Origin of the sequence: Mycolicibacterium brisbanense, assembly GCF_001570425.1 — a bacterium.
Lineage (GTDB): Bacteria > Actinomycetota > Actinomycetes > Mycobacteriales > Mycobacteriaceae > Mycobacterium > Mycobacterium brisbanense.
Map to the genome: position 1 here is coordinate 1 of NZ_BCSX01000031.1, position 45,182 is coordinate 45,182.

The window sequence follows — 45,182 nt, forward strand, 5'->3', positions numbered from 1 at the left end:
CCAGCCAATACCGTCGGCATCAACCTACCCAAACCCGAAAACCGACTCCAAGCAGCTTGACAACGGCCGGTTCAGGAGGCTCGAGCAACGTTTTCGTCGAACTCGGAGAGCGCGGCTGAGCTCAGACTGAGGCGTGGTCACTGAACTGCGCGCTGAGCTCCTTGGCGACTCGAACGAGAAGCGGGACAATGTGATCCGCGGAGTCGATGGTGACGCGGGCGGCGGGCCCCGACACCGAGATCGCCGTCGGTATCGGCGCATCCGGGACCGGAACGGCGAAGCAGCGCACGCCGATCTCCTGTTCACCCTCGTCGAGCGCGTAGCCACGATGGCGGCTGAGTTCGAGATCGGCGATGAGGGCGTCGGGATCGGTCAGGGTGAACGCCGTCTGAGCGGTCATCCCGGCGCGGGCGACGATCTGTCGGACGGCCTCGTCGGGCAACTGCATCAGGAGCGCCTTGCCGACGCCGGTGCAGTGGGTGTAGACGCGTCGACCCACCTCGGTGAACATTCGCATGGAGTGCTCGGAGGGCACCTGGTAGACGTACACCGCCATGGTGTCATCGAGCAGCGCCATGTTGGCCGTCTCCCCGGTGGTCTTGACGACCTCTGCCAGAAGTGGCCGAGACCACGCCCCGAGCATCCGGGTGGCGCTCTCGCCCAGCCGAATCATCCTGGGCCCCAACGAGTATTGCCGCGACGGAAGTTGACGCACGTATCCGCGGTTGACGAGCGTACGCACCAGGCGGTGAATGGTCGGCACCGGTAGGCCGGAGGCTTCCGAGAGCTGGCTGAGTCCGATGGGCCCGCCGGCGGCGGCCATGACCTCCAGCAGATCGAACGCGCGCTCGACCGACTGCACGCCGCCGGATGTCGCCTCTGTGCGTGCCATGGATGCCAACCCCTTCGATTCGGTCTCGCCCGATGCCGTCATAGTAATCCACAAAGCGGAATCAACTATTCGTATACCGAAGTACGTCTGACGGTCGAACGACGTCGAACGGCTCAGCGCGGAGGCCAGTTCTTGAACGACTTCGGTCGTGGCGGCGCGTAGGTACGCACCTTGGAGGTGCTCAGACCCAGCCGAACCAGCGACTCCGCGATGGTGACCGCAGCCGCGACACCGTCGACCACAGGGACGCCCGTCCGCTTGCGGATATCGGCGTCGAGGCCGGCCATGCCGCCGCAACCGAGCACGATGACCTCAGCCCGGTCCCCGGTGACAGCGCAGTGCGCCTGTTCGACGATGGCTGCCACGGCGCGGTCCGGGTCCTCCTCAAGTTCCAGGACCCCCAGCCCGCTGGCGCGCACCGATGCACACCGGGCGTCGAGTCCGGCCAGCTTGAGCCGGTCTTCGATCATCGGCACCGCGCGGTCCAAGGTGGTGACCACGGAGTACTTGTGGCCGAGGAACATCGCGGTGCTGGCGCCGGCCTCGGTGATGTCGACCACCGGCACGTCCAGCAGTTCTTGCAGCCCTTCGCGACCGTGCTCGCCGTAGCCTGCCTGGATGACTGCGTCGAACGGCTCGGTGTATGCCCGCACGGTTTCCATGACGGCGATCGCGGCGAGATAGCTCTCGTAATTGCCCTCCACCGAGTCGGCGCCGAAAAGCGGTGTCAACGCGACGATCTCGGTACCGGGGGAGGCCGCGGCGGCGGCCTGGCGCCCGATGGAGTCCGTCATCGACTCGGTGGTGTTGACGTTCACGACAAGGATGCGCATGTGCTGGGCCCTTCGGAAGTGAGGTGTCGGCCGGATGTGTTCAGTGCACGCTGGGGACGGCGATCGGCTCGCCGGAGACATCCTCGAACGTTTGGCTACGGTCGGCGATCACGAGGTAGATGATCGCACCGAGGCCGGCACCGAAGAACCATGAGAACGGCGCGACCGCATGCAACGCGGGAATGAACGCGATCAGCAGGGAGAGCACCGCGGCGGGGATGAACCCGGCGATGGCCCGCGGGTTGAATCCGTTGCGGTAGAAGTAAACTCCATCAGGATCCTCGGTGTAGAGGGCCGGAACGTTGATCTTGGTGCGGCGCAACAGCCAGTAGTCGGAGATGATGACGCCGAACAGCGGTCCGAGTAGCGCACCGAGGCCACCGAGGAAGTACACGATCACCGCCGGGCTGTTGTAGAGGTTCCACGGCAGGATGACCAGACCGATGACGGCGCTGACCACACCGGCGCGGGCGAAGTTGAGCTTGCGCGGGAACAGGTTGGTCAGCGCGTAGATCGGCGCGACGAAGTTGGCCATCAGGTTGACCGCGATGGTGAGCACCAGCAGAGCCAGGGATGCCGCCACCAACAGGAAGGTGTTGGGGATCGCATGCACGATGTCCGCGGGGCTCTCGATGACGACGCCATTGATTTTGAACTGGGCGCCGGCCATCACGATGACGATCACGCCGAAGAACAGCATGTTGATGGGAATGCCCCAGAAATTGCCCTTCACGATGGATCGCCGCGTCTTCGAGGCGCGGGTGAAGTCGCAGAAGTTCAGCACGAACGTGGCATAGATCGACACCCACAGGGCGCCACCGGCGAAGATCTCGCGCCACATCGCGCCACCGGTCAAGGGCTTGCCGTTCGACCAGGCGATTCCGCCGCCGGCCTTGACGAAGATCCATATCGCGAGCGCAGCCATGGTGGCCAGGATGATCGGGCCGGCGACAGCCTCGTACTTGCGGATCATGTCGAGACCGTGCTGGACGATGTAGGTCTGCACGAGCCACAGGACGCCGAAGGTCAACCAACCGAGTGTGGACAAACCCAGGATCGAATTGTGGTCCCAGCTCTGCAGCCCCGGGATCAGCGCGATCAGCAGCACGCGCAGGACCAATGAGGCCAGGTAGGTCTGGATGCCGAACCAGACGATGGCGACGCCGCCGCGGATTGCGCCGGGGATCTGGGCGCCGCGGACACCGAACGAGATGCGGCACATGACCGGGAAGGGAACGCCCGTCTTGTAGCCCATGAAACCGGAGAAGGTGAGCAACCCGAAGAGCAGGGCCGCGCCGATACCCAGCGCGAGCAGGATCTGCCAGCCGCCCAATCCGAGAGCGAACAAGCCCAGGGCAAACCCGTAGTTGCCCAGGCTGTGTACGTCGTTGGCCCACAGCGTGAAGATGTTGTAGCCGCTCCAACGCCGGCCGTCGGCCTTGGTTGGGGCGAGGTCCTGGTTGTACAGCCGTTCACTGACGTCGGGCAGACCGGGTGTATCGGTCGGCGGGTGATGCAGGATCGGGTCGTGGTGGCCGGAGGACTGCGGCCGCGCCGGCGTCGCCTCGCCGCGCCGCCACCGACTGCTCACGCTCGGTTGAGTGTGTGGCTGGTCTGATATCGCCATCAGGCGCTCCTCGTTGCAGGGGGATATCGGATCTGGCGTCAGCGGCGAGATGCCTCGCGCTGGCATCAAATTTCGTATTGTGAAATTTGCCTCTCGATATACGAAAGTCTGCCGTGTGGTGGGCATCACGTCAAGCCCTGCGCGGAATCAGCCACGCGGGACGGCCCGACATCCCGCTGCGAGGGATCCGGCATTGACATTTCCGACAGGGCTGTGACCAGCACTGATACCCGCGCATCCGCGCGGCAGGATTCACAACTGGCCCAATCCGACGGTGCACGGACCCTTGACAGCTGGCGCGTCAGCACGGTTCACTGTGTTCACAAAACGAAATTCATATTCCACAATACGAAAAACATGCGGACGTCACACTGCCGAATCGACAACAAGGAGCGACACATGGCCGAGCTGTTCTGCAACGGGGGAGCGATGCGAGGCGGCAACCTCCACCACAACGTGTCCGAGCACCGATTTCTGGGGGCCGTGCGCACCGCGCCGATCTACCGTTTCTTCTCGGTACGCGACGAGTTCCCGGCACTGCTGCTGACGGCAACCGGGGGCGCGTCGATCGAGGGTGAGCTCTACGACGTGCCGCTGGACAACATCCGCACCGACTTCCTGCCCGACGAGCCCGAGGAGCTGGAGCTCACCGTGATCCAACTCGACGACGGCCGTTCGGTTCTCGCGGTCGGCCTACGCCCGGGATTGGTCGACGCGAAGTCCGACGAACTCATCGAGATCACCGACCTCGGCGGATGGCGGCGCTACCGCGGACTCCCGGACCCCGACGCCGCCCCGGCCTCCTGACCTCATTCGAACCGAGACGCGAAAGAACAACCGATGACTACTCCTGCCTACACCGTCAACTGCTCGATCCTGCTGACCGATGTGCCACTGCTGCAGCGGCCGCAGGCGGCCCGCGACGCGGGGTTCGACGCCGTCGAATTCTGGTGGCCGTTCGAGACTTCCGCACCGCGCGACAGTGACGTCGACGCATTCGTCGCGGCGATCGAGAACGCCGGCGTACAGCTCACCGGCCTCAATTTCGCGGCGGGCGACATGCCCGCAGGCGATCGCGGACTGTTGTCCGACCCCACCCAGGTCGCCGCGTTCCGGGACAGCGTCGAGGTCGCGGTCAGCATCGCAGAACGACTGGGCACCAAGGCTTTCAATGCTCTGTACGGCAACCGTATCGACGGTGTCGACCCGAAACAGCAGGACGAGGTCGCCACAGAAAACCTCGCGCATGCGGCCAAGGCCGCCGACCAGATCGGCGCGGTGGTGCTCATCGAGCCGGTCAGCGGGGCGCCGTTGTATCCGTTGACGCGCGCGGCCGACGCGATCGCTGTAATCGACCGGGTCAAGGCCCAGCACGGCGTCGAATCCCTGCGTCTGCTGGCCGACCTGTATCACCTGGCGGTCAATGGTGACGACGTCGGTGCAGCCATCGACGCCTACGCACCTCGCATCGGACACGTGCAGATCGCGGATGCGCCCGGACGCGGCGAACCCGGAACGGGGAGCCTCGACATCGACGGATATCTGCGCCAACTCGCGGGACACGGCTACCGCGGCTATGTCGGGCTGGAGTACAAGTCCACCCGCCCGGACACCTTCGACTGGCTACCCCGCGAACAGCGCGCATCACGCGCCGCCAACTGACAACCATCCCTCTGACGGAATCGAGCACACTCGTGAGCACCATCGCATTCATCGGACTCGGAATCATGGGCAGCCCCATGGCTGTTCATCTCGCCAAGGCAGGCCACCAGGTCATCGGTTACAACCGTTCGCCGGAACGCACCGCGGCACTGGTCCAGGCCGGCGGAACCGCCGCGGAATCCATCGCCCAAGCTGTCGCGGATGCGGACGTCATCGCCGTGATGGTCCCCGATTCGCCCGATGTACAGGCCGTGCTCACCGGTGAGCACGGCGTGTTCGATCACGCCAAGCCCGGCGCTCTCATCATCGACTTCTCCAGCATCCGGCCCGACGTCACCACCGAACTCGCCGCGCAGGCCGCCGAGCGGGGATTCCGCCTGCTCGACGCGCCGGTCTCCGGTGGCGAGGCCGGCGCCATCAACGCCGCGCTGTCGATCATGGTCGGCGGGTCGGCCGAGGACTTCGCAGCGGCCAAACCGATCCTCGACGTCGTCGGTAAGACGATCGTGCATGTCGGCCCGAGCGGCTCAGGACAGACGGTCAAAGCCGCCAATCAGCTGATCGTCGCAGGCAATATCGAACTGTTGGCCGAGGCAATCGTCTTCCTCGAGGCCTACGGCGTCGACACCACCGCCGCGGTCGAGGTTCTCGGAGGCGGGCTGGCCGGGTCTGCCGTGCTCAACCAAAAGGCGCAGAAGATGCTGGACCGGTCCTTCGATCCCGGCTTCCGGATCGAACTGCACCACAAGGATCTCGGCATCGTGACCGCCGCGGCCCGGGAGGCCGGGGTGGTGACCCCGCTCGGCGCCGTCGTCGCTCAACTGATGGCCTCGGCGCGGGCGAACGGTGATGGCGGTCTTGATCATTCAGCCCTGTTCCGCGGAGTCGAGCGGCTGTCGGGCCGCAAGCCCGAGTGAGCTCATCCCAACTACCTTTTCGACGGAGAACCGATATGCCTCGTATGCGCGCCGTGGATGCGGCAGTCAAAATTCTGGAGCTCGAAGGTGCCACCCAGGCCTTCGGCCTCCCCGGAGCGGCGATCAACCCGTTCTATTCCGCGATGCGCGCCCACGGCGGCATCCGGCACGTCCTCGCCCGCCACGTCGAGGGCGCGTCCCACATGGCCGAGGGATACACCCGCGCCAAGGCCGGCAACATCGGCGTGTGCATCGGCACCTCGGGGCCTGCGGGCACCGACATGATCACCGGCCTGTATTCGGCCATGGCCGACTCGATTCCGATTCTGGCGATCACCGGCCAGGCGCCCGTCGCGCGCCTGCACAAGGAGGACTTTCAGGCCGTCGACATCGCGGCCATCGCCGGACCCGTGACCAAGATGGCGATGACGGTGCTCGAACCGGCCCAGGTGCCCGGTGCGTTCGCCAAGGCATTCCATCTCATGCGGTCGGGCCGTCCGGGTCCGGTGCTGCTGGACCTGCCCATCGACGTGCAGCTGGCGGAGATCGATTTCGATCCGGACACCTACGCACCGCTGCCCGTCCACAAACCGGCCGCGACGCGGGCGCAGGCCGAGAAGGCGCTGGACATGCTCGCCGCGGCAGAGCGGCCGTTGATCGTGGCCGGTGGCGGCATCATCAATGCCGACGCCGCGGATCTGCTCGTCGAGCTGGCCGAGTTGCTGAACGTGCCGGTGGTGCCGACCCTGATGGGCTGGGGCGTGATTCCCGACGATCACCCGCTCACCGCGGGCATGGTGGGGCTGCAGACCGCGCATCGCTACGGCAACGCGACGATGCTTGCCTCCGACTTCGTCCTCGGTATCGGAAACCGGTGGGCCAACCGGCACACCGGCGGGCTCGACACCTACCGCAAGGGCCGCAAATTCGTGCACGTCGACATCGAGCCGACTCAGATCGGCCGAGTCTTCGCCCCCGACTACGGCATCGTCTCGGATGCCAAGGCTGTCCTCGAGCAGTTCGTCGCCGTGGCGCGGGAGCGTAAGGACAACGGCACGGTGCCGGACCGGTCGGCATGGGTGGCGGACTGCCAGGACCGCAAGCGCACCATGCAACGCAAGACCCACTTCGACGAGATCCCGGTCAAGCCGCAGCGGGTGTACGAGGAGATGAACCGCGTCTTCGACCGGGATACCCGCTACGTCAGCACAATTGGGCTCTCACAGATCGCGGGCGGCCAGTTCCTGCACGTGTACAAACCACGCAACTGGATCAACTGCGGCCAGGCCGGGCCGTTGGGCTGGACCATCCCCGCCACGCTCGGGGTGGTCACCGCTGACCCGGATGCGACCGTGGTGGCGCTGTCTGGTGACTACGACTTCCAGTTCATGATCGAAGAACTCGCCGTCGGCGCCCAGTTCAACCTGCCCTACATCCACGTCGTGGTGAACAACTCGTACCTCGGCCTGATCCGCCAGGCGCAGCGGGCATTCGACATGGACTACTGCGTTCAGCTCGGTTTCGACAACATCAACTCCGAGGAGACCACCCAGCACGACACCCTGCCCGCCATGCCCAAGGGCTATGGCGTCGACCATGTCAAGGTCGCGGAAGGGCTGGGCTGCAAGGCAATCCGGGTGACCGACCCCGGCGAGATCGCCGGTGCGCTGCAGCGGGCCCAGGTCCTGGCCGGCGAACACAAGGTTCCTGTGGTCGTCGAGGTCTTCCTGGAACGCGTCACCAACATCGCGATGGGCACCGAGATCGACAACGTCGCCGAATTCGAGGAACTCGCCACGAGTCCCGAGCACGCCCCCACGGCCCTGCTGCTGCTGGATTAGGGCATCGTGACACGTGTACTCGTCGCGCCCGACAAGTTCAAGGGCTCACTGACCGCGGCGGAGGTGGCCGCCGCACTCGCCGACGGGATCACCGCGGGGGACCCGTCCTGGTCGGTCACCACGGCCCCGGTCGCCGACGGAGGCGACGGCACCGTCGCCGCCGCCGTCGCCGCCGGGTGGACGCCGGTCCCGGTGGCCACCACCGGGCCGACAGGTCGTCCGGTCACCGCTCTCTACGCTCGCCGCGGGCCTACCGCCGTGGTCGAACTGGCCTCGGCGGTGGGCCTTGTTTCCCTGGCCGCGGGTGAGTTGGACCCCTTGGGGGCCAGCACATTCGGACTAGGCACCGTGATCGGGCACGCACTCGACGAGGGTGCGCGCGAGATCATCGTCGGTGTCGGTGGCAGTGCGTCGACCGACGGGGGTGCCGGGATGCTGCAAGCCCTCGGGGTTCGGATCATCGACGCCGCGGGCAATGAGGTCGGCCTCGGCGGTGCGGCCCTGCGGCAGGCCGTGCGCATCGACCTCGGCGGCCTGCATCCAGCAGCCCGCACGGCGAGTTTCCAGCTCGCGTGCGATGTCGACAATCCGCTGCTCGGCCCGCGCGGCGCGACGGCGGTGTACGCACCGCAGAAGGGCGCGACAGCAGTGCATCTGGTGATCTTGGAAGAGGCGATGACCCGGTGGGCTCAGCTGCTGCACGTCGCGACCGGCCGGGACGACAGCCAGGTGCCCGGGGCAGGAGCAGCAGGTGGAACCGCATTCGCAGCGATGTCGGTCCTGGGCGCCACCACCCGGCCCGGAATCGAAACCGTGCTCAACCTCATCGACTTCCGGCGCAAGCTCGCCGAGACGGATATCGTCATCACGGGTGAGGGATCACTGGACGCACAGAGCCTGCACGGCAAGGCTCCTGTTGGAGTGGCCGCCGCGGCCCGCGAGGTCGGCGTGCCCGTCATCGCGGTCGCCGGGCGTAGCTCACTGCGCGATGTTCAGTTGCGCGACGCCGGAATTGTCCGGGCATACACGCTCGCCGAGCTCGAGCCCGACACCCAGACGTCCATGGTGAATGCGGCAGACCTGCTGCGCCGGATCGGGCGCACCATCGCGGAATCCGCCGACCTCGCCACCACCAGCCGATAAGGAGAATCATGAGCACCGATTTCACTGCGTTACCCGATCTTGCGTCGCGTGCCCTCGGGGGCAGCGTGTCAGCGGCCAACGATGAACTGTTCGCGCAGCGCGAGAATCTGATCAAGCCGGGCGCGCCGTTCTTCGACCCGCACGAGTTCGGGCACAAGGGCAAGGTCTATGACGGGTGGGAAACCCGGCGCCGCCGCGACGATGGTCACGACTACGCGATCGTTCGGCTCGGTGCCGCCGGCATCATCCACGGAATCATCGTCGACACAGCGTATTTCAAGGGCAACTATCCGCCGTTCATCTCGGTCGAAGCCGCCTCCATCGAGGGTTACCCCTCCATCGAGGAAGTCATGAAGGCGGACTGGCAGACGATTGTCGCGAAATCCCCGGCACAGGGCGATACGCCCAACGCCTACGAGGTGACCGACCGCCACCGCTGGACCCATGTACGGTTGTCGATCTATCCGGACGGTGGCGTGGCGCGGCTGCGCGTGCACGGCGAGGTGGTGCCGGATCCTCGTTTCCTCGGCGGGACCGTCGACCTGCTCGCCGCGGAAAACGGTGGGCGGCTGGTGGATTGCTCCGACGCGTTCTATGCCTCGCCGGCAAACATCATCCTGCCCGGCCGCGCCCGCAACATGGGCGAGGGCTGGGAGAACTCGCGCCGGCGTGGCGGTGGCAACGATTACGCGGTGTTCGTCCTGGCCGCGGCCGGACGGCCCCACCACGTCGAGATCGACACCAGCTACTACGTCGGCAACGCCCCCGGCTGGGTGCGGCTGAGCGGGATCGACGCCCGGTCGGCCGATATCGGTGCCGCCGACGCGTGGACCGAGCTGCTCGCGCGCACCGCCGTGCAACCGGACACGCGGCACCGTTTCCTGCTCGACGGCGCCGCCCCGGTGACCCATCTGCGTCTCGACGTCTACCCCGACGGTGGGCTGTCCCGGCTGCGGCTGTTCGGCGAACTCGACGAGCAGGCCAGCTCTGACGCTCGCCGCACATGGTGGGACGCCCTGCCGGCCAGCCACCAAGCTCTGATCGCCGATCAGGCTCCGACCGCTCAGGGAAGGTGAGTGCGATGTCCGACAATCTGGACCTGGTTTTCCGGGCGCCGCGCGTCATCACAGCCGCCGGCGAGGTGGCGCGGTGCGTCGGCGTGCGCGACGGTCGCATCGTCACCATCGAGCCCATCGATGCCGAATTGGACGCCGACCAAATCGTCGATCTCGGGCACGACGAGGTGCTCATCCCCGGTCTGGTCGACACGCACGTGCACGTCAACGAACCAGGGCGCACGGAGTGGGAGGGCTTCGCCAGCGCGACCCGCGCGGCCGCGGCGGGCGGCATCACCACGATCGTGGACATGCCGCTCAACAGCATCCCGCCGACGGTGAATGTCGAAGCGCTACAAGTGAAGCGACGCGTTGCCGCGGACCAGGCGTACGTCGACGTTGGGTTCTGGGGTGGGGCCGTCCCCGGCAACGTCCCGGACCTGCGGGCGCTACACGACGCGGGGGTGTTCGGCTTCAAGTGTTTTCTGCTGCACTCGGGGGTAGACGAGTTCCCGCCGTTGGACCCCGATGGACTTGAGTTGGCGCTCAAGGAAATCGCCTCGTTCGGAGCCTTGATGATCGTGCACGCCGAAGACGCGCACGCCATCGACCGCGCCGCCTCGCCCGGGGGCGACAACTACGCCGATTTCTTGTCGTCCCGACCGCGCGGTGCCGAGAACCTGGCGATCGCCGAGGTCATCGAGCTGTCGCGGTGGACCGGCTGTCGGGTCCACATCCTGCACCTGTCCAGTTCCGATGCGCTGCCGATGATCGCTTCGGCTCGCCGCGACGGCGTCAAGCTCACCGCGGAGACCTGCCCGCACTACCTGTCGTTCGTGTCCGAGGAGATTCCCGCGGGCGCAACGCAGTTCAAGTGCTGCCCACCGATTCGGGAGGCGGCTAACCGGGAACTGTTGTGGCAGGGGCTCGTCGACGGCGTCATCGATTGCATCGTGACCGATCATTCCCCGTGCACCGCGGATCTCAAGCGGTTCGACATCGGCGATTTCGGGGTCGCCTGGGGCGGTATCGCCTCGTTGCAGGTATCGCTGTCGGCGGTATGGTCGGAGGCCAAACGGCGCGGCTACAGCCTGAACGACGTGGTCCGGTGGATGGCCGAGAATCCCGCCCGGCAGGTCGGGCTGAACACCAAGGGGCACATCGCCCTTGGTTACGCCGCCGACTTCGCCGTCTTCGCGCCGGACGACGCCTTCGTCGTCGACGCGAAGACGCTCCAGCACAAGAACCCCGTCTCCGCCTACGATCAGCGAGCGCTCGCCGGCGTGGTGCGCAGCACCTGGCTGGCCGGAAAGCGGATCGACCTCGACGAGGAGCCGCGCGGCCGGCTGCTCAGCCGGGGGATGGCGTAGCCCACGATGACGATGTCACTGACCGATTTCAACGACGCGGGCCCAGCGGACGCCGCCGCTGCCGTGCGGCCCTGCCTTGACGTGGACCGCTGGGTGGACGCCATCGTCGACGGACGGCCGTACCCGGACGTCGATGCGGTGGTGGCCGTCGCCCGATCGGCCGCGGACCCGTTCACCGACGACGAGTTGACGACCGCGCTGAGCCATCATCCGCGGATCGGCGAGCGCGCATCAGGCGCCACGGCCGAGGCCGGGTTTTCGCGTGCCGAACAGTCCGGCGTCTCCTTGGACGCCGACATACAGCGCCGTCTGCTGGAGGGGAATCGCGCCTACGAGAAGCGGTTCGGCCACGTGTTCTTGATCCGCGCGGCCGGCCGCAGCACCGAGGAGATCCTCGCCGCGCTGGAAGAACGCCTCACCAACGACGCCGCCACGGAGAGGTCGATCATGGCCGATCAGCTGCGGCAGATCGCGGTCCTTCGCCTGCAAGGAGTGTTGGCATGAGCTACATCACCACCCACGTGCTCGACGCCACCGCGGGGCGCCCTGCCGCCGGCGTCGCCGTCACGCTGCGTGCGGTGTCGACCGACGAGCAGATCGCCTCCGGGGTGACCGATGCCGACGGCCGGATCGCCGACCTGGGGCCCGACCGCCTCGAGCCCGGCCCCTACCGGATCGACTTCGGCACCGGCGACTACTTTGCCGGCCGCGGCCAGGACACGTTCTATCCGCAGGTGTCGATCACGTTCAGCGTCAGCGCCGATCAGGCGCACTACCACGTGCCGCTGCTGCTCAGCCCCTTTGCGTACTCCACGTATCGAGGCAGCTGACCGACCCCCAAGCCGCTCACCACAACCCAAGCCACCCACAACCTTTAGGAGCGATCGACATGAGCGATGTTGTGCTCACCGCCAACCAGTACGGCAAAGCCGAGAACCGGGTCGTGCGCATCACGCGTGACACCACGCGGCACGAGATCGAGGACCTCAACGTGACTTCCCAGTTGCGTGGCGATTTCGAAGCGGCGCACACCGAGGGTGACAACTCCCACGTGGTGCCCACCGATACCCAGAAGAACACGATCTTCGCGTTCGCCAAGGACGGCATCGGTTCGCCCGAGGCCTTGCTGCTGCGGCTGGCGGATCATTTCACCGGCGAATTCGACTGGGTCACCGGCGGGCGCTGGGCGGCCGAACAGTACCGGTGGAGCCGGATCAACGACCACGACCACTCGTTCTACCGCAGTGGACCCGAGACCCGTACCGCGGTGCTGGTCCGCGACGGCGACTCCGACACCATGATCACCGGCTTCTACGGCCTGACGGTGCTGAAATCCACGGAATCCGGCTTCGTCGGATATCCCAAAGACAAGTACACGACGCTGGCCGAGACCACCGATCGCATCCTCGCCACCGACATCGCCACCCGCTGGCGCTACAACACCACCGCCATCGACTTCAACGCGGTCTACGAGGACGTCCGCTCGATCATGCTGGACACGTTCACGCAGGGCTACTCAAAAGCACTGCAGCACACGCTGTATCAGATGGGGGAGGCAGTGATCGGAGCGCATCCCGAGATCGACGAGATCAAGTTCTCGTGCCCCAATAAACACCACTTCGTCGTCGACCTGTCCTTCTGCGGTCTGGACAACCCGAACGAGGTGTTCTTCGCCGCTGACCGTCCCTACGGCCTCATCGAGGCCACCGTCGCCCGCGCCGGAGCTCCTTCCGCCGACGCCGCCTGGGTGGGGATCGCCGGGTTCTGCTGAGGAATACGACCATGAAACTGCACCGCAATCGGACGGTCGACGACGGAGCCGAGGAAGTCCAGCGTCCCGAGGACGAGCGCCTCGGGATCGGGCGATCATTCGCCTACGGCGCCCAACACGTGCTCACGATGTACGGCGGCATCATCGCACCGCCGCTGATCGTCGGCGGCGCGGCGGGAGTGCCGCCCGCGCAGCTCGGGGTACTGGTGGCCAGCTGCCTGTTCATCGGCGGGTTGGCGACCATCCTGCAGTCGGTCGGCATTCCATGGTTCGGATCCCAGCTTCCACTCGTGCAGGGCACGTCGTTCGCCAGCGTCGCGACCTTGGTGGCCATCGTGACGCAGGGCGGTGGGCTGCCCGCGGCCTTCGGTTCGGTGATGGCTTCGGCCGCAATCGGTTTGGCGATCACGCCGTTCTTCGCCCGGATCATCCGATTCTTCCCTCCGGTCGTGACGGGCACGGTCATCACCACCATCGGGCTGAGCCTGATGCCCGTGGCGGCCAACTGGGCGATGGGCAACAACGCCAAGCTGCCGACCTTCGGCTCGATCGAGAACATCATGCTCGCGGGCTTCACCCTGCTGGTGGTGATCATCCTCAGTCGGTCGAATGTACCTGCGATTTCCCGACTTTCGATTCTGTTCGCGATCATCGTCGGCACCGCCGTGGCGACCGTCCTCGGCAAGGCCGACTTCTCCAAGGTGGCCGACGGGCCCATCGTCGCGTTCCCCGAACCGTTCTTCTTCGGCGCACCCGTGTTCACCCTCGCCGGCGTTCTGTCGATGACCATCGTGGTGCTCGTCATCCTCACCGAGACCACCGCCGACATCCTCGCGGTCGGGGAGATCGTCAAGACCCGCGTCGACCGCCGCCGGATCGGCAACGGACTGCGGGCAGACATGGGCGCCTCGATGGTATCGCCGATCTTCAACGGATTCGTCCAGAGCGCGTTCGCCCAGAACGTCGGCCTGGTAGCCATCACCGGGGTCAAGAGCCGCTTCGTGGTGACCGCGGGCGGGGCGATCCTGGTCATCCTCGGTCTGCTGCCGGTACTCGGTCGCGGCGTGGCAGCCGTGCCGTACCCGGTGCTCGGCGGTGCCGGTCTCGTCTTGTTCGGCACCGTGGCCGCATCCGGTATCCGGACGTTGGCCCGGGTGAACTACCAGGGCAACATGAATCTGGTCATCGTCGCCACCTCGGTGGGCATGGGCATGATTCCCATTGCCGCGCCGAACTTCTGGGAACACTTCCCGGCCTGGTTCCAGACGATCTTCCACTCCGGAATCAGCTCGGCGGCCATCGCAGCGGTGCTGCTCAACCTGTTCTTCAACCACATCCGGTTCGCCCGCCAGAAGCCGGGGTCATCGGTCTTCGCCGCGGCAGATCGCTTCATCGCCTTCGACGAGGTCGCGGCCTACAGCAAGCTGCGTGAAGGCGACCACATCGAAGGCGGCCGAATCGTCGACGCGGACGGTAAACCGCTGCGGGTCAAGCAGAGCGACGGACAACTGGTCGATGTCCCGATCTGCTCGGGCTCGGGCGATCACTGAGCACCGTGCAAGTCGAGTAGCGCACTACTCATCCACTTCGTCGCTGCGACAGCAAGAATCGGTTCGCAGTGGGGCGGAGGAGGGTGTCATGGCGTTGCCGGCATACGGGGTTCTCATCGGCACCCTCGACCATTTCACCCGCGAGGACCCCAATCATTTCGGATCCTGGTATCACGGCAAGATCTGGGTGAATGCGCACCTCGGGCTGTACGAATGCGCCGTGGACGTGTCGACGCCAAATGGGGTGCCGGTCCAATACCGGGAGGTCCGCAACCTCGACAAGCGGTTGTTCGCCTTCGGTTCCGATGCCGACGACTGGTATCCGCTGGCCCGTTCAGAGCAGTCGGGCGCCCTCGACTATCTGCGCTCACCACTGCTGCGAGGACGAGCGGGATGCGTCGGGTTCGTCGCGAGTCCGCTCATCGATCTGGCCAATGCCATCCTGCGGTCGCCGCGCTTCGGATGGGTTGAGAGCACTGCCGATAACGCGCTGAATCTGTTGGAGGAGCGGCTGTCTCACTCCAGAAGGCTGTACGTCTTCGGCCGCCCATACACGAACGGTCTGGGCGTCCACGACATCCACATGAACCAGGGTGACCCGCCGGGTCAGTTTCAGGGCCAAGACGGCATCTGGCAGGACGGCGGAACGATCATCGAGTCGAAAGACGGGACGCTCAACGCCTTCCTGACGAAGTTCAAAACCCAGTCGTTGCAGACCGACGACAACGGTCTGCCGGTGTGAACACACTCCGGATGGCCCGGCGGCGGATCGTTACAGTGTCCTCATGACGCTGCACGCCGACGCCTCCCACCCGGATCTGATCACCGTCGGAGTGCCGACGCACTGGTACAACCTGGCCGCGGAACTCGATCGGCCCATCCCGCCGCACCTGCACCCGGCGACCAAGGAACCGGTCGGCCCGGACGATCTCGCAGCGCTTTTCCCGAGCGGTTTGATCGCCCAGGAGGTGTCGACCGAGGCGTACATCGCAATCCCGGAGGTGGTGCGCGAGATCTACTCGATGTGGCGTCCGTCTCCGTTGATCCGGGCCAGGCGGTTCGAAGAAGCGCTCAACACCGGCGCCCACATCTACGTCAAGTACGAGGGCGTCAGCCCCGTCGGTAGCCACAAAACCAATTCGGCCGTGGCGCAGGCTTATTACAACAGCATCGACGGGGTCCGGAAGCTGACCACCGAGACCGGCGCAGGGCAGTGGGGCAGCGCTCTCGCGTTCGCGGGGGCGCAGTTCGGCCTCGAGATCGAGGTGTGGCAGGTCCGGGCGTCCTACGATTCGAAGCCGTACCGCGGCCACCTGATCCGGACGTACGGAGGCACGGTCCACCCGAGTCCGTCAGAGCTCACCGAGTCGGGGCGCGCGATCCTGGCCCAGAACCCGAACACCACGGGCAGCCTCGGCATGGCCGTGAGCGAGGCCGTCGAGGTCGCGGCCGGTGACCCCGACACCCGGTACGCGCTCGGCAGCGTGTTGAACCACGTCGTGCTCCATCAGAGCGTCATCGGCCAGGAGGCCGTCGCCCAGCTCGCGGCGGTGGAGCCGAACGGCGCGGATGTGGTGTTCGGCTGCGCCGGCGGCGGTTCCAACCTCGCCGGGCTCGCGTTCCCGTTCCTGCGCGAGAAGATCCATGGGCGGTCGAACCCGCGGGTGGTGGCCGCCGAACCCGTCGCGTGCCCGTCGATCACGCAGGGGGAGTACCGCTACGACCATGGCGACGTGGCCGGTCTGACGCCTCTGCTGAAGATGCACACGCTCGGCATGGACTTCGTGCCCGACCCCATCCACGCGGGTGGGCTGCGCTACCACGGGATGGCGCCTGCGCTCAGCCACACCGTCGAACTCGGGCTGGTCGAGGGCATCGCGGTCGCGCAGCGTGACGCGTTCTCCGCGGGTGTCCAGTTCGCGCGGTCCCAGGGCATCGTGCCCGCGCCCGAGTCCACTCATGCGATCGCCGCCGCGGCGGCGCACGTGGCCGACGACCCGACCGAGCAGGTGGTGGTGATCGGGCTGTCGGGCCACGGTCAACTTGACCTGCCTGCCTACGCGGAGTTCCTGGACAACAAGTTCTGAGCCGACACCGTCCGCTCGATGTCGGTCAGCCGGCGGCTCTCAAGGTGATGTCGGAGATGGCGGTGCGGCTCTGGCCACCTACCGTGCCCAGCTTCGAAATCCACACCAGCACATTGGACGTCTTCGTCTTGTTGTCGATCGGGATGGTGTTCTGACCGGGCCGCAACGCCACGTTCGAGGTCAGCTCGGTCGTGTCGGAGAGGCTGCTCGGCGCGTCGCTGTCGGACGCGCGGATCTGCACCTCGGTTCCGGTGCTGGGCACGTCGAGCGTCACTTCACTCAGGGCCGTCGGCGCGGCCAGTTGCAGCATCAGGCCGACACCTTGCTTGAAGGTGGGGAACGGCGTGGCGTCTTGGTAGATGTCGGTGGGCCACGCCGTGTCGGGGTTGCCGTCGATCGCCTTTCCGGCGTCGTTCGGGTGGTCGGGTGAGCCGCCGGGGGAGAACACGGTCGCACGCTGCGGCGTGACGAGTGGCCCGGGGCCGGTGGGCGACGGTGCTCCGAAGCCTCCGGTGACGAAGTAGACAGTCGTGGCCACGACCACTGCGATCACCGCGAGCATCCCGGCGATGCGCGCCGGGCGGGACTTCCACCCGGACTTCTTGGCCGGCGTCACCTCGAATGCGTCGCGCCGGCGGCGGCCGCGCGTGCCGGCCGAATGGTTGACCACCGCATCGGCGAAGAGGGTCCGGTCATCCCAGAAGCCGCTCACCTCCACCACGTCCCCGTCGGAGAGTTCGCCAGTGATGGAGTTGCCGCGCAGTTCGACCGGTACCACGGTGTGGGCGTGTCCCGTCGAGTCGTACCGTTCCACGCGGAAAGTCCAGACCTCCTCGTCCGCGTCGGGTCCGGACGGGCGTTTCTGCACTCCGCGGGCCGTACCGAGCACGGTGAGAACGCCCAGCGGCCGGGTCTGCGGAGAACTCCGGGCCGGGGCGCCGGGATTTTCCAGACCGGCGGTGAACACACCGGAATCGGCCGGAACCCGCTCCAGAGCCGGTTCGGGCGCGGTTGCTTCGTTCAGACGCCCGTCGAGGGCCCGGGCGAAGTCGATACACCGCGCGTAGCGCTGATCGGGGTTCTTGGCCAGCGCCTTGGCCATGGCGGCATCGAGGTGGGCAAGATCCGGGCGGCGTTCCGACAGCCGAGGTGGCGGGGTGTTGAGGTGTTTTCCGGCCACGACGATGCGATTGGCGTCGTCGAAGAGGGGCGCGCCGGTCAGCAGGTGGAACGCTGTGGCGGCGAGTGCGTATTGATCCGCCCGGCCGTCGAGCGCCTTGCTGCTGAGCTGTTCGGGAGCGACGTACGCGACGGTCCCGATGGCCATGTTGGTCTCCGTGAGACCACTGACGTCGTCGGCCTCGCGGGCGATGCCGAAATCAGTGAGCAGGACGCGACGGCGCGCACTCGCCGTCGGCGTGGTGACCAGGATGTTCGCCGGTTTGACGTCACGGTGCAGCAGACGCCGCTCATGTGCGAAATCGAGGGCTTCGGCGACCGCGGTCACGATCTCCACGACATCCTCATACGGCATGCCCGCCGGATACTGCTTCTCCACCATGTGCCGGGCGTCGGTGCCCTCGACGTAGTCCATGGAGATCCACAGGTGGCCTTCGAACTCGCCGCGGTCGTGCACACCGACGATGTGCGGGTGCCACAACGTCGCGGCCAGCTCGGCCTCTCTGGTGAATCGCGCGCGGAACTCATCGTCGCGGGTGGTGTCCGTCGACAGGATCTTGAGCGCGTCCAGCCGGGGCAACCGCGGATGCTGAGCGAGGTACACCTCGCCCATGCCACCGGCACCGAGCAGCCGCTGGATGGAGTAACCGGCGAAGACGTCACCGGAGTTGAACGGCATACGTTGGAGCCTACAAACGAGGGCCCGCCGAACACGAAAATGCCAGCGTTTTCGCTGGCCACGCCGCCAAAGCTTGCGTGGCTGTAGCAGACTGCTACGCTCGTAGCACAGTGCTACACGGGAGGCCGCCATGACTGACACCGCAGACCGGGTGACACGTTTCGCCGCTGATCTGATGGACAGCGCCGCCGCCGAGGGTGCCCGTCAGAGCCGGTCGGCCAAACAGCAGCTCGATCACTGGGCACGCGTCGGGCGGGCCGTGTCCAGCCAGCAGAGCGCGGCACGCCGCAAAGTGGAGGCAGCTCTCGCCGGCGACACGCCTTTGCGGGACCTGACGGCCGAGGAGGGCGTTGTGTTCAACGCCGAGATCTCGGCGGCCATCGAGGAGAGCCTGGCACGCGCAAACTACGGCGCGGCGCTGGCCGCCCGCGGGGTCACCACCGTCGCGCTCGACGACAACGGCGACATCGTGCAGTACCACCCTGACGGCACCAGCTCTGTGTTGGTTCCGCAGCAGTGATCGCTGACGAACTCCCCGCCGACGCGCGGTGAGGCGCCTCGACCTCGTCGTCGGCTCCAACGGCGCGGGGAAGTCGACCTTCATCGAGCTAACCCTGGCGCCGCTGCTGCCGAGCAGTTCCTTCGTCAATGCCGATGAGATTGCCAAGCGGCGCTGGCCTGAGGAGCCGGCCGAACATTCCTACGAAGCCGCGCGCGTCGCCGCGCGAACCAGGGCCGCACTCATCGAGCGGGGCGAATCCTTCATCGCCGAGACGGTCTTCTCGCATCCGTCGAAACTCGAACTCATCGACCACGCGCACAACGCCGGATACAGCGTTGTGTTACACGCTGTCATGATCCCCGAGGACCTTGCCGTACTGCGGGTGCAGCACCGCGTCCGGGCCGGCGGCCACGACGTGCCGGAAGCCAAGATTCGCGAGCGCTACCAACGCCTTTGGCCTCTGGTCGCGACCGCTGCGGCACGCTCGGAATCCGCGACGTTCTATGACAACAGCACCGTCAAAGGCCCGCGCATCGTGGCTCAGGTCTCCGGCGGCTTCGCCGTCGGCGCGCCGATATGGCCGAAATGGACACCCGCCGCGCTGGTTTCAGCGTGGCCGGGATAGATCATCGCCGACGGAACATTCGTTCGGTGCCGAGACGCGGCATAGTAGGCGACCGCGGTCACGACGAGTCCGACGATCCACGAAATATCGGCTCCGCCCAGCAGTGTGGTGAGGGGGCCGGTATACAACTTCTGCGCCAGGAATGGAATCTGCGCAACGATGCCAAGGACGTAGCAGGCGAGTGCGGGCACGTTCCATTTGCCGTACCGGCCGGCGGGGTCGTACAGGGCCGGAATGTCGACGTTCTCTTTGGAGATCAAGTAGAAGTCGGTGAGGTTGATGGCACTCCAGGGGGTGAAGACCATCAGCAGCACGAGGACGAAGTTCTTGAAGTTGTCGAGGAAGTCGGCGCTGGCCGCCACGGCGATCAACACAGACACCGTCGTGAATCCGACGATGTAGGCGGCGCGAGCGGCCGGCGCAATGCGGGTCTGCCCGTTGAAGGCAGTGATGGTGGTCAGGATGGCCATGAACCCGCCATAAGCGTTGAGACAGTTGACCGTAAGCTTGCCGACCACGATCACCAGGTAGATCAGCAGCGACAGCGCCACAGGCCCGGCGAGGTGGCCGATGAAGCCGACCTGGTCGCTCAGGAACGCGTCGCCGGCGACCGCTGCGACCAGCGCGCCGAATGTCATCGACCATTGCGAACCGATCACCGAGCCCGCGAAGGTGGACCAGAAGGTGGCGCGGCCACTGGTGCTGCGCGGCAGGTAGCGGGAGTAGTCCGCGACATAGGGGCCGAAGGTGAGCTGCCAGCCCGCGCCCAAGGCGATCGCGAGGAGGAACGTGACCGGGCTGAACGGTTTGATCCCGACGACGGCGCCGACGTCGTACTGGGTGAACAGCCTGACGGCCAGGTAGCTGAACCCGAGGATACCGACGACGGTCGCCACCCGGCCGATGACGTGGATCAGCCGGTATCCGGTGACCGCCACCACGACGGTCAGTGCGCCGAAGATGACGATGCCCAGCGACGAACGATTCAGGTGCAGCATGGCGTTCACGGCCTGCCCGGCCAGCACACTGCCGGTGGCGGCGAAGCCCAGGTACATCAGCACCACCATGATCAGTGGAACGACCGCACCGTAGACGCCGAATTGGGCTCGGCTGGAGATCATTTGGGGGAGTCCCAGCCGGGGACCCTGCGCCGAGTGCAACGCCATGACGATCCCGCCGAAAATGTTGCCGATCAGCAGGCCGATGATCGCCCACAACGCATCCGCGCCGAACACCACCGCGAGGGCGCCGTCGACGATAGCCGTGATCTGCATGTTGGCGCCGAACCACAGAGTGAACTGACTGCGGGAGTTGCCGTGGCGTTCGTCGTCGGGGATGACGTCGATCGTGCGGCGTTCGATGGTCCCGCCCGCCGCGGATGCGCGTTCGTCTGCCATGGAGGACCTCCGTCTGACCCGATGGTCGCTGAGACGCCCGTCACAGCATAGTGGCCATCGGTATGCCACGGCCCTCAGTGCCGTTTTGTATACGTTTCGCGAGTTTCGAGTGCCATTTCGGTAGCTGTGCGGGCCAGATGCGGCTGCGACGATCTGGGTGCAGGCAGCTTCGACACCGCATAGGAGAACCCGTCTATGACCGAGCCTCGCCCCACCGCTACGCCGCGCAAGCGGGCCGCGAAGACCACTGCAGCCAAGACCAAGGCAGCCAAAGCCCCGGCCGCTGTCGAGGACGCGGCCGCGGAGACGGTGACGGCGAAGCCCAAACTCAGCGACGATATGCGTGAAGTCAGCGTCGGTACCGATGCGGCCTTCGCGTCGTCTCCGTCGGGCGCGTCGAAACGTAGTCCGCTGCGCAATATTTCGGAGGTACGTCACTTCTTCCGCACCAACGACGTCCCGGCGTACTTCATCGGTGCGACACCCTTCAACCTGCTCGGCCTTGACCGGTGGGTACGCAGGTTCTCCTACATCACCTATTACGACGCGTGGGATGGCGCGCATCCCCGGGTGTTCACCCCGATTCACAAGCCCTACCAGGAGTTCGCCAGCGGCGAGGAGATCAACAACTGGCTGTTGCGAAACGCCGAGGTGCGCGCCCACATGAGCCGCGGTGTGCAGCCGGGAGTGCGACCCAAGGTGGCGATGGTGTTCTTCGACGCGGAGACCGAAGCCATCTGCGCCGAGTTGGGCTACGACCTGATCCTGCCGCCTGCTGCGCTGCGCGAGCACCTGGACTCCAAGATCGTGACCACCAAGCTCGGCAATGAGGCAGGCGCGCCGAGCGTGCCCAACGTTCTGACCAAGGTCGACAGCTACGAAGCCCTCACCGCCGCAGCCGAAAAGGCCGGTCTCGGTGACGAACTCGTCGTGCAGACGCCTTACGGCGACTCCGGCAAGACCACCTTCTTCATTTCGTCGGAGGCCGATTGGCGTAAGCACAGCGCACACATCGTCGGCGAGGACATCAAGGTCATGCGCCGGATCAACAACCGGCCTGTCGCGGTCGAGGCGGTCCTGACCCGGTGCGGCACCGTCGTCGGTCCGTTCATGACCGAGCTGACCGGCTACGAGGAACTGACGCCGTACCGCGGCGGCTGGTGCGGTAACGAGATGTATCCGGATGTGCTCTCACCGGAGCGGCGTGCCAAGGCAACCGAACTCGTCCGGCGCTTGGGGGATCGGCTGAGTCAGGAAGGCTACCGCGGCTTCTTCGAGGTCGACGTGCTCGTGGACGTCGACACCGACGAGGTCTATCTCGGCGAACTCAACCCGCGGATCAGCGGCGCGTCGGCGATCACCAACGTCACCGCGGGCGCCTACGCCGATGTGCCCCTGTTCCTGTTCCATCTCCTGGAGTACATGGGCGTGGAGTTCGACATCGATGTCGACGAGATCAACGAACGCTGGGAGGAACTGGCTTCCGCCGATGTGTGGAGCCAGATGATCATCAAAGAGACGGCCGACATCGTCGAGCTGCTCGAAGCGACTCCACCGACCGGCCAGTACTACCTCGACTCCACCGGAGCCCTGGTGTTCCGCCGTGCGGCCCTGGACTGGCATCAGCTACAGGACGAGTCGGAGTCGTTCTTCCTGCGCATCTACGGCCCTGGCGACTACCGCTGGAAGGGTGCAGATCTCGGCGTGCTCGTGACGAAGGGTCGCCTGCAGCGGGAGTTGGCCCAGGGCGGTTCCGCACTCACCATTCGCGGTGTGCACCTTATCGATTCGTTGCGAGCCCTGTACCGCGGCACACCGCTCGCCGAGCCCGCGACGATCGAGCCTGCCGCGGGCCTCAAGCCACTCTGACCGATTTCCTGTGCGACGCTCGACTCCCGGACTCGGCATGTCGCCGTAGACGTTTCGTCGAAATCATCGGTACAGCTTCGACGATCTGTACACTGCTGCGATGGGCGTTCCGGTGTCCTGGGTGCTCGCGCAGTCCGATCTATCGCTGCGGCTCCTCGGTGGCAGCGCCGGAGTGTTGCGCGAGGTCACCCTGGCACTGACCACCGAGCTGTCCGAACCGTTCCGCTGGCTCTCCGGGGGCGAACTGGTCCTCACCACCGGACTCGGATTGCCGACGACCCGCGCGAAGCGGGCGGCTTATCTGCGCGGACTCAACGAATGTGGGGTTGCTGCAGTCGGTTTCGCCATCGGGCTCAGTCACGAGAGGGTGCCGCCGGATCTCGTCGCCGCTGCGGACGAAATAGGTATTCCGCTGCTGGAAGTTCCGCTGGAGACACCGTTCGCGGCTGTGGTCAAGCGCATGAGCGAACGGCTTGCCGATCAGCACTACGAAGCGGTACTGCGCGCGTCGCGCGCTCAGCCGCGAATCACCCGCGCCGCGGTCAGTGGTGGCGCGTCCGCTGTGGTGGCCGAGCTGGCCCGAGTGCTGTCGGCGAAGGTACTCATCCTCTCTCCGTCGGGCGATGTCATCGAATCTCACCCGCGGTCCCTGGATACCAAACTGGTCGACGAAGTGCGGGCTGTGGTGGCGTCGGCCGGGGCAGGAACCGTCGTCGCGGGCACCGCGATCACGTACCAGCGCATCAAAGTGACCCGCAAGATCTATGGCGCCTTGGCTGTGGTGACCGCGGCGCCGCTGTCGTCGATCGACCAGATTCTGCTGGGCCATGCCAATTCACTGCTCGCACTGGACTTCGAGAAGCCCGCTCGCCTTCTCGAAGCGCACCGCGAACTGAATGCGAGTGCGCTGGGGCTGTTGCTGAGCGGCGAGCACGATCTGGCTCCGGCACGCGCCCAGCTCGCGCAGGTCGCCGATTCGCACGGGCACATCCGGGCACTCGTCATGGACTGCGGGTCCGCCCCGGCCGTCGAGCAGGCGCGCGCCGCCCTCATACCGGCGGTCGAGGGCACCGGCTCGGCGCTCTTCGCACGGGTACAGGGCCGCCAGCTCATCGCTGTGGTACCGGGCAACCACGATGTCGTGTTCGCCCGCCGCGTCACCGCCGACGTATGCGTGCCCGCCCGCAAACTCATCAGGGCCGGCCTCAGCGAGCCGCTTCCGGTCGGTCGACTGGAGGTCGCCGTTGAGCATGCGAAAATTGCCGCGGCTGCAGCCGAATGCGGAGGATTGCCACTGGAATTCATGGCGTTCGCCGGCCGGGCGCTACTGTCGATCGATTCCACACGCCAGGTCCTCAACGCCGTCGCCGACACCTTCCTGGCACCTCTCGGCGTATACGACCGCGAGCACGGCAGTGAACTGCTGGTGTCGTTGCGGGCATTTCTGGAAGCCAACGGACATTGGGAGACAGCAGCCTCCGCAATCGGCGTGCACCGCCACACCTTGCGTAAACGTATGACCGCGGTGCAGGAGTTGATCGGATGCAACCTCGACGTCGCCCGGGTCCGCGCAGAGCTGCTGCTGGCCTTGTTGGCCTACCAGAGCTGACGTGTCGCGAGAAATCACCCGAGAACGTAGGGCAGGCGGTCGCCGACAGGTCCGAGCTCCGCAATCTCGACGGCAGTAGCCGGCCGCCGGCCTGTTCCAACTGTCAGGACTGCAGTGTCCGACATCGACACTGGAAACGTTGCGTCGACGATCCTCTCGAACTGTTTGCGCGATTCCGCCAGGGTCGACGCCGGCGGCCCATCTACACCACCAATGTGCGCGGTCAGGTCGAGGTGGTGCAACGTCGCTTCGAGGACGTAGGCATCCAGATAGTCTGCGGCAGTGAGGACTTCGCCTTGCGTGCTGATTCGAAGGTCTGGTGGGACCAGCTGGGCGGCCCGCCCGGCCGCCGAGCCCACATCGTCGAGGTGATGCTTGAGTAGGTCCGGGTCCTCGTACGCCGCCGCCAGTCGCACGGTCAGGGCGTCGAGTGGGTCCTGACCACTCGGGAGCGTGTGGGTGATCTCCCAGTATGTCGCCGCATTATGCGTCGGCTCGTCGTCAGTGGGTGTCGCCAGCGTGATGAGAATGTCCTGAGCATCAATGACCAGATGGCAGAGGAGATCTTGCACCTTCCACCCCGCACAACCGGACGGTGCGGTGAAATCCTGATAGGGGAGCTGCCTGGCAGCATCAAGCAACGATCCCCACGCCAAGGCGAACGGCGCACGCTCACCGGGGTTGGTCCGATCGTTGCCGACGGCGCCCATGCTGTCAGGACAGCGCCGACTGCCGCACGGCGTCGAAAGGAGTGTTGCCGCTGACCCGGTTGACGATGCCGGCGGTGGTGAACTCTTTCGCCAGCCGTACCGCGTCGCCGACAGACGATCCCGTCGCGAGCGCCGCGGTGATCGCGGCAGCCAGGGTGCAGCCGGCTCCGGCCACACGAGCCTGCCCGACTTTGGCCGTCCGCAGAATCTCCACGTCGCTGCCGTCGTAGAACACGTCGATGGCGTCGTCGCCGGGAAACTCCACGCCGCCCTTGACGACGACATTGCGGGGTCCGAGGTCGGCGATGCGTCGAGCCGCTTCGACGAGGTCGTCGACAGACGAGATGTCGTCCATCCCGGACAGAGTGCGCGCCTCGAACAGGTTCGGTGTGGTCACGGTCGCCAGCGGCAAGATCTGCCTGCGCAGCGCCGTGTCGGTATCGAGGGCAGCACCGGGCTCCTGTCCTTTACAGATGAGCACAGGGTCGACGACGACGTGCCGCCAGGTCTGACCCGCGAGGGCCTGCGCGACGACGTCGATGGTGGCGGGGGTGCCCAACATGCCGATCTTGACGACGTCCAGGTCGTACGCCGAAGTCGCGGCTTCGATCTGATCGGCGACGACCTGCGGCTCGACCGGCACGAAGCGGTGCGCCCAATTCGCTTTGGGATCGAACGACACGATGCATGTCACGGTGCCCACGCCGTAGGCCCCGAGCTGTTGGAAGGTCCGCAGGTCTGCCTGTAAGCCGGCGCCGCCGGTGGCTTCGGATCCAGCGATGACGTATGCGAGGTCAACCACGACATCGAGCCTACGGCCACGGTGCGATCGAGTTCCGTCCGCCCGCAGAATCCCACCTCGACCTCACAGGGCGGTCATTCGCGCTGGCGTGCCCCGGTGGCCTGATAGATGACGCGGTTGGCGATGTCCACGGCATGGTCGGCGAAGCGTTCGAAGTAGCGGCTGAGCAGTGTCACGTCGACGGCAGTGACAGTTCCGTGGGCCCAGGTGGGACTCAGCACGCGGCTGAACAACTGCCTGTGCAGCTCATCCATCGCCTCGTCATCAACACCCAGTTGTGCCGCTCGTTCGGGATCTCGGGACAGCACAACACTTTTGGCGTCCCCGGCGATCTGTACCGCGATACGGCCCATTTCGGCGACGTAGGCTTCCACCTCGTCGGGCACCGCCTTGGCAGGATGGCGCAGGCGGCCGATGCGGGCGATGTGGGTGGCCAGGGCGCCCATCCGCCGCACGTCGGCGAGGTCTTTGAGCGCGCTGACCACTGCTCGCAGGTCCCCGGCCACCGGCGCCTGGCGGGCGAGAATCGTCAGCGCGTCACCTTCGAGCAGCCCCGACAGGTAGGTGATGTCGTGGTGCCACTCGATCACCTCTTCGGCGGCGTGCACGTCGGCTTGCAACAACGCACAGGTGGCATCGTTCATCGCCGATCCTGTGCGATCGCACAGATCCGCGATCCCGCCGCTCAATGCGTCGAGTTGCGCGTGAAATACGTTGCGCATACGGGCGAATCTTACGAGGCAATTGCGTGGCTCACACACCTGAAGCGCCCGCTGAGCGGGACACCGCACGGTCGCTTCCAGCCCACACACGATATTGCCGGCTCATAGCACCCGCGGGTCACGTGGCACGTCAACCGGATGTCGGGGATGCGCGCATTCGATGCTGTTGTATTCCAACAACTCTCGACAACCCAGGCCGCGTGCGAGTCAACGACAGCATCGAGCGGCTTGTAGCAGATCGAGTGTCGCGAAGATAGGCCAAAACCGCTTCAACAGTCCGAAAGATTCGGCAAGACTTCCGACCGGTTACGCCAGCTTTCGCGGCTGCTCGACGCACCGGACTCGGCTATGACGGCACGCACCTCGCCGCCCAGCCACATCCACACGCTACGGAAAAGTGATCGGGGGAATCGCAGAGGGGAGCGGTACTTCGGGGATATCTGCGGGCATCTCGATGTGCGGCACGTCGGTCGGCATTTCGACCTTGGGGATATCCCCAGGCATCTGCACGTTGGGCACCGCGCTCGGCAACGGCACCGGCGGTAGGTCGCTCGGGAAAGGGAACGGCGGAATGTTGCCCGGAACCGGCAGCGTGGTCTCCACATCGTCCAGCGCAGCGGGGCGCTCCGGCTCAGCGGCGCAGCCCACGACCACCGCGAGCATCGTGCTCATCGCGATGAACACAGCCGCGCGTCGCGCGATCCGATTGATCGTGAAGGGCATGTTACCAATCCCATAGCCGCCCACGGCTGCGACGCTACCACCGGGCAATGGTGGCGATATCGCCAACAACATGGAATTCGAGCAAAGCAGCACGAACGGTGGTGACTGCTCTCACATCTTGACGGATCGTGTTTGGCCATGTCGCAGCACGGGGTACTTCGCCGTCACGTCGGCACAGAGCCGACCGGCGTCAACGGCGCATGGCACAGAGTATGCAGAGGAGCTGACAGTTATGTCGGACAAGAGCGGACCGCTGGAAGGCATCGAAGGCGTTGTCGAAGGCGTCAAGGGTAAGGCCAAGGAAGCCATCGGCTCGGTAGTGGGCCGCGACGACCTGCGCCGCGAAGGCCAGGCCCAGCAGGACAAAGCTGATGCACAACGAGAAGCAGCGAAGAAGGAAGCCGAAGCGGAATCTGCGCGTAAGGCCGCGGAAGTCAACGAGTCTCGCCAGAAGGCCGAGCAGTAGGACAACAGCCAGGCGGGTCCGGCCAGCTCAGCTGGCCGGGCCCGCTCTCAGTCTCCAGAGACCGCCGTCTCGATCTTCGGGGCTTTTCGAGAGCGATTCACGGCTGGCAGTGTGCCACGAACGCTACAACGAGCTAACGGTGTGCGTCGCCTCAGTCAGATCCGTAGCCGCGGTCGTAGCCGGTCAGCGTCGACTTCCGCTCCCGATTCCAGGTCGTTGGCCAGCGCATTGGCGAACCCCACCAGGCCGACATTGTCGACGGAGTAACGCGACGGTGCCCGGTCGGCAGAGAGTCGGCCGGCCGCGCGTCGCAACAGGCTCGCCGCGCCGGAGTGATTGCCGCGTTGGACATGGGTGATCCCGACCGCGAGTTGGGCCAAGCCCTGCCACAGCTCCCGCTCGTCGGCCGGACCGTTCTTCCAGGCGGCCTCGAGCACCTCATGCGCGTGGAACGCCAACCCCCGGTCCAGCAACTCCTGGGCATAATCGAGGCTCTCAGCCGGCGACAGGCGAAGGTCGTCGGGGATTCGCGGGACGCCCTCGTCACCATGCGGAAGCGGGCGGCCCAGAGCGTCGCGCGGACGCGCGTTCCGGGGTCGGCCGGATTCGTCGCGATCGCGGGCTGCCATGCCTCCATCATGACAACTGCAGCCCACTCCCAACGCCATCGGGTTGTACCAGTGAACGACGGGTCCGGCTCTCGCGCGACGCGACGCGAAAAGAATCGCACCGATTTGATAGCTCCCGCTGCCGCGCGCGGTTCGGAATAGTCGCGACTGCCGACAAACACTGAATCATCTTTGCGCGCAATTCAACAGACGGATACGCGTCGACGGGGGATGGATCGTGCGACGCGGAAGGGGCTAACACGTCATGAGTCAGACTGCGCTGGCGCCGCCGAGTGTCGAATCTGCCCGCGCTCAGACGCGTCGCCGAGATGTCTTCGTTCCCAGCAGCGATCGGCACGAAAGTACGCTGCGCCGACTTCGACGCCGGCTGAGCTGGCCCCTCGGCATCTACACCACCCCGGTGGCGATCTTGATCGGCTGGGAAGCGCTCGCTCGGATCGGCATTCTCGAGCCGACCTATGCGCCCGCTCCGAGCGATATCGTCAGCACCGGGGTGACCTTGTTCCGCGACGGGGTCCTCGGGCCCGACCTGTCAATCTCGTTGCAGCGTGCGGCAATAGGGCTGGCGATCGGTTTGAGCGTCGGCATCGTGACCGGAGTGCTCGGTGGCTTCCTGCGCAGCGGCGAGAACCTGTTCAACGGGGTGGCTCAAATCCTGAACACCGTCCCGCTGCTGGCGATACTGCCGCTGATGATCGTCTGGTTCGGCATCGACGAGCTGACCAAGGTCTTGCTGATCGCATTCGGTGCGGGCGTGCCGATGTATCTCAACCTGTTCGCGTCGATCCGCGGGGTGGACCAGCGGCTGATCGAGATGGCACGAACGACCGGTGCGGGTAAGTGGCGGCAGATCAGCCGAGTAGTGGTCCCTGGTGCCCTGCCGGGTTTCCTTGTCGGACTGCGATTCTCGTTGGCATACAGCATTCTCGGCCTGGTGGCGGCCGAAACGGTGAACGCCGATGAGGGCCTGGGCTTCCTCATCACCCAGGCCCAGACGTATCTGCAGACGAACAAGGTGTTCGTCGGCTTGGTCGTTTACTCCATTCTCGGTCTGCTGGCCGACCAGATCGTCCGGATCCTCGAACGGGTGCTGCTGCGGTGGCGTCCGGGTTATGAGGCGACATGAGTGCGCCGACGGCGACGACGCCAAGTGCAGGTACGGCGGTGCTCGTCGAGCAGGTCGTGCGAAGGTTCGGTGATCGGGTGGTTCTCGATCGCCTCGACCTGACGATCGACGACGACGAACTCGTCGTATTGCTGGGTCCGTCCGGCTGCGGTAAGAGCACTCTGCTGCGGCTGCTCGCCGGTCTCGACCGTCCGGACGGCGGACGAATCGAGGTTCCCACCCGGCGGGCGGTGGTGTTTCAGGCCGACCGGCTTCTGCCCTGGCAGCGCGTGTTACGCAATGTCACTCTCGGCCTCTACGGACCCGACGCCGACGAACGGGCCCGCACAGCGCTGAGCGAGGTCAACCTTGCCGGCCGCGAGAGAGCATGGCCGAAGGAACTCTCCGGTGGCGAGGCCCAACGCGTCGCACTGGCTCGTGCGCTGGTGGCCGAACCCGAACTCGTGCTGCTCGACGAGCCGTTTGCCTCGTTGGACGCGATCACCCGGCTGCGCATGCATGACCTGGTACGTGAATTGCGCCGTAGACACAGTGTTTCGATGCTGCTCGTGACACACGACGTCGACGAGGCGATCGCGCTCGCGGATCGCATCGTCGTCATGGGCAACGGACGTATCGGAGCTTCCCACCCAGTGACGTTGTCGGCAGCCCAACGCGAGACCAGCGTCGCCCGCGAGGAGATTCGCTCGGCGCTGCTCGCCGACCTCGGTCTCGCCGGCCAGTCCTGAAACTTCTGTCAACGACCATCCAGGAGAGTCTGTGTCTCACAAAGGTCTTCGAATATTTGGCGCCGCCGTGTTGCTTGCCGCGGCAAGCGTGCTCGGCGCGTGCTCATCGTCGCACGAGAAGACTCCTCTGGCCGGTACGTCCGCAGCGAACGAACACCCCGACTGGGGTCAATTCACGTTCACGCTCGGCGACAACGGTGGCGACGGCAGCGAAGAGCTGGCGAAAGTGACGGGCGCCTTCGATGACGCGCCGTACAAGGTCAAGTTCGCACGCTTCGACTTCGGGCCCCCGCTGGTACAGGCAACCGCCACCGGCGATATCGACCTGGGCTATGTCGGCGACGTGCCGCCGATCACCGGGGCCGCTCAGCAGTACGGCTTCAAGGTTGTGGCCGTCCAGCGCGGGGCGGACCAGAGCAAGGCCGCCGAGAACATCATCGTGCCGAAGGGCTCGCCGATTCGTTCGTTGGCTGATCTCAAGGGCAAGAAACTCGCCATCCCGCAAGGCAGTTCGGCGCATGGACTCGCATTGCTGGCGCTGAAAAGCGTGGGCCTGACGCCCAAGGACGTCGAACTGGTCTACCTGAGCCCGGCCGCAGGTGCGTCGGCGTTCAACACCGGCAAGGTCGACGCATGGTCGATCTGGAATCCCCAGTCTGCCATCGCGATCAAAGATGGAGCGACGGTCATCGCCAAGGGCGTTCCGCCGATCGACCAGGTCAACAACTACTACGTCGCCACAGACAAGTCACTGGGTGACCCGGTACGGCGCGCGGCGCTCGCCGACGTGCTCACCCGCGTCGCGCGGATATTCAATTGGGCCCAACAGCATCCCGATGAATACGCGAAAGCCATCGCGAAGGAGACCGGGGTGCCCCTCGATGACGCGAGGACCACCGTCGACTCCTACCCGTTCAAGGTCACTCAGGTATTGCCGGAGGACGTCAAGGCGCAACAGGCGCTCAGCGACGCGTTCTTCGACGCCGGCGAGATCAAGAAGAAGGTCGATGTCACCACCATCACCGACAACCTTCTTCCCGAAGGCTTCGACAGCACGAGGCTGTCATGACCGGCGCGGGCGCCGGGCGGCGCGAACTGCATCTCAATGCCTTCGTGATGGAGGCGGGTCACCACGAGGCGGCTTGGCGACTGCCCGAGAGCAATGCGCGGGCCGACTTCGATCTGCCGCACTGGATCGACTTGGCCCGCCGCGCCGAGGAAGCGAAGTTCGACTCGCTGTTCCTCGCGGACGGTCCTGCACTCACCGGTACCGGGGAGTTCCGGCCACCGGGCCAACTGGAACCGCTGACCCTGCTGACGGCGTTGTCTCAGCACACCAGCAGCATCGGTCTGATCGCGACGGTCTCCTCGACGTACAACGATCCCTACAATTTGGCGCGGCGGTTGGCATCGGTGGATCACGTCAGTGGCGGCCGGGCCGGGTGGAACATCGTCACCTCGGCGGGCGCTGACGAGGCAGCCAACTTCGGGCTGGAGGACCGCCCGAGTCACGCGCAGCGTTACGCGCGTGCCGACGAATTCCTTGAGGTCGCGAAATGGCTCTGGGACAGCTGGGAATCCGAGGCCATCATCGCCGACAAGGCGTCGGGCCGCTACGCCGATCCTGATCGCTTGCACACCGTCGGTCACGAGGGTCCCTTCTTCAAGGTAGCGGGTCCGCTCAACGTGGAACGGCCCCCGCAGGGCTACCCGGTGTTGGTCCAGGCAGGATCGTCGGAGGACGGCAAGAGTTTCGCCGCCCGTCACGCCGAGGCGATCTTCACCGCGCATCAGACCTACGACCGTGCCGCCGACTTCTACGGCGACATCAAAGCGCGCACCGCAGCCGCCGGCCGTGACCCCGACGGTGTGCTGGTGCTGCCAGGGATCGTGCCGTTCATCGGTTCGACCGAAGCCGAAGCACGCGAACTGGCCCAACGATTCGATGATCTGCGGCTGCCGGAGTACGGCCTGACCCAGCTGGCGTGGAACTTCGAAACCGACCCGTCGGTGTTCGAACTGGACGAACCGCTGCCCGACCACATTCTCGCGCGGCCGAAACTTCAAGGATCGCAAAGCCGTTCGGATCTGATCATCGAAATGGCGCAGCGTGAGAACCTGACGGTACGGCAGATCCTCTCACGCCTCGGCGGCGGCCGCGGGCACTTCACCTTCGTCGGGACACCTGATCAGGCGGTCGACACGATCGTGGCCTGGTTCGAAGGCGGTGCCGCTGACGGGTTCAACATCATGGCACCCGCACTGCCGTCCGGCCTCGAGACCTTCATCGACCAGGTCCTGCCGATCCTGCGCCACAAAGGCCTGTTCCGGGAGGACTACCAGGGCACCACCCTGCGCGAACACTACGGTTTGCCGTTGCCCGTCAATCAATTCCGACGTCATGGCTGACGCCGAAACTGTGACGACCGACGTCCTGGTCGTCGGTGGCGGGCCCGCGGGCACATGGGCGGCGATCAAAGCGGCGCAAGCCGGCGTCGACGTCGTGCTGGTGGACAAGGGCTATACCGGGGCCAGCGGCGCCACCGCGTCGGTCGGCACCGGTGTGTGGTACGTCGCCGACGCGCCCGAATTGCGCGAGGCCGCGATGGCCAGCCGAGAAGCCCTTGGCGGTCATCTGGCTGACCGCGGTTGGATGGCAAGGGTTCTGGACGAGACGCACGCCCGGATGGACGAGCTCGCCGATGTGCAGCGCTATCCGTTCCCGGTGGACTCGGCCGGCCGTTCCCTGCGTGACGATCTGCAGGGGCCTGAGTACATGCGGCGCCAGCGCACCCGCGTGCAGCGGCTCGGCGTCCGTATCCTCGATCACACGCCGGCGCTGGAACTCCTCGTCGACGACGAAGGTGTGGTCTCGGGCGCCGTTGCCGTGCACCGCAAGTCGGGCAGATATGTCCGCATCGAAGCCGCAGCGGTGGTTCTCGCCGCCGGCGGGTGCGCCTTCCAGTCCAAGACCATGGGCTGTGACGTCGACACCGGCGACGGTGCTCTGATGGCGGTCGAGGCAGGCGCAACGCTATCGGGTATGGAGTTCTCCAACGCCTACGCGATCGCCGTCAAGGGCACATCGCTGACCAAGACCGCCTACTACTCCTGGGCGACCTTCTACCATGCCGACAAGACCGTATTGGAAGGGGCGGGCAGCACCACAGGACGATCCGTCATCGCCAAAACCCTCCTGTCGGAACCGGTGTACGCCAGGATCGACCGCGCCACCGACGCCGAGCAGATCGCGATGCGAAGGGGCCAGCCGAACTTCTTCATCGTCTTCGACCGGTTGGGCATCAATCCCTTCACCGACTACTTCGAGATCACGCTGCTCGCCGAAGGCACGGTGCGCGGCACCGGCGGTGTCCGAGTCGCCGACTACGACTGCTCCAGCGATGTCCCCGGACTGTTCGTGGCGGGTGACACCGCGACACGCGAGCTCGTCTGCGGTGGATTCACCGGCGGCGGCAGCCACAACGCGGCGTGGGCGGCGTCTTCGGGAAGCTGGGCCGGACAAGGTGCAGCGGCGTTCGCCGCCCGTCGCGGGCGACCGCGCACAGCGCTACGACGCACCGGAGACGCAGGCCTGCGGCCCACCGGGAGAGCGAACCTCGATCATCGGGAGGTCGTGGCAGAGGTGCAGCGCCAAGTCCTGCCATACGACCTGAACTATCTGCGTCACGCGGACCGTATGGCACCGGCACTGGAATCCCTGCACCTGGCCTGGTCGGCAGTTCGCGACGGGCTGGCAGGCGTCGGCGAAAATGCCTTCCGGGCACGGGAAGCGGCGGCGATGGTCGCACATGCGCGGTGGATGTACTCAGCCGCGCTGAAGCGCAGCGAAACCCGCGGCATGCACAAGCGCTTGGACCATCCTGTCCTGGACCCATCCCAACAACATCGGCTCATCATCGGCGGTCTCGATGACATCTGGACCCGCCCAGAACCGCTGGCATCGGTCGGGGGACAGGCAGCGTGATCGAGATCGTCGACGAGGATCGATGCATCGCCTGCGATCGCTGCATCGATGTATGCCCGACGCGCGTGTTCGACCGGGGCGCGGACGGAATCCCGGTGATCGCTCGACACGACAGCTGCCAGACGTGTTTTCAGTGCGAGGCGTACTGCCCGACCGACGCGCTGTTCGTCGCTCCGCTGGTGGTACCGGCCCCCGCCGACTCCCCGTTCCGAGACGCCGCTGCATTGGCGGCGGCGGGACTGCTTGGCGGATACCGCCGCGAACTCGGTTGGGGAGGGGGTCGTGCGCTCGGCGCGCGCACAGCGGTCGGACCGCCGTTTCCCGGGTGACCCTACGCGCGCGAGCGCATAGGGGGCTCTCCCACAACGTGTTTCATTGCGGACATGGGGGATAGGTCTCAACGACCGGACAGGTGTTCGTGCACTGCGAGCCACCCTCCGCCTGATCTGGCGAAGACGATGGTTTCGCGTTCCGACGTCGTGGTCCGGATCGGAGCCCGTGGCCCGTCAGTGTTCTCGACGGTGGTGACGACGTCATGGGTGAACACCGCGCATTCGCCGTACACATCGACCCGGCGGTTCGACGACTGGCAGTCGATGACTCTGAATCCGGAATCACGCTCCCAGCTCCGCCACAGGTCACGGTAGTCCGCGACTGATTCCAGCCGCTCCGGGTGGGTGTGGAACACGAAGCTCGCGTCGGGCCGGAACGCCGCGAAATACCGCTCGACGTCGTGGTGTCCGAAGGCCGCGATCAACGCGTCGGCGGCGGCCAGCACGGCTGCCTCCTCGGTGTGCCGCGGTCGCATCGTGTCGTCGACGGATCCGGTCGAAGCTTCCGAGCTCTCGATTTGTTCGGTCACTGCTCTTCTTCCGCAATCGTTTCCGCAATGTCTTCGACGCTGGCCGGATCGGCGAGCTGGGGATGGGACTCGATCATTGCCAGCTCGTCGGACACGTCCAACGAACGGGTGAGGGCGATGTAGACCACGCCGGACACCAGCAGGCCGATGATGAACGCGATGTCGACTTCGCCCATCGCCTTGGCTGCCGGACCGACGAAGAACGGCAGGTCGACGAAGGGAATCTCGGCCAGCACGCCCGCGGTGAACGCGATCAACCCGCGCCACGACCATGCGCCGTAAATCCCGCTGGGCGTGAACAAGTCGGCGATCGCGTAGTGCCCGCGCCGGACGAAGAAGTAGTCGGTCAGGTTGACCGCCGTCCACGGCGACAGCAGGTACAGCATGATCAGCAGGGTGGTGTTCAGCGCGCTGGTGGCGTTGGTCAGCAGCAGGCTCATCACCAGCCACGCCACCGCCAGCACGACGATCGTCACCACCCGCAGTTGCCGGGTTGGTTTGACCGATTTGAGTGAGTCAATCGCCGTCACCACGGTCAGCATGCCGCTGTAAGCGTTCAACCCCATGGTCGCCACCAACACCAGCGCCGACACGATCGCCAGCACCGAACCGAGATAGGACACCACATCGTTGCCGGTCTCGTTGATGCCTGCCAACGCGTCGCTGGCGCCCAGATACGTTGCCATCCACGCGCCCAACGGGATCAACCATGCCGGCGATGCGGAGGCGCCGATGAACACCGACGAGATGATCGACGACGGCTTGGTATCCCGCGGCAGGTAGCGGCTGTAGTCGGACACATAGGGTGCGTAGGTGATGTTGTAGGACGCCGCGACGCTGAACTGGACCAGGAAGGCGACGAAGGTGAATCCTCCGGTGGTCGCAGCCGATCCGGTGACACCGCCGAGCAGGACGCCGCAGGTCAATACCACCCACAGCGGCAACGACACCCAGAACAGAATGCGGAATGTCTTGTGCAGCAGGTCATGTCCAAAGATCGCGACCAGTGCCGCGATAACCGTGATCACCACGGCGACGACGACCGGGTTCCAGCCGAAGATGGACTGCAGACCGGACTTGATGATCACCACGTCCACGACGTTGAATCCGACGAAGGTGAACAGCGTGCCGACCAGGGGCAGCAACACACCCCGGTAGCCGAACTGTGCGCGCGACTGGATCATCTGAGGCAGGCCGAGCACCGGACCCTGGGTCGCGTGAAAAGCCATGAACAGCGTGCCGAAGGCGATACCAGCCAGGCCGGCGACGATCGTCCACCACAGGGACAATCCCAGGCTGGGGCCGACGAAGCCGACCGCCAAGGTGAACGGTTGGAAGTTGCCGACGAACCAGAACGGTCCCTGATGGCTGACCTTGCCGTGGCGTTCATCGTCGGGGACGTAGTCGATCGACCGGGTTTCGACGAGCGCAGAGGTTCGACCGCCGACATCGCTCGACTGGGGGGCGGTAGTCAAGGGACCTCCAATGGGGCTGTAGCAGTGATGCGTATCACCCTGCGGGATCAGCCAGGCGGAAGCCATAGCAAAATTGTTCAAAACCAACATTATGGTTGGATGAAATGTACAGTGCATCGGTGATACCGCGATGATCACCGTGGCCGACGTCGTCGCCGACACGACCCTGAATCTGCAGGTGGTGACCGGTGGTGACCACCTGGATCGCGAGGTGACCTCGGCCCACGTCTCCGAACTCACCTCGCCCGGGGACTGGCTGCGCGGCGGTGAACTGCTGATGACCGTCGGACTGCTGCTGCCGATGAACCCAGTCGACTGCCAGCGGTATCTGGCCGAATGCGCGCAGGCCGGGGTCTCGGCTGTCGCGCTGGGACTGGGCCACGATTTGCCCTATCAGGACTGCCCCGAACCGCTGCGGATCGCCGCGGAGCAATTCGAGGTTCCGTTGTTGACGGTCCCGGACGAGACACCGTTCATCGCCATCACGAAATGGGTGTTCGACGTGATCGCCCGGCAGGAACACCACGAGCTGCAGGCCGCGATCGAGATCAACAAGAAACTCACGGGGGTGGCCACCCGCTCGGCACCGCTGCCCGCGCTGTTGGCGGCGTGGTCGACGACCAGCGATACGCCGTGCGTCGTGTGCGACGGCGCCGGCCAACTGATCGCGGCGACCCCGGGCACCCCGGCGTCGGTGGTCGAACAAGCAGTGGAGGCCGCCGGAATGGCGCGCGCCGCCGGGACTGAGTGGTCGATGCGCGGTGAGTTCGAGGTGCACACCGTCGGGGCCCGCGTTCCATCGGCCTACATCGTGCTCGGTGCCGCGATGGACACCAGAACACGGGCGTCCTCCACGGTGCTGGTTGCGCTCGCCGCCCTCGATATCGAACGCCGCCATCTGGCCGGCCGGGCCGAACGCCAGCGTCGCTCACAGGTTTTCGCACAGCTGCTGCGGCCAGGGATCAAGGCCGAGCGCGCCAGGCACCTCGCCGCCGACGTCGGCCTGGCTGCCGGCCAATGCCACGTCGCCGTTGTCGACGCGGGCGATGCGGACCGCGCCGAGTCGCTGATGCTGCAGTTGGAGGCGAGCCTGCCCGACGCCCTGGTGCTGATGCGCGGCGACGTCGTCGAGATCGCGCACCCTGAGCTTGCGGTGCTCACCGAGAGGTTGAAGACCTACGCGCCTGGACTGCGGACCGGGGTGGGCTCGTCCGTCGGATTCGACGCTTTCGCCCTGTCGGCCATGCAGGCACGGTCTCTGCTGCCGGTCAGCGCACGACTGGGCCGCATCGTGACGGCCAACGAAGGCGAAACCGTGTCGCTGCTGCTGTCGATGGGCAGCGCCGACGCCGTGCGCGGATTCTCCGACGCCGTATTGGCGCCACTGGATCAACTCGATCCCAACGAGCGGTTGGAACTGCTGCGCACGCTCGATCAGTGGCTGACAGTGAACGGGGCCTGGGATCAAGCGGCGGCCCGGTTGTCCTTGCACCGCAACACTGTCCGTAATCGGATCGAACGGATCGCGCGGCTCACGGGCAGGCGAATGGATGACGGTGACGACCGGATGGGGCTGTGGCTGGCACTCAAGGCCCGCACAGCGCTTGGACTCACTTCGTAAGCGCCGCAATCGAGCTCGGGGCAATCGCAGAAGGCCATCTGCGCAGCTTCAGGCCGCCGTGCCCGTCATTCAGACGCGCTGATCAGGTGAGTCATGGTGGAGATTTCCCGCTGCTGTGCTTCGACGATCAGCGTGGCCACATGGATCGCGTCGGCGCTCTGCCCGTGGGCGATCTCGTCTTGTGCCATGCTCACCGCACCCTGATGATGGCCGATCATCGACCGGGCCCACAGCGTGTCAAACGCCGCACCGTCGAGGGACTTGAGGTGCTCGAGGGCGCCCTGGTCGACCATGCCGGTCATCATGGGCATAGCCTCGTGGTCGGCGTGGCCTCCGCCGGCCGGGTGTGCATCCTCATGCCATTGCGCGAGAAGCTGATTGAGCGTTGCGATCTCGGCTTGCTGGTCGGCGCCGATGTGGGCCGCGATCACTCTCAAATCGTGGTTGGTGCTGCGATCGGGGACCATCGCGGCCAGTTCGACACCCTGCTGATGGTGCGGGATCATGTTGCGTGCGAAAGCCACGTCGGCGGCGTTGTGAGGAGCGGGCGTCCCACTCGTGGCGGTGCCGGATTCACTGTGGCCGGCGTGCGGGTCCGGTGCCGAGTGCCCACACGACGTCGCGGCGATGATGATCAGCACCAGCGCAGCGACGAGGCTCACCGCTGTGGACGACATGCCCCGGCGTTCCCGGCTTTTCATGGCTTGGAAACGGAGTGACGGGTGCGGTCGTCGTGGATCGGCAGTCCGTTGCGGCCGCTGAGATCCTGGGCGTAGAGCGCCACCGCATAGGCGGTTCCGCCGCCATTGATGTTCAGTGCGAACCGGTCGATGTGCTCGAGGGTGTCTGTTTTCTGGTGATAGTTCGGGTCATACGGTTGGTCGGCTGTGCCACCCCACAGCCCGGCCTGCTCGGGTGTCTTCTTGCCCTCGGCGCCGGAGAAGATGCCGCCGACCGGGATACCTGCCCGGGTGAACCCGTCGTGGTCCGAGCGTCCCTCGAAGGAGACGTCCTGCGCAGTTTCGCCCGCGCTCTTCAGATACTCGACCAGTGTGCGTTCGATACCCGCTGAGCCTTCGGGCACCGGTGGTGGGCCGTGGACAGGGTCGGGCGGTGCGGACTGATCGCCGTCGTAGGTGAAGTAGGCGGGGTTGGGGGAGGCCAGCATGTCGGCGTTCAGGTACAGGGCAATGTCCTTGAGCTCGTCGGTGTTCAGCGACTGCACATAGTTCGCGGAGCCCAGGAGGCCGATCTCCTCGGCACCCCAGAAAGCGAACCGCACCGCGTTGTGGACTGGCGGCGAGCTGCCCATCTGCAGCGCGGTCTCCAGCACGGCGGCCACTCCTGACCCGTTGTCGTTGATTCCCGGACCGGCCGGCACGCTGTCCAGGTGGCCGCCCACCATCACCACGTCGTGGGTGGAACCGGTCTTGGTTTGCGCAAGCACATTTCGCGTTTTCTCGGTTCGGACGCCGGCATTGAGCGTGATGACGGCGGTGTCGGGCCGGGAACGCAGCCGGGCACCATCGGCCTTGCTGACGATGACCACCGGGATGGTGACGTTGGTCTGCTCACCCAGCGTGGCACCCGACTGGTCGTCATCGCGGTTGTTGGCGACGATCAGCGCCGCCGCGCCACGCGCGGCGGCTACCAGTTCTTTGTCGCCGAATGGACACCCGCCCCGGTCGACCAAAACCACGGCGCCTGCGACAGGAAGGCCGTCGTAGTCCGCGGCGGAACATCCGGGGGTGTCTTCGACCCGCGCTGCGACCAGCGGTCCGGTGACTCCCTGCGGCGGTGTGCCGGCGGTGTATTCCAGCGCTCTTGCCTCGACCTTCGACCCGCCGACAGTCACCTCAGGGGTGTCGGCGAACGGAAATCGCAGCTCGAATTCAGGGGTGGCGACGTCAAAGCCTTTGGAACGCAAGGCATCAACTACATATTTGAGGCTGGCGTCGTATCCGGGTGTGCCCACTGCACGATTGCCGGCATTTGCATCCGCGATTTGTTGAAGCTTCGTCAGATGGGCCATCATCGCGTCGACGGTCACCCGCTGGCGAATCGTCGTGGCGAAGTCGGTGGCGATCTGAGCCACGCTCGGTGCCGGCGGCGCGACATCGCCCGCGCCGCCACATGCGCACAACGTCGCCACGGTGACCGCTACGGACAACAGCGCCCCTGATCGCAACGATCGGAATCCCATTGGCCCACGCTAACCCTAGGCGTGGCAGTCCGGGTAGGACGCTGTGCGCTCGCTGCTCGAACGAACGTCGAGACGAGGCGGGGTGGTGTTTTGCTGATGGTCATCCGTAACCGCTGCCGGTTGGTGTCGCTACATATGGGGCGATGGCAGGCGACTCCATGGGGGAGGTGCGGTTCGACCGGCGGCGTTCACCGCGGCAGCGGCGGTGGTCAACGCCGGCTGCCGCTGCGGGCGACATGCGAGACGACCCGGCTGAATTCGAGACGCGAAAAATGCACCGCGACAGCAATATTCGTCACAGTGACGAATATATAGGTGCGATATAAAACCGAGGGGATTGCGGCAATCGCAGAAGGCAATGCCAACCCGCGACGTTTCGACCGTTAATTAACTGCGCATACGAATTTTCCAGGGTCGCAGCCGGAGTGTCGACAGGTAAACGGCAACGGCGGCAGGCCCACATAGCACGCCGACGAGCGCACCGAAAGAGCCTGCAATACAAGCGATACCGCGTCCAAGTCCACCAGCGACAGAACCGTCACTGTGACGTATTTATCGACTCTTTGTCCGGGCACAGGCACCAAGTTCGGCACCCGGCCAGGAAGGCACGAGTGGGCTTTCAGCCGCCGTTGCGCTTGCGCTTTGCGACGCGAAGATCGACCCGCGAACCCGGCGCGTTGCCGAGCGGATCCTTGCCAACCCAGGGCCAGCGCCATGACGCTTATGCGGCTTGCACATGACACAGCCACGAACTCGCTGGATGACGGTTGGGCATCGGATGCTCCCAGGAATGACGACCCGGCCGATCGACGAAGAGATCGACGCGGTGCACACGAGCGCCCACAGATTAGCACTGCTCGGAAATGTACCGATAAGCTACATTATGTCAGGTCGACCACTGCGTATTGCACCAGATGAATCATTGTCCGCTGTTACCGCGCCTCCTGCCGTTTCGCCTGCGGCACAAAGCCTGGCTGGCCACCGAACGGTTCCTCAACCACGCGTGGTGGATCGCGAACCTGCCCTCCTCGCGCACCGGCGCCTCGATCTGGACACCGGCAGCGTTCCGCCGCCGCGGCATCTACCTAGACCGCCACGACCTGACCCACGATGGAGTCACCCCTGTGCCAGACCCACTGTTCGACAGCACCGCACTGCGCCGAGCATTCACCGCACTGGCCGACAAATTCCAGCGCCGCAACACCGTTGGTCACGTCCACGTGTTCGGCGGGCCGCGACGATCCTCGCCTACAAGCCCGACCGAACCGCCACCCGCGACATCGTGCCGTATTCACTCCAGACCGCCCCATGATCGCCGCTGTACGCGAGATCGCCGGCGAGAACCATTGATAGCGCCGGGCGACCGTTTGCTCGGTGGCCCCGACCACGGCGGCGATCCGGCGAAACGACACCCGGGGCGCCAGCTGAAGGGCGTGCAGATTCTGCGCGTCCAGCCGGTCGATCACGAGGAAAGTATGCGCTTTAGTCGGCCAGAATGAGGACTTCTCGCCATTCTCGCCGGAACAGTCGCCATTTCGACGCCGACGCTGCGAGCGTGGAGTGCATGAGCGTGACAGCCAACACCGTATTGGTCACCGGCGGCGGTAGCGGCATCGGCCGCGGTCTCGCCGAAACCCTGCACCGGGCGGGCAACCAGGTCGTGATCGCCGGGCGCCGACAGGCCCCGCTACAAGCCGTCGCCGACGCCAACCCGGGCATCGCATGCCGCCATCTGGATCTGGCAGACCCGGACAGCATCACCCGGTTGGCCGCCGAACTGACCGACACCCACCCCGGGTTGAACGTCCTGGTCAACAACGCGGGCGTCATGCACACCGAGGACCTGCGCACCGGTGCTGCCGCGACCGCGGAGATCGCCCAGACCACGGTGGCGATCAACCTGCTGGGGCCGATACGGCTCACCGCGGCGCTGTTGCCCGCCCTGCTGGCCCGTCCGCAGGCAGCGATCGTCAACGTCACCTCAGCTTTGGCGTTCGTGCCCAAAGCGGCCGCCCCGACCTACTCGGCGACCAAAGCGGGTTTGCACGCCTATACCCAGTCGCTGCGCCGACAACTCCGCCGCACCTCGGTCAAGGTGATCGAGATCATTCCGCCGCGCGTCGAGACCGACATGCTGGCCGGCCAGGACGACGGTACCGACGCGATGTCGTTAGACGCCTTTGTCGCCGAGACGATTTCGCTGTTACACAGCCAACCCGACGCCGAAGAGGTCGTGGTCCATGCCGCCAAGCGGGTGCGATTCGCCGCCCGCGACGGCCACTACGACGACATCTTCGACGCAGTGAACCCCTAAGGAGCGATCACCATGCAGATCGGAATAGGACTGCCCAGCCATATCGCGCACGTGGCGGGGCCGTTGACCGCCCATTGGGCCTGCCGAGCCGAGGGGCGCGGCTTTACCAGCCTGGCCGCGATCAACCGGCTGGTCTATAAAAGCCTCGACGCCATCGTCGCGCTGTCGGTGGCCTGCGTCGCGGATATCGACCAGGTCGACCTCCTCGCCGAAGCGGCTCCGCGATGAGCACCATTGATAACCACGGGATTTCGCTGTACTACGAGTTACATGGAGACCGGGACAACCCGCCCGTGCTGTTGTTATCTGGCCTGGCCGGCGTCGGCGCCAGTTGGAGCAGTCAGATAAGCCGATTCGCGGCTCGCTACTTCGTCATTGTCCCCGACCAACGCGGAACCGGACGGAGCAGCCGGACCGACGTGGGCCACTCGACCGAACAACTCGCCGCAGACATGGCCTGCCTCGTCGACCATCTCGGGGTAGGCCCCACGCACGTCGTCGGAGCCTCGACCGGCGGGGCCATCGCCCAATACATGGCGCTCAACCACCCCCGCACGGTCGCCACGCTGACACTCGTAGCCTCCTTCGCCCGCTTCGACGCCTACCTGCGACGCCAGTTCGCAGCGCGACGCAAGATGGCCGCCGAATGGGGCCGAGAGGCATTGCTGTCGGCCTATTCGGTGTTCTTGTTCTCCCCGACGTTCGCCCGCGACAACCCGGAGAAGGTGTCGGCGTGGATCAAGGGGGCGGCCGCCCTCCCGATGCAGCCGCGCGACACCGAGATCGCACTGCGGCGAATCGACATGATCGCGGCCCACGACACGCTGGATCGGCTCGGGCACATCACGCAGCCGACCCTGGCCATCTGCGGTGAACACGACTTCTGCACACCGCTGCCGCTCTCCCAGGAGATCGCCGCCGCTATCCCCGACGCCAAGTTGGTGATACCCGCCTGCGGTCACTTCGTCGAGCACGAACTCGAAACCCAATTCTTCGACCTCGTCTCCGGATTCATCGAACAGCTCAGAAAGCCTGCCACGAACACGAATTCCGGTTGAGGGCAGTGCAAGAGTCATGCGGCACCCCGGCCACCCGGAGAACCCACGGTAGCCAAGTCAACATCATCTCGGGCTCCTCGTGTTCTATCTCATTTGGTTGACCGGGCGGGCTCTCCACAACATCAGGTGGATTCCGTTGTGTCGCCCCTATCTCAGCGGCCTTGCAGGCTTATGTCGCAATTCGATTGTCTCGATTCCAATCGTTGCAGAAGTCACCACAGACGGCCCGATGCGCCGTCGTTTAGGCTGAGAGCTAACAATCACCGGGGGGTACTCATGGCGTCACCAGATCCGACCGACTCGGTAGCGACATTCTGCAGTGGGAGGCAGCCGTTGACCAGGCCAAGGAACAGTACGGTGGGCTGCACATCCTGATGAACGTGGTCGGAAGCAACGACCTCGTCATGCTGCCCGATGTCGACCTCGAAGCCTGGAACAAGGTCTTCGAAATCAACGTCACCGCCACCATGGTCGGCATACAGACGTGCGCGCCGCTGATCCGGGAACTCGGTGGCGGCTCGATCGTCAATATCGGTTCTGTCGGCGGACTGTGGGGAACATTCTCCACTGCATATTCCTCATCCAAGTGGGCGTTGGAAGGCCTTCACGCTCAGCGGCCTACATCTACGCCGACTGGGGCATCCGCTGCAACGTCATCCAGCCCGGATTCATCGCCACCAAAATGACTGCCCCCATGCACGCCAACCCCGCGATGAAACCGATGATCGACCAGCAGATCAACGACACCGTGGTGCTGCGCCGCATGGGCAAGCCCGAAGAAATCGCCAACACCGCGCTGTTCCTCGCCAGCGACGAATCTTCCTACATCACCGGCACCGACATCGTCGTTGACGGCGGATGGTTCTCCGCCGCGGCGTACCTCACCAACGAAAGGCGCAACCACATGCTCGAAATGATGCAGCAAGCCACGAAATAGGTTCCCCGCCATAGTCGGGGATCCTGAATCGCCCCGGGTTTGGTGCACACCGGTTACTGGTGTGCAGCCTCTGATCGGGCTGTGTTTGGAGCGTAGTGGGCGGTCTCGTACTCGATATGCGGCTCAGGCGGTGCATGAGCCGTTCGGTGTTGTACCAGTGCACCCACTCCGCGGTGAGCAGTTCCACGTCGGTCAGACGGTGCAGCGGGCCCC

General features: G+C 65.6%; 42 protein-coding genes and 3 pseudogenes. 30 read left to right on the forward strand and 15 right to left on the reverse strand.

Annotated features, from left to right (window positions below):
• Positions 1–121 precede the first annotated feature (121 nt).
• The 3 genes from RMCB_RS17910 to RMCB_RS17920 form a co-directional block, all read right to left on the reverse strand.
• Positions 122–892 carry an IclR family transcriptional regulator gene (locus tag RMCB_RS17910; RefSeq protein ID WP_062829893.1) on the reverse strand — a complete coding sequence of 257 codons (771 nt, stop codon included), beginning with the start codon at positions 890–892 and terminating at the stop codon, positions 122–124.
• Positions 893–1,005: 113 nt separating this feature from the next.
• Positions 1,006–1,725, reverse strand: a complete 720-nt coding sequence (locus tag RMCB_RS17915; protein WP_062829870.1) for an aspartate/glutamate racemase family protein — start codon at positions 1,723–1,725, stop codon at positions 1,006–1,008.
• A 40-nt stretch (positions 1,726–1,765) separates the two neighbouring features.
• Complete coding sequence (locus tag RMCB_RS17920; RefSeq protein ID WP_407662130.1) at positions 1,766–3,316, reverse strand: NCS1 family nucleobase:cation symporter-1; 1,551 nt, start codon at positions 3,314–3,316, stop codon at positions 1,766–1,768.
• A gap of 435 nt (positions 3,317–3,751) precedes the next feature.
• Here RMCB_RS17920 and RMCB_RS17925 point away from each other — a divergent pair, with 435 nt between their 5' ends.
• From RMCB_RS17925 to RMCB_RS17985, 13 genes are all read left to right on the forward strand, one after another.
• Positions 3,752–4,159: an allophanate hydrolase-related protein gene (locus RMCB_RS17925; protein ID WP_062829871.1), complete on the forward strand. Its 408-nt coding sequence runs from the start codon at positions 3,752–3,754 to the stop codon at positions 4,157–4,159.
• Between the two features lie 33 nt (positions 4,160–4,192).
• Complete coding sequence (locus RMCB_RS17930) at positions 4,193–5,014, forward strand: hydroxypyruvate isomerase family protein (protein WP_062829872.1); 822 nt, start codon at positions 4,193–4,195, stop codon at positions 5,012–5,014.
• Between the two features lie 32 nt (positions 5,015–5,046).
• Entirely contained in the window at positions 5,047–5,931 is an 885-nt protein-coding gene (locus tag RMCB_RS17935; RefSeq protein WP_029369936.1) for a 2-hydroxy-3-oxopropionate reductase, read from the forward strand.
• A gap of 35 nt (positions 5,932–5,966) precedes the next feature.
• Positions 5,967–7,772, forward strand: coding sequence for a glyoxylate carboligase (gene gcl, locus RMCB_RS17940; protein ID WP_062829873.1), 1,806 nt, complete (start codon positions 5,967–5,969; stop codon positions 7,770–7,772).
• Positions 7,773–7,778: 6 nt separating this feature from the next.
• Positions 7,779–8,915, forward strand: a complete 1,137-nt coding sequence (locus RMCB_RS17945) for a glycerate kinase (RefSeq protein WP_062829874.1) — start codon at positions 7,779–7,781, stop codon at positions 8,913–8,915.
• A gap of 8 nt (positions 8,916–8,923) precedes the next feature.
• On the forward strand, positions 8,924–9,991 hold the full coding sequence (gene alc, locus RMCB_RS17950; RefSeq protein WP_062829875.1) for an allantoicase: 1,068 nt from the start codon (positions 8,924–8,926) through the stop codon (positions 9,989–9,991).
• 5 nt (positions 9,992–9,996) lie between these two features.
• Positions 9,997–11,340 carry an allantoinase AllB gene (gene allB / locus RMCB_RS17955; RefSeq protein ID WP_084388539.1) on the forward strand — a complete coding sequence of 448 codons (1,344 nt, stop codon included), beginning with the start codon at positions 9,997–9,999 and terminating at the stop codon, positions 11,338–11,340.
• Between the two features lie 6 nt (positions 11,341–11,346).
• Positions 11,347–11,844: a 2-oxo-4-hydroxy-4-carboxy-5-ureidoimidazoline decarboxylase gene (gene uraD, locus RMCB_RS17960; RefSeq protein WP_201028312.1), complete on the forward strand. Its 498-nt coding sequence runs from the start codon at positions 11,347–11,349 to the stop codon at positions 11,842–11,844.
• Positions 11,841–12,170, forward strand: a complete 330-nt coding sequence (gene uraH / locus RMCB_RS17965) for a hydroxyisourate hydrolase (RefSeq protein WP_029369941.1) — start codon at positions 11,841–11,843, stop codon at positions 12,168–12,170. The genes uraD and uraH overlap by 4 nt, the downstream gene beginning before the upstream one ends.
• A 59-nt stretch (positions 12,171–12,229) precedes the next feature.
• Complete coding sequence (gene pucL, locus RMCB_RS17970) at positions 12,230–13,111, forward strand: factor-independent urate hydroxylase (protein WP_036424109.1); 882 nt, start codon at positions 12,230–12,232, stop codon at positions 13,109–13,111.
• Positions 13,112–13,122: 11 nt separating this feature from the next.
• On the forward strand, positions 13,123–14,661 hold the full coding sequence (locus tag RMCB_RS17975) for a nucleobase:cation symporter-2 family protein (RefSeq protein WP_062829876.1): 1,539 nt from the start codon (positions 13,123–13,125) through the stop codon (positions 14,659–14,661).
• An 88-nt stretch (positions 14,662–14,749) separates the two neighbouring features.
• On the forward strand, positions 14,750–15,403 hold the full coding sequence (locus RMCB_RS17980) for a DUF2278 family protein (protein ID WP_062829877.1): 654 nt from the start codon (positions 14,750–14,752) through the stop codon (positions 15,401–15,403).
• A gap of 43 nt (positions 15,404–15,446) precedes the next feature.
• Entirely contained in the window at positions 15,447–16,748 is a 1,302-nt protein-coding gene (locus RMCB_RS17985) for a TrpB-like pyridoxal phosphate-dependent enzyme (protein ID WP_062829878.1), read from the forward strand.
• 25 nt (positions 16,749–16,773) lie between these two features.
• Here the strand turns inward: RMCB_RS17985 and RMCB_RS17990 are convergent, their stop codons facing one another.
• Entirely contained in the window at positions 16,774–18,606 is a 1,833-nt protein-coding gene (locus RMCB_RS17990; protein ID WP_062829879.1) for a serine/threonine-protein kinase, read from the reverse strand.
• Between the two features lie 130 nt (positions 18,607–18,736).
• Here RMCB_RS17990 and RMCB_RS17995 point away from each other — a divergent pair, with 130 nt between their 5' ends.
• Together RMCB_RS17995 and RMCB_RS18000 are read left to right on the forward strand one after the other, a co-directional pair.
• On the forward strand, positions 18,737–19,126 hold the full coding sequence (locus RMCB_RS17995; RefSeq protein ID WP_062829880.1) for a TA system antitoxin ParD family protein: 390 nt from the start codon (positions 18,737–18,739) through the stop codon (positions 19,124–19,126).
• A 28-nt stretch (positions 19,127–19,154) separates the two neighbouring features.
• A complete protein-coding gene (locus tag RMCB_RS18000; protein WP_029369948.1) occupies positions 19,155–19,733 on the forward strand; it encodes an ATPase in 579 nt (192 codons plus the stop codon).
• Here the strand turns inward: RMCB_RS18000 and RMCB_RS18005 are convergent.
• Positions 19,649–21,130 carry a purine-cytosine permease family protein gene (locus tag RMCB_RS18005; protein WP_062829881.1) on the reverse strand — a complete coding sequence of 494 codons (1,482 nt, stop codon included), beginning with the start codon at positions 21,128–21,130 and terminating at the stop codon, positions 19,649–19,651. The two genes, RMCB_RS18000 and RMCB_RS18005, sit on opposite strands and share 85 nt — an antisense overlap.
• A 195-nt stretch (positions 21,131–21,325) precedes the next feature.
• Between RMCB_RS18005 and RMCB_RS18010 the strand changes: the two genes are divergently transcribed.
• Complete coding sequence (locus RMCB_RS18010) at positions 21,326–22,999, forward strand: biotin carboxylase (protein WP_407662131.1); 1,674 nt, start codon at positions 21,326–21,328, stop codon at positions 22,997–22,999.
• 100 nt (positions 23,000–23,099) lie between these two features.
• The gene (locus RMCB_RS18015) at positions 23,100–24,608 is read left to right on the forward strand and encodes a PucR family transcriptional regulator (protein ID WP_062829882.1); all 1,509 of its coding nucleotides are present in this window, start codon (positions 23,100–23,102) and stop codon (positions 24,606–24,608) included.
• A gap of 14 nt (positions 24,609–24,622) precedes the next feature.
• On the opposite strand, the gene RMCB_RS18020 is transcribed toward RMCB_RS18015, so the two are convergent.
• The 4 genes from RMCB_RS18020 to RMCB_RS18035 all read right to left on the reverse strand — a co-directional run bounded on the left by RMCB_RS18020 (position 24,623) and on the right by RMCB_RS18035 (position 27,565).
• Positions 24,623–25,318, reverse strand: coding sequence for a maleylpyruvate isomerase N-terminal domain-containing protein (locus RMCB_RS18020; protein WP_029369952.1), 696 nt, complete (start codon positions 25,316–25,318; stop codon positions 24,623–24,625).
• A gap of 4 nt (positions 25,319–25,322) precedes the next feature.
• Positions 25,323–26,120 carry a bifunctional hydroxymethylpyrimidine kinase/phosphomethylpyrimidine kinase gene (gene thiD / locus RMCB_RS18025; RefSeq protein ID WP_029369953.1) on the reverse strand — a complete coding sequence of 266 codons (798 nt, stop codon included), beginning with the start codon at positions 26,118–26,120 and terminating at the stop codon, positions 25,323–25,325.
• 74 nt (positions 26,121–26,194) lie between these two features.
• Positions 26,195–26,842: a phosphate signaling complex protein PhoU gene (phoU, locus tag RMCB_RS18030; protein ID WP_029369954.1), complete on the reverse strand. Its 648-nt coding sequence runs from the start codon at positions 26,840–26,842 to the stop codon at positions 26,195–26,197.
• Between the two features lie 387 nt (positions 26,843–27,229).
• Positions 27,230–27,565: a hypothetical protein gene (locus RMCB_RS18035; protein ID WP_234792164.1), complete on the reverse strand. Its 336-nt coding sequence runs from the start codon at positions 27,563–27,565 to the stop codon at positions 27,230–27,232.
• Positions 27,566–27,797: 232 nt separating this feature from the next.
• Here RMCB_RS18035 and mbp1 point away from each other — a divergent pair, with 232 nt between their 5' ends.
• Positions 27,798–28,031 (forward strand): microaggregate-binding protein 1, encoded by a 234-nt coding sequence (gene mbp1, locus RMCB_RS18040; protein ID WP_029369956.1) that lies wholly within the window; start codon positions 27,798–27,800, stop codon positions 28,029–28,031.
• 155 nt (positions 28,032–28,186) lie between these two features.
• Here mbp1 and RMCB_RS18045 read toward each other — a convergent pair whose 3' ends face one another.
• Positions 28,187–28,660 carry a DUF309 domain-containing protein gene (locus RMCB_RS18045; RefSeq protein ID WP_029369957.1) on the reverse strand — a complete coding sequence of 158 codons (474 nt, stop codon included), beginning with the start codon at positions 28,658–28,660 and terminating at the stop codon, positions 28,187–28,189.
• 244 nt (positions 28,661–28,904) lie between these two features.
• Between RMCB_RS18045 and RMCB_RS18050 the strand changes: the two genes are divergently transcribed.
• Genes RMCB_RS18050 through RMCB_RS18075 form a run of 6 tightly spaced genes read left to right on the forward strand, consistent with a single transcriptional unit; the run spans position 28,905 to position 34,828 of the window.
• Entirely contained in the window at positions 28,905–29,786 is an 882-nt protein-coding gene (locus RMCB_RS18050; RefSeq protein WP_029369958.1) for an ABC transporter permease, read from the forward strand.
• The gene (locus tag RMCB_RS18055) at positions 29,783–30,514 is read left to right on the forward strand and encodes an ABC transporter ATP-binding protein (protein WP_029369959.1); all 732 of its coding nucleotides are present in this window, start codon (positions 29,783–29,785) and stop codon (positions 30,512–30,514) included. The genes RMCB_RS18050 and RMCB_RS18055 overlap by 4 nt, the downstream gene beginning before the upstream one ends.
• 31 nt (positions 30,515–30,545) lie before the next feature.
• Entirely contained in the window at positions 30,546–31,583 is a 1,038-nt protein-coding gene (locus RMCB_RS18060; protein ID WP_029369960.1) for an ABC transporter substrate-binding protein, read from the forward strand.
• Complete coding sequence (locus tag RMCB_RS18065; RefSeq protein ID WP_029369961.1) at positions 31,580–32,923, forward strand: LLM class flavin-dependent oxidoreductase; 1,344 nt, start codon at positions 31,580–31,582, stop codon at positions 32,921–32,923. The genes RMCB_RS18060 and RMCB_RS18065 overlap by 4 nt, the downstream gene beginning before the upstream one ends.
• Positions 32,916–34,499: an FAD-dependent oxidoreductase gene (locus RMCB_RS18070; RefSeq protein WP_062829883.1), complete on the forward strand. Its 1,584-nt coding sequence runs from the start codon at positions 32,916–32,918 to the stop codon at positions 34,497–34,499. The genes RMCB_RS18065 and RMCB_RS18070 overlap by 8 nt, the downstream gene beginning before the upstream one ends.
• Positions 34,496–34,828, forward strand: coding sequence for a 4Fe-4S dicluster domain-containing protein (locus RMCB_RS18075; RefSeq protein WP_029369963.1), 333 nt, complete (start codon positions 34,496–34,498; stop codon positions 34,826–34,828). Before RMCB_RS18070 ends, RMCB_RS18075 begins: the two co-directional genes overlap by 4 nt.
• A gap of 68 nt (positions 34,829–34,896) precedes the next feature.
• On the opposite strand, the gene RMCB_RS18080 is transcribed toward RMCB_RS18075, so the two are convergent.
• Both RMCB_RS18080 and RMCB_RS18085 read right to left on the reverse strand, forming a co-directional pair.
• Positions 34,897–35,361, reverse strand: a complete 465-nt coding sequence (locus tag RMCB_RS18080) for a nuclear transport factor 2 family protein (protein ID WP_029369964.1) — start codon at positions 35,359–35,361, stop codon at positions 34,897–34,899.
• Positions 35,358–36,836, reverse strand: coding sequence for a purine-cytosine permease family protein (locus tag RMCB_RS18085; RefSeq protein WP_062829898.1), 1,479 nt, complete (start codon positions 36,834–36,836; stop codon positions 35,358–35,360). Before RMCB_RS18085 ends, RMCB_RS18080 begins: the two co-directional genes overlap by 4 nt.
• 130 nt (positions 36,837–36,966) lie before the next feature.
• Between RMCB_RS18085 and RMCB_RS18090 the strand changes: the two genes are divergently transcribed.
• Entirely contained in the window at positions 36,967–38,457 is a 1,491-nt protein-coding gene (locus tag RMCB_RS18090) for a PucR family transcriptional regulator (RefSeq protein ID WP_062829884.1), read from the forward strand.
• A gap of 65 nt (positions 38,458–38,522) precedes the next feature.
• Here RMCB_RS18090 and RMCB_RS18095 read toward each other — a convergent pair whose 3' ends face one another.
• Together RMCB_RS18095 and RMCB_RS18100 are read right to left on the reverse strand one after the other, a co-directional pair.
• Entirely contained in the window at positions 38,523–39,134 is a 612-nt protein-coding gene (locus RMCB_RS18095) for a DUF305 domain-containing protein (RefSeq protein ID WP_062829885.1), read from the reverse strand.
• A gap of 20 nt (positions 39,135–39,154) precedes the next feature.
• On the reverse strand, positions 39,155–40,660 hold the full coding sequence (locus RMCB_RS18100) for a M28 family metallopeptidase (RefSeq protein ID WP_062829886.1): 1,506 nt from the start codon (positions 40,658–40,660) through the stop codon (positions 39,155–39,157).
• Positions 40,661–41,634: 974 nt separating this feature from the next.
• Here RMCB_RS18100 and RMCB_RS36905 point away from each other — a divergent pair.
• Positions 41,635–42,001, forward strand: a pseudogene (locus tag RMCB_RS36905) (hypothetical protein); the annotation flags it as partial.
• 8 nt (positions 42,002–42,009) lie between these two features.
• Here the strand turns inward: RMCB_RS36905 and RMCB_RS36910 are convergent.
• Positions 42,010–42,126, reverse strand: a pseudogene (locus tag RMCB_RS36910) (AsnC family protein); the annotation flags it as partial.
• 98 nt (positions 42,127–42,224) lie between these two features.
• Here RMCB_RS36910 and RMCB_RS18110 point away from each other — a divergent pair.
• The 4 genes and pseudogenes from RMCB_RS18110 (at position 42,225) to RMCB_RS36610 (ending at position 44,969) form a co-directional block, all read left to right on the forward strand.
• Complete coding sequence (locus tag RMCB_RS18110) at positions 42,225–42,974, forward strand: SDR family oxidoreductase (RefSeq protein ID WP_062829888.1); 750 nt, start codon at positions 42,225–42,227, stop codon at positions 42,972–42,974.
• 12 nt (positions 42,975–42,986) lie between these two features.
• Positions 42,987–43,202: a hypothetical protein gene (locus tag RMCB_RS18115; RefSeq protein WP_062829889.1), complete on the forward strand. Its 216-nt coding sequence runs from the start codon at positions 42,987–42,989 to the stop codon at positions 43,200–43,202.
• Positions 43,199–44,032 carry an alpha/beta fold hydrolase gene (locus RMCB_RS18120; protein ID WP_062829890.1) on the forward strand — a complete coding sequence of 278 codons (834 nt, stop codon included), beginning with the start codon at positions 43,199–43,201 and terminating at the stop codon, positions 44,030–44,032. Before RMCB_RS18115 ends, RMCB_RS18120 begins: the two co-directional genes overlap by 4 nt.
• Positions 44,033–44,346: 314 nt before the next feature.
• Positions 44,347–44,969, forward strand: a pseudogene (locus RMCB_RS36610) (SDR family NAD(P)-dependent oxidoreductase).
• The last annotated feature ends 213 nt before the right edge of the window (positions 44,970–45,182 follow it).

Excerpts from the sequence above, each read along its gene's own strand:
- RMCB_RS18035 (WP_234792164.1), bottom strand. The coding sequence starts at position 27,565 with ATGCCCTTCACGATCAATCGGATCGCGCGACGCGCGGCTGTGTTCATC.
- RMCB_RS18095 (WP_062829885.1), bottom strand. The coding sequence starts at position 39,134 with ATGTCGTCCACAGCGGTGAGCCTCGTCGCTGCGCTGGTGCTGATCATC.
- RMCB_RS18070 (WP_062829883.1), top strand. The coding sequence starts at position 32,916 with ATGGCTGACGCCGAAACTGTGACGACCGACGTCCTGGTCGTCGGTGGC.
- RMCB_RS18110 (WP_062829888.1), top strand. The coding sequence starts at position 42,225 with ATGAGCGTGACAGCCAACACCGTATTGGTCACCGGCGGCGGTAGCGGC.
- RMCB_RS17925 (WP_062829871.1), top strand. The coding sequence starts at position 3,752 with ATGGCCGAGCTGTTCTGCAACGGGGGAGCGATGCGAGGCGGCAACCTC.
- RMCB_RS17975 (WP_062829876.1), top strand. The coding sequence starts at position 13,123 with ATGAAACTGCACCGCAATCGGACGGTCGACGACGGAGCCGAGGAAGTC.
- RMCB_RS18090 (WP_062829884.1), top strand. The coding sequence starts at position 36,967 with ATGATCACCGTGGCCGACGTCGTCGCCGACACGACCCTGAATCTGCAG.
- gcl (WP_062829873.1), top strand. The coding sequence starts at position 5,967 with ATGCCTCGTATGCGCGCCGTGGATGCGGCAGTCAAAATTCTGGAGCTC.
- RMCB_RS18100 (WP_062829886.1), bottom strand. The coding sequence starts at position 40,660 with ATGGGATTCCGATCGTTGCGATCAGGGGCGCTGTTGTCCGTAGCGGTC.
- RMCB_RS18050 (WP_029369958.1), top strand. The coding sequence starts at position 28,905 with ATGAGTCAGACTGCGCTGGCGCCGCCGAGTGTCGAATCTGCCCGCGCT.
- RMCB_RS18020 (WP_029369952.1), bottom strand. The coding sequence starts at position 25,318 with ATGGGCGCCGTCGGCAACGATCGGACCAACCCCGGTGAGCGTGCGCCG.
- phoU (WP_029369954.1), bottom strand. The coding sequence starts at position 26,842 with ATGCGCAACGTATTTCACGCGCAACTCGACGCATTGAGCGGCGGGATC.
- RMCB_RS18065 (WP_029369961.1), top strand. The coding sequence starts at position 31,580 with ATGACCGGCGCGGGCGCCGGGCGGCGCGAACTGCATCTCAATGCCTTC.
- RMCB_RS17985 (WP_062829878.1), top strand. The coding sequence starts at position 15,447 with ATGACGCTGCACGCCGACGCCTCCCACCCGGATCTGATCACCGTCGGA.
- RMCB_RS17980 (WP_062829877.1), top strand. The coding sequence starts at position 14,750 with ATGGCGTTGCCGGCATACGGGGTTCTCATCGGCACCCTCGACCATTTC.
- mbp1 (WP_029369956.1), top strand. The coding sequence starts at position 27,798 with ATGTCGGACAAGAGCGGACCGCTGGAAGGCATCGAAGGCGTTGTCGAA.
- uraH (WP_029369941.1), top strand. The coding sequence starts at position 11,841 with ATGAGCTACATCACCACCCACGTGCTCGACGCCACCGCGGGGCGCCCT.
- allB (WP_084388539.1), top strand. The coding sequence starts at position 9,997 with ATGTCCGACAATCTGGACCTGGTTTTCCGGGCGCCGCGCGTCATCACA.
- RMCB_RS17915 (WP_062829870.1), bottom strand. The coding sequence starts at position 1,725 with ATGCGCATCCTTGTCGTGAACGTCAACACCACCGAGTCGATGACGGAC.
- RMCB_RS18120 (WP_062829890.1), top strand. The coding sequence starts at position 43,199 with ATGAGCACCATTGATAACCACGGGATTTCGCTGTACTACGAGTTACAT.
- RMCB_RS17990 (WP_062829879.1), bottom strand. The coding sequence starts at position 18,606 with ATGCCGTTCAACTCCGGTGACGTCTTCGCCGGTTACTCCATCCAGCGG.
- alc (WP_062829875.1), top strand. The coding sequence starts at position 8,924 with ATGAGCACCGATTTCACTGCGTTACCCGATCTTGCGTCGCGTGCCCTC.
- RMCB_RS18015 (WP_062829882.1), top strand. The coding sequence starts at position 23,100 with ATGGGCGTTCCGGTGTCCTGGGTGCTCGCGCAGTCCGATCTATCGCTG.
- RMCB_RS18115 (WP_062829889.1), top strand. The coding sequence starts at position 42,987 with ATGCAGATCGGAATAGGACTGCCCAGCCATATCGCGCACGTGGCGGGG.
- RMCB_RS18045 (WP_029369957.1), bottom strand. The coding sequence starts at position 28,660 with ATGGCAGCCCGCGATCGCGACGAATCCGGCCGACCCCGGAACGCGCGT.
- RMCB_RS17910 (WP_062829893.1), bottom strand. The coding sequence starts at position 892 with ATGGCACGCACAGAGGCGACATCCGGCGGCGTGCAGTCGGTCGAGCGC.
- RMCB_RS18055 (WP_029369959.1), top strand. The coding sequence starts at position 29,783 with ATGAGTGCGCCGACGGCGACGACGCCAAGTGCAGGTACGGCGGTGCTC.
- RMCB_RS18010 (WP_407662131.1), top strand. The coding sequence starts at position 21,326 with ATGACCGAGCCTCGCCCCACCGCTACGCCGCGCAAGCGGGCCGCGAAG.
- RMCB_RS18005 (WP_062829881.1), bottom strand. The coding sequence starts at position 21,130 with ATGGCAGACGAACGCGCATCCGCGGCGGGCGGGACCATCGAACGCCGC.
- pucL (WP_036424109.1), top strand. The coding sequence starts at position 12,230 with ATGAGCGATGTTGTGCTCACCGCCAACCAGTACGGCAAAGCCGAGAAC.
- RMCB_RS17995 (WP_062829880.1), top strand. The coding sequence starts at position 18,737 with ATGACTGACACCGCAGACCGGGTGACACGTTTCGCCGCTGATCTGATG.
- uraD (WP_201028312.1), top strand. The coding sequence starts at position 11,347 with ATGACGATGTCACTGACCGATTTCAACGACGCGGGCCCAGCGGACGCC.
- RMCB_RS17930 (WP_062829872.1), top strand. The coding sequence starts at position 4,193 with ATGACTACTCCTGCCTACACCGTCAACTGCTCGATCCTGCTGACCGAT.